Raw genomic sequence first — 56140 nt, 5'->3', positions numbered from 1 at the left:
TAGAGCAGCACGGCCATCGTGGTCACCGGTAGCGCCAGCGGTGCGATCAGCGCCGGGTTGATCACCAGGCAGTAGAGCATGATGCGCGGGAACATGGTGCCGCAGGCGATCAGGATGCCGGCCGCCAGCAGGGGCGAGAACTCCCGGTGCTGCCGCGACAGCCGGGCGAAATGCAGGGTCAGGGCGGTGGAGGAGCTGAGTCCGGCGAACAGGCTGGTGAACAGGATGCCCCGTTCCGGACCGCCGAGGCGGATGGCGAAGTAGCCGACGAAGGAGATGGCCGCGACCAGCACCACCATCCACCAGATCTCGTAGGGATTGAGGGCCGAGCCGGGCCCCATGGCGCGATCGGGCAGCAGCGGCAGCATCACCACCGAGATCAGCAGCAGCTTGAGGCCGGCATCCATCTCGCGGGCCTGCAGCCGGTTCAGCAGGCCGTGGATCTCGTGCTTGTTGTCGAGGATGACCGCGGTGACCACCGCGCAGGCGGTGGCCAGGGCCAGGTCCACGGCCATCGCGATGGCGCCGAAGCAGAAGGTCAGCAGCAACCCCATCAGGCCGGTGATGCTGTAGTCCTGACTCAGCGGCATGCGGGCGCGGTAGGCCGCCAGGGCGGAGCCGGCCACGGCGAGGAAGATCAGCGGGAAGGCCCATTCGGTGACGCTCGACGAGAGCAGGGCGGCGATGCCGCCGAGCAGCCCCACCAGGGCATGGGTACGCACCCCGGCGATGCGCTCGCCGGCCTCCCGGGTGCGGGCGACCCAGCCGCGCTCGATGCCGATCAGTGCCCCCAGCAGCAGGGCCACGGTCAGTCGGATGGCCGTCTCGTTGCCGTTGATGAACTGCTGGGTGACCTCGTCCATGCGTGGCGTTCCCTGAGCGGCCTGACCTGTCCTTCAGCATAGCGCGATGTACCGCGAGACCGGGGCGGCCGAGCGTTGGCGAGGGGACATTGACGGCCGCCGGGTTCGCCTCCGTCGAGAGGGGCGACGCGGGCGAGGTGCTCAGTCCGGCGGGCGCTGCGGCGGGGCCTCGCGCTGCTTGACCTGCCAGGCTTCCAGCGAGAAGGCCGGCGCCGTGGACGGCGGCAGGGGGGCGCGGCCCAGCACGTGGTCGGCGCCCTTCTCGCCGATCATGATGGTCGGCGCGTTGATGTTGCCGTTGGTGACGCTGGGCATGATCGAGGAATCGATCACCCTGAGCGCCTCGATGCCGTGGACCCGGCACTCGGGGTCGACCACCGCCAGGGCGTCGGTGCCCATGCGGCAGGAGCCGCAGGGATGATAGGCGGTCTCGGCGGTGGCGGCGACCCAGGCGTCGATCTCGGCGTCGCTCTGCACGCCGGGGCCGGGGGAGAGCTCCTCGCCGCGGTAGGGATCGAAGGCGGGCTGGGCGAAGATCTCCCGGGTCAGGCGCAGCGCGCGGCGATAGTCGGCCCTGTCTTCCTCGTCCTGCAGGTAGTGGAAGATCATCGACGGCGGCGCCTCGGGGTCGGCACAGGTCAGGCGCACGCGCCCGCGACTGCGGGGCTTGTTGGCGCCGAGGTGGACCTGGAAGCCGTGGCCCTCGGCGGCGCTCGAGCCGTCGTAGGCGATGGCGCCGGCCAGGAAGTGATACTGGATGTCGGGGTAGCGCAGCCCCTCGCGGCTGCGGATGTAGCCGTTGGACTCGAACTGGTTGCTGGCGCCCAGGCCCCGCTTGAAGAAGAACCAGCGGGCGCCGATCCACAGCCGCGCCAGGGGATTGAGCCAGCCGTTGAGGGTGATCTTCTGGGTGCAGCTCTGCTGCACCCAGACCTCCAGGTGATCGTGGAGGTTCTCGCCCACGCCGGGCAGGTCGTGGACCACCTCGATGCCGTGTTCGCGGAGGTGCTCGGCCGGGCCGATGCCGGACAGCATCAGCAGCTTGGGCGAGTTGAAGGCGCTGGCCGAGAGGATCACCTCGCGCCGCGCCCGGACCCGTACGCTCCTGCCCCGCTGGCGGTATTCGACGCCCACGGCGCGCTTGCCGTCCATCAGCACCCGGGTGGTCAGGGCGTGCATCTCGAGCCTCAGGTTGTCGCGGGCGAGCGCCGGCTTGAGGTAGGCGTTGGCGGTGGAGCAGCGCACCCCGTCGCGCACCGTCATGTCCATGCGGCAGAAGCCCTCCTGGCGATGGCCGTTGTAGTCCGGCGTCTCGCCGTAGCCGGCCTGGCGACCGGCCTCGATGAAGGCGCGATAGAGCGGGTTCGCCATGTTGTTGCCGTTGCACACTCCCAGCGGGCCGCCGCTGGCCCGGTAGTCGTCCTCGCCGTAGAGGCAGTCCTCGGCGCGCTTGAAGTAGGGCAGCACCTCGGCGTAGCTCCAGCCCGCGGCGCCGCGTTCGACCCACTCGTCGAAGTCGCCGGCGCAGCCGCGCACGTAGGCCATGCCGTTGATCGAGGAGGAACCGCCGATCACCTTGCCGCGGGCCTGGTGGATGCGCCGCCCGCCGAGGCCGGGTTCCGGCTCGGTGTGGAGCCCCCAGTCGAAGCGTGGCTTGTTGAGCGGAATCGAGAAGGCGATGGGCATCTGGATGTAGAGGGAATCGTCCTTGCCGCCGAACTCCAGCACCAGCACCTGATGCCGGCCGTCGGCGCTCAGCCGGTCGGCCAGCACCGAGCCGGCCGAGCCCGCACCGACGATCACGTAGTCGACGACCCGGTCGAAGGTGGCATCGTTCATGGCGTCGCTCCTCGTCTCGCGGTCAGTCGCCGCGCGCGGAGGGCGTGTCCGGCATGATCGCCTCGCCGCCGGGCAGCTCCCGCTGGGTGTGCAGGAAGAACAGGTGGCGCTCGTACTGGTCGAGGATATCGGCGATCACCTGTTCCTTGGTGTAGCCGTAGATGTCGTAGCCCTGGCCGCCCTCGCCGATATGCACCTGCAGCCGGTAGTAGTGGGTGCCGGCGCGGGTGGCGCGGATCGAGAAGGCCGGCATGGCGCTGCGATGCGGCCACACCTGGTAGGTGAAGTTCGGCTCGCCGCCGAGGTCGACGTTGAGCTCGAGGTGCTCCGAGGCGCCGTCGTCCTCGACGAGGGCCGCGCTGACGCCCTGCTCGCCGAGCACCTCGCGGATCTCCTCCATGGCCGGCCGGACCGCCTCGCCGAGGAAGCGCCGGGCCTGCTCATGGTTGGGGAAGTGCATGGCCCGGGAGAGCCGCTGGCGCCAGTGATGGCCGGCGCCCTCGCCGGGCAGGCGCCCCGACAGGTGGCCGGCCATGCTGCCGCGCAGGCTGTCCTCCTTGAGGCCCTCCACCTTCAGCGCCTTGAACAGGCCGAGGATCATCAGGAACAGCACGAAGGCGAAGGGCAGCCCCATGATCACCACCGTGCTCTGCAGGGCCCCCAGCCCGCCGGCCATCAGCAGCGCCAGGGTCAGGATGCCGATGATCGCCGCCCACAGGATGCGCATCCAGGAGGGGGCGTCGTGGTTGGGGTCGGTGAGCACCGAGGTCAGGTTGGAGAGCACCAGCGAGCCGGAATCCCCGGAGGTGACGAAGAACACGATGGCCAGCACGGTGGTCACCCCCGTGGTCAGCCAGATCCAGGGGTAGTTCTGCAGGAAGAGATAGATCGACGAGCCGGGATTGTTCATGGCCTGCTCGCCGAAGTCGGCGACGCTGGCGGTCTCGGTCAGCACCAGGTCGATGGCGCTGTTCCCCATGATCGACATCCACGCCATCATGAAGGTCAGCGGCAGGATCAGGGTGCCGGCGACGAACTGGCGGATGGTGCGGCCCCGGGAGATGCGCGCCAGGAATAGCCCGACGAAGGGGCCCCAGGCGATCCACCAGGCCCAAAAGAACACCGTCCAGGCATTGAGCCAGTCCGACGGCGGGTCGAAGGCGTAGGTATCGAAGGACAGCCGGGCGAAGTGGGCCAGGTAGTCGCCGACGTTCATCACCAGGGCGTTGAGCAGGAACAGCGTCTTGCCGGTGAACAGCACGAACAGCATCAGCAGCACCGCCAGCAGCATGTTGAACTCGGACAGCCGGCGAATGCCCTTGTCGACCCCGGTCACCGCCGAGATCGCCGAGAAGACCACGATCAGCACCGCCAGCGCCGCCTGGGTGACGGTGTTCTCCGGCAGGCCGAACATGTAGTGGAGACCGAAGTTGAGCTGGATGATGCCGATGCCCAGGCTGGTAGCGATGCCGAACACGGTGCCGAGCACCGCGGCGATGTCCACGGTGTGGCCGATGGGGCCGTGGATGCGCCGCCCGAACAGCGGATAGAGGGCGGAGCGGATGGTCAGCGGCAGGCCGTGGCGATAGCTGAAGAAGGCCAGCGACATGCCGACCAGGGTGTAAATGCCCCAGCCGGACAGCCCCCAGTGCAGGAAGGTCAGCTCCATGGCGTGGCGGGCCGCCTCCTGGGTGCCGCCTTCGCCGACCGGCGGGGCCAGGAACTGGGTGACCGGCTCGGCGATGCAGAAGAACAGCAGATCGATGCCGATGCCGGCGGAGAACAGCATGGCCGCCCAGGTGACGACGTTGAAGTCCGGCGTCGAGTGCGCCGGCCCCAGGCGCAGCTTGCCGTAGCGAGACAGGCCGATGCACACCACGAACACCAGATAGGCCACCACGGCTAGGAAGTAGAACCAGCCGAAGCTGTCCGAGATCCAGGCCAGCACGGTATTGATGACGTTGCCGGCCGCCTGGGTGAAGAACATGGTCCACAGCGCGAAGGCGACGATGCCGATGGCCGAGCCGTAGAACACCACGGGATTGATGCGATCGCGGCCTGTGGCGGGCTCGCTGTCGGGCGCATGGGCCATGTCGGACTCCTCGCGGGAGCGCCGGGCAGGCCGGAGCGAGCCTCATGGCCGGCCCGGCGCCGGCGGCTGCCGCTGGCTGTGACGAGAGCTCCGCGCCCGCGTCGGGTAGCGGAGGGGCTATCTGGGTATAGGTAGGGCGCGGCGCGGGCGTCAAGTTGCCGCGTGGCGGGATGGAGGCTTGCGACCCGGGCGACGCTGTCGGATACTGTTTATAAATACAGTATCCTCAGGAGGCGCCATGTCATCGCCGAGGCCGTCTCTCGCCCGCGCGCCGGCCATGGCCGGGCCGTGGCCCGACCGGGCGGGCCAGCCACTGCTGGGCTGCCGGGTGCGGGCCGGCTTTCCCAGTCCCGCCGACGACCACCTGGACGTGGAGCTCGACCTGCACGCCCATGTGGTGCGTCGTCCGACGTCCACCTACTTCGTACGCGCCGAGGGCGACTCGATGCTCGGCGACGGCATCCATGACGGCGATCTGCTGGTGGTGGACCGCAGCCTGGAGCCGCTGCCCGGGCGAGTGGTGATCATCGCCGTGGACGGCGAGCCCACCGTCAAGCGGCTGGCCCGCCGCGGCGGCGACCTGGTGCTGGAGGCCAGCAACCCGCGCTTCGCGCCGATTCCGCTGGCGGGGCGCGAGTGCCAGGTGTGGGGCGTGGTGACCCATGTGCTGCATGCCCTGCCGGGGGCGACGCCATGATCGGGCTGGTCGACAGCAACGATTTCTATGTCAGCTGCGAGCGGGTCTTCGACCCGCGCCTGGAGGGACGGCCGGTGGGCGTGCTGTCCAACAACGACGGCTGCGTGGTGGCGCGCTCGGCGGAACTCAAGGCGCTGGGCGTGGCCATGGGCACGCCGACGCACCTGATCCCCGCGCCGATCCGCCGCCGGGCGACGCTGCTGTCCAGCAACTATGCCCTCTACGGTGACATGAGCCGGCGCGTGAACCGGGTGCTCGGCGACTTCTCACCGGACGTGGAGGCCTACTCCATCGACGAGAGCTTCGTCGGCTTCGGCGGCGGGGCACCGGCGCGCCTCGAGGCCGAGGCGCGCCGGCTGCGGGCCACGGTGCTGCGCGATACCGGCCTGCCGACCTGCGTGGGCCTGGCGCCGACCCGGGTACTGGCCAAGACCGCCAATCGCGTCGCCAAGCGGACGCCCGAGCTGGGCGGAGTGTGTCGCCTGGCGGCCGAGGCGCCCGAGACCCGCCGCGTGCTCGAGGCGTTGCCGGTGCACGAGCTGTGGGGCATCGCCCGGCGCAGCGCCGAGCGGCTGGCGCTGCAGGACATCCACACCGCCTGGCAGCTGCGTCAGGCCGACCCCAAGCAGATCCGCCGGACCTTCTCGGTGGTGCTGGAGCGCCTCGTCTGGGAGCTGCGCGGGCGGCCGGCCATCGCCCTGGAGGACCTGGCCGAACCGCGCCAGCGCATCATGGTGTCGCGCTCCTTCGGCCGCTTGACCGGCGAGCTGGCCGACCTGCGGGCGGCGCTTCGCCAGCACGGCGCCCGGGCCGCCGAGAAGCTGCGCCGCCAGGGCAGCCTGGCCTGCGCGGTGCTGGTGTTCGTGCGCAGCGATCCGCACCGGCTCGGCGAGCGCCAGTATCGCAACAGCCAGGTGGTGGCGCTGCCCGGCCCCAGCGACGATACCCGCGAACTGCTCGATGCCGCCGGCCGTGCCCTGTCGGCGGTCTTCCTCGAGGGCGTGCGCTACCAGAAGTGCGGGGTGATGCTGCTGGACCTGGTGGACGCCGAGCGTCACCAGCTGTCGTTGCTGCGCGAGGGGGACGCGGCCGAACGCCGCCGCGGCCAGCGCCTGATGGCGACCCTGGACCGGCTCAACGGCCGCATGGGCCGTGATACCGTGCGCTTCGGCCTGCCCGGGGAAAAGGCCGCCTGGGCGCTGCGCTGCGAGCACCTCAGCTCGCGCTATACCACTCGCTGGAATGAGCTGATGCGCGTCAAGGCACGCTGAGGCGGTTCATGGGTGGCGGTCGTCGCGGCGGTTCCTGGCCTATGCTGAGAAACCTGGTTCGGGGCCGGGATCTGCCGGCCCCGGTGTCGATCGATGGCCACAGCAGGGGAGAGCGCCGTAAGGCAGGTGCCCCGGGAGGCAATCTCATGGCGCGTATCAAGGTCGAGTTTCCCAATGCCGCCGGCGAGCGGCTCGCGGCTTTGCTCGAGGTACCGGACGAGGGGGCACCGAAGGCCATGGCGATCCTTGCCCACTGCTTCACCTGTGGCAAGGACGTGGCGGCCGCCTCGCGTATCGCCCGCTCGCTCGCCGCTCGCGGCATCGGGGTGCTGCGCTTCGACTTCACCGGCCTGGGGGGGAGCGACGGCGACTTCGCCAATACCAATTTCTCGTCCAATGTGGATGACCTGATCGCCGCCGCCGACTTCCTCGCCGAGCGCTACACGCCCCCGGCCCTGCTGGTGGGGCACAGCCTGGGTGGCGCGGCGGTGCTGGCGGCGGCCCCGCAGCTGGCAGCGGTGAAGGCGGTGGCGACCATCGGTGCCCCGGCGACGGCGCGACACATCGAGCATCTGATGGCCGACCGGCGGGCCGAGATCGAGCGGCGCGGCGCCGCTCGGGTCGAGATCGGCGGACGGTCCTTCACCATCAAGGCGCAGTTTCTCGACGATATCGACCGCTACAACACCACGGCGCATATCGCCGAGCTGCGTCGCGCCCTGCTGGTGTTCCATTCCCCGCTGGATCGCATCGTCGGTATCCGCGAGGCGGCAGACATCTACCAGGCGGCCCGGCACCCCAAGAGCTTCCTCTCCCTGGACGGGGCCGACCACCTGTTGACCCGCCGCGAGGATGCCGACTATGTCGCCACTACCCTGGTGGCATGGGCCAGCCGTTATCTGGACCTTGGCGAGACCGAGCTCGCCCCGGGGCAGGGCGGCGTGTCGAGCCTAGAGGAAGGTCAGGTGCGGGTCACCGAGCATGACCAGCACTTCCTGCGCGGGCTCTACACTCGCTGGCATCGGCTGATCGCCGACGAGCCCCAGTCCGTGGGGGGACACAACCTGGGGCCCAATCCCTACGATTACCTGTTGATGGCACTCGGCGCCTGCACTTCCATGACGCTGAGGCTCTATGCCAATCGCAAGCAGTTGCCGATCACCGACATCGAGGTGACCTTGGCCCATGAACGCATCCACGCCGAGGACTGTGAGCAGTGCGAGGAGCGCGAGGGGCGTGTGGAGCGCGTCACTCGGACGATTCGCTACCGGGGAACGCTGTCCTCCGAACAGCACCGGCGATTGCTGGAGATGGCCGATCGTTGCCCGATCCATCGTACCCTGGAGGGACGGCCTGTGATCGTGACTCGGGGCGAGCCTGACGCGGGGGAGGAAAGAGAACGGTGACGGGGCCGGCTGCGTCGCTGGGGCGGTCCGTCCACCGACAAGACCGCCTGGGCGCAGCGAGCGCCTCCGTCCGCGCTACACCCCGCTGGGACGAGCCGATGCGCGTCGAGGCACGCTGAGGCGGCTCATGGATAGCGGCCGCTGCGGCGATTCTCCACCAGCACCTCGAGGATGGCGTTGGCCTCCTGCATGACCGGCGAGGGTACCTCGCCGCGGCGACGGCTGCACAGGATCGGAATGGTGATGTGCTTTTCCGCCAGGTAGACGAAACTGATGCCGTCGCGCTGGACGCGCTTCACCTGCTCCGGCACCAGGGTGATGCCCATCTCCGAGGCCACCAGGCCCAGCGCGGTCTGCATCTCGTTGGCCTCCTGAGAGACCGTGATCTTGAGCCCGCGGCGCCGGAACATGCCGAGCACGGTGTCCGCCATGCTCGGCCGCGGCGTGGCGGGAAACAGGATCAGCGGATACTCGGCCAGCTGCGCCATGCTCGGCGTGGTGCCCTCCAGCGGATGGCCCTTGGGCAGCGCCGCCATCAGCGGCTCCTCGAACAGCACCTCCTGCTCGACCTCCGGATCGTCGAGGCGCAGCCGGCCGAAGCCGATGTCGATACGCCCCGCCTTGAGCGCCTGGATCTGCTGCACCGTGGTCAGCTCGACCAGCGTCAGCTCGACGTCATCCTTTTGTCGCAAGCCGCGCACCAGCAGCGGCAGCTGGCCGTAGAACACCGAGGGCACGAAGCCGATGCTGAACAGCTGGCGGTGGCTGCGGGCGATGCGCCGGGTATCGGTCACCGTGGTGTCGACCTTCTCGAGGATCTGCAGGGTATGTTCATAGAAGAACTGCCCCGCCGCCGTCAGCGCCAGCCCGCGGGGCCCGCGGTCGAACAGTTTGACGCCCAGTTCTTTCTCCAAGTTGTTGATTTGTCGTGTCAATGGCGGTTGAGCGATGTGCAGCTTGGCGGCCGCCCGTGTCATGTTCAGCTCCTTTGCCGCGACGCAGAAGTAGCGAAGATGGCGTAGCTCCATGATACCTCCAAGGTATGGCTATGGACTCAAACCATATTGGTTGCCGGGCCTGGAGGCAATCAGACTGCGAACACTTCTTCAGTGCGTAGTCCAGGAGCCTTCATGTCCGCCGTGATCGAGTCCATCGAGACGCTGCTGGTCGATCTGCCGACCATCCGCCCCCACAAGCTTTCCATGGCCACCATGGCCTGCCAGACGATGGTCATCGTGCGCCTGCGCTCGAGCGACGGCATCGAGGGGCTGGGCGAGGGCACCACCATCGGCGGCCTGAGCTACGGGCCCGAGAGCCCGGAGAGCATCAAGCGCAACATCGACGCCTACCTGGCGCCGCTGCTGGTCGGCCAGCCCTCGAGCAACCTCAACGCCCTGATGGCGCGCCTGAACCGCCACGTGCGCGGCAACCCCATCGCCAAATCGGCGCTGGAGACCGCGCTGCTCGACGCCCAGGGCAAGCGCCTGGGGCTGTCGGTGGCCGAGCTGCTGGGCGGCGCCCGCCACGCGCACCTGCCGGTGCTGTGGACCCTGGCCTCCGGCGATACCCGCAAGGATATCGACGAGGCCTTCCAGCGCCTCGACGACGGCCGCCACTGCGACTTCAAGCTCAAGATCGGCGCCAACGCCCTGGAACAGGACGTGCGCCACGTGGCGGACATCAAGGCGGCGCTGGGCGAGCGGGCAAGCGTCAGGGTCGACATCAACCAGGCCTGGGACGAGGCCACCGCGGTGCGCGGCATCGCCGCCCTGCAGGAGGCCGGCATCGCCTTGATCGAGCAGGCCATCCCGGCCCGCGAACAGGCCGGCCTGATTCGCCTGGCCGAGCGCTTCCGGGTGCCGATGCTGGCCGACGAGGCGGTGGCCGACGCCCGGGACGGCCTGGACCTGGTGGCTGGCGGCTTCAGCGGCGCCTTCGCGCTGAAGATCGCCAAGGCCGGCGGGCCGCGGCCGGCGCTGGAACTGGCGCAGCTGGCCCAGACCGCCGGCATCGGCCTGTACGGCGGCACCCTGCTCGAGGGCACCATCGGCACCGCCGCCTCGCTGCATGCCTGGGCGACGCTGCCCGAGATGGCCTGGGGCACCGAGATGTTCGGCCCGCTGCTGCTCAAGGACGACATCGTCGCCGAGCCGCTGCGCTACCACGACTTCGGCGTCGACCTGCCGGCCGGTCCTGGCCTCGGCATCGCCCTCGACGAAGACAAGCTGACCCACTATTCGCGCAAGTAAGTCCGGGCGCTGAGACTGAAGAGAGAGGAGAGCATCATGCTGTTCCAGGTGGAAATGACCGTGAAACTGCCGCCGGAGATGCCGGCCGAGCAGGCCGCCGAGATCAAGGCGACCGAGAAGGCCTACTCCCAGGAGCTGCAGCGCGCCGGCAAGTGGCGCCACCTGTGGCGGGTGGCCGGCAGCTACTCGAACGTCAGCATCTTCGACGTCGAGGACAACGCCGAACTGCAGGAGCTGGTCGCCAACCTGCCGCTGTTCCCCTACATGGACATCAGCGTCAAGCCGCTGTGCCGCCATCCCTCGTCGATTCGCGACGACGACAGCTGAGCCCGGATGCGCGTGCCCGCGAGATAACGAGACACAAGAAGAACGAGACACAAGAAGAGGATGCCAGCATGACCGTGAAGATTTTCGACACTCCCGAGGTCCAGGACTTCCTGAAGGCCGTCAGCGGCTTCGAGCAGGACGGCGGCAACGAGCGCGCCAAGCAGATCATGCATCGCCTGCTCTCCGACCTGTACCGGCTGATCGACGACTTCGACGTCAGCCCCGAGGAATTCTGGAGCAGCGTCAGCGTGCTCAACGCGCTCGGCCAGGGCACCCAGTTCGGCCTGCTGGCCCCGGGGCTCGGCTTCGACCACTACCTGGACATGCGCATGGACGCCGCCGACGCCGAGGCCGGCCGCACCGGCGGCACGCCGCGCACCATCGAGGGCCCGCTGTACGTGGCCGGCGCCCCGGAACTGCAGGGCAGCGGGCGCATGGACGACGGCACCGATAGCGACGGCGAGGCGATGTGGCTGACCGGCCAGGTGCGCGACACCGACGGCCAGCCGATCGCCGGGGCCAAGGTCGAGGTGTGGCATGCCGACTCCAAGGGCGGCTACTCCTTCTTCGACCCGTCCCAGGCCGAGTACAACCTGCGCCGCTCGATCATCACCGACGCCGACGGCCGCTACGCGGTGCGCAGCATCATCCCCTCCGGCTACGGCGTACCGGAAGGCGCGCCCACCGACCAGGTGCTCAAGGCCCTGGGCCGCCATGGCCAGCGTCCGGCGCACATCCACTACTTCGTCTCGGCGCCGGGGCACCAGCACCTGACCACCCAGATCAACCTGGCCGGCGACCCCTACACCTTCGACGACTTCGCCTTCGCCACCCGCGAGGAGCTGGTGGTCGAGGGCCGGCGCATCGAGGACGCCGCCGCCATCGAGGCGCGTGGCTTCGAGGGCCCCTTCACCGAGGTGGTGTTCGACGTCGCGCTGTCGGCGACCGCGGATCACGACCTGCAGCATCGCCACAAGCGCCCGCGGGCCAAGGAAGATGAGCAGGACCAGGCCAGCCAGCAGGCGGGCACCGCCAAGGTCTGAGGCGACCCGCATCGTCTCCGCTTCCCTGACCCCATAACAACCGCGAGGAGTCCGATCATGACCAGCAAGCTCGATCGTCTCGAACAACGCGTCCGCGGTGCCGTCGAGGACGACGCCGAGGCCGGCACCTTCCGCGTGCATCGCAGTATCTTCACCGACCCCGAGTTCTTCGAGCTCGAGATGAAGCATGTCTTCGAGGGCAACTGGCTGTTCCTGGCCCACGAGAGCCAGATCGCCGAGCCCGGCGACTACATGACCGTCACCCTGGGTCGCCAGCCGGTGATCATCACCCGCGACAAGGCCGGCGAGCTGCACGCCCTGATCAACGCCTGCGCCCACCGCGGCGCCACCCTGTGCCGCAAGAAGCGCGGCAACAAGGGCACCTTCACCTGCCCGTTCCACGGCTGGACGTTCAAGAACGACGGCCGGCTGCTCAAGGCCAAGAACGAGAAGACCGGCGCCTACCCGGACGCCTTCAAGAGCGAGGGCTCCCACGACCTCAAGCGCCTGCCGGTGTTCGAGAACTACAAGGGCTTCCTGTTCGGCAGCCTGAGCGCCGACGTGATGCCGCTGGACGACTATCTCGGTGAGACCCGCAAGGTGATCGACAACATCGTCGACCAGGCGCCGGAAGGCCTGGAGATCCTGCGTGGCACCTCGTCGTACACCTTCAACGGCAACTGGAAGCTGGGCGCGGAGAACGGCGCCGACGGCTACCACGTCAGCACCGTGCACTGGAACTACGCCTCGACCATGGATCGCCGCAACTACGACGCCGGCGGCACCAAGGCGGTGGATGCCGACGGCTGGTCGAAGAGCCAGGGCGGTTTCTACTCCTATGAAAACGGCCACATGATGCTGTGGACTCGGCTGCTCAACCCCGAGGTGCGCCCGGTCTACACCCAGAAGGACTGGATCGAGCAGCAACTCGGCGAGGCCCGGGCCGACTCCATCGTCAACCAGACCCGCAACCTCTGCCTGTACCCCAACGTCTACCTGATGGACCAGTTCTCCACCCAGATCCGGGTGATCCGTCCGCTGTCCGTGGACAAGAGCGAGGTGACCATCTACTGCTTCGCGCCCAAGGGCGAATCCAGGGAGAACCGCGCGCTGCGCATCCGACAGTACGAGGACTTCTTCAACGTCTCGGGCATGGGCACGCCGGACGACCTGGAAGAGTTCCGCGCCTGCCAGAACGGCTACCAGGGCCTGGACGCCGAGTGGAACGACCTGTCCCGCGGCGCCAAGCAGTGGATCGAGGGCGCCGACGAGAACGCCCAGGCGATCGACATGAAACCGCTGCTCAGCGGGGCGTCGCCGGAGGACGAGGGGCTCTACGTGCTGCACCACCAGCACTGGGTCGAGGAGATGCTGCGCGCCATCGACAAGGAGCGCGGCCAGTTTATCGCCACCGAGCCCGCCGGCGAGTCGGCATAAGGGGGAGCACCATGAGCATCACATTCGAGGACATCCAGGCCTTCGTGCACCGCGAGGCGCGCCTGCTCGACGACCGCCAGTGGGACGAGTGGCTGACCTGCTACCGCCAGGACGTGGAGTTCTGGATGCCGGCCTGGGACGACGACGACCGGCTGACCGAGGATCCGCAGTCCGAGATCTCGCTGATCTATTACCCGAGCCGCGAGGGGCTGGAGGACCGGGTCTACCGCATCAAGACCGAGCGCAGCGGCGCGACCAGCATTCCCGAGCCGCGCACCACCCACCTGATCAGCAACCTGGAGGTGCTGAAACAGGAGGGCGACTCGGTGGAGCTGCGCTTCAACTGGCACACCCTGAGCCACCGCTACCAGCAGACCAACCAGTTCTTCGGCACCTCCTTCTACACCCTGGACGTGTCCGGAGAGGCGCCATTGATCACCCGCAAGAAGGTGATCCTGAACAACGACTACATCCACCAGGTCATCGACGTCTATCACATCTGACCGGGTCGCGCTGACCGGGTCACGCTGACCGGTGGGGAGGAGAACGACCATGAGCTATACCATTGCCCTCAACTTCGAAGACGGGGTGACCCGTTTCATCGGCTGCAAGGAAGGCGAGACCGTCCTCGACGCGGCCTACCGGCAGAAGGTCAACCTGCCGATGGACTGCTCCGACGGCGTCTGCGGCACCTGCAAGGGCCACTGCGAGCAGGGCGCGTTCGACATGGGCGACGAGTACCTGGAGGAGGCGCTGTCCGACGAGGAGGCCGCCGAGGGCCAGGTGCTGACCTGCCAGATGGTGCCGTCCACCGACTGCGTCATCCAGGTGCCGGTGGCCTCGACCCTGTGCAAGACCGCGGTCGGCAAGCTCGAGGGCACCGTGGCCATGGTCGAGCAACTCTCCGAGGACAGCATCGAGCTGGCCATCGACCTGGACGACGGCGCCGAGCTGGCCTTCCTGCCCGGCCAGTACATCCATATCGACGTGCCGGGCGCCGACGCGCATCGTTCCTACTCCTTCAGCTCCCGGCCGGGCGCCTCCAAGACCACCTTCCTGATCCGCAACGTGCCCGACGGGCTGATGAGCGGCTACCTCACCGAGCGGTGCAAGCCCGGCGAGCGCCTCGCCCTGACCGGGCCGATGGGCAGCTTCTACCTGCGCGAGATCACCCGACCGGTGCTGATGCTGGCCGGCGGTACCGGCCTGGCGCCCTTCCTGTCGATGCTCGAGCAGTTGGCCCAGAAGCAGGACGAGGGCCAGGGCGGCGGTCAGCCGATCCACCTGATCTACGGCGTCAACAAGGACGATCACCTGGTCAAGACCGAGGCCCTGGACGCCCTCCAGGCGCGGCTGCCGGGCTTCACCTACGCCACCGTGGTGGTGGACGAGGGCAGCGAGCATCCGCGCAAGGGCTATGTCACCCATCACATGGATGCCGAGGTGCTGCACGACGGTGATGTCGACGTCTATCTGTGCGGGCCGCCGCCGATGGTCGACGCCGTGCTCAAGCATTTCGACGAGCAGGGCATCGCGCCGCAGAGCTTCCACTACGAGAAGTTCACCCCCAACCAGGCGCCCGGGGAGGCCGCATGAGCGATCAAGGTGTCGGCGGGCCGCGTTTCCGGGGCCCTCGTTTCCAGGACCAGGTGATGGTGATCACCGGCGCCGCCCAGGGCATCGGCCGGCGCGTCGCCGAGCAGGCGGCCGCCGAGGGGGCGCGCCTGGCGCTGGTGGATCGCGCCGAGCTCGTCCGGGAGGTGGCGGCCGAGCTGCAAGGGCAGGGCGTCGAGGCCATCGCCCTGCTGGCCGACCTGGAGACCTTCGAGGGCGCCGAGCGCGCCATGGCGGACGCCCGTGCGCACTTCGGTCGGCTCGACATCCTGATCAACAACGTGGGCGGGGCGATCAACTTCAAGCCGTTCACCGAGTTCACCGCCACCGAGATCTCGGCCGAGATCACCCGCTCGCTGTTGCCGACCCTGTGGTGCTGCCGGGCGGTGCTGCCGGCCATGGTCGAGCAGGGCGGCGGGGTGATCGTCAACGTCTCCTCGGCGGCCACCCGCGGCATCCACCGCATTCCGTACTCGGCGGCCAAGGGCGGGGTCAACGCCATGACCGCGTCGCTGGCCTTCGAATATGCCGAGCACGGCATCCGCGTGGTGGCCACGGCCCCCGGCGGCACCGAGGCGCCGCCGCGACGTATCTCGCGGGGCACGCCCGAGCCGCGCAACGAGACCGAGCAGGCCTGGTTCCAGGCGCATATCGACCAGACCCGGCAGAGCTGCCTGCTCGGCCGCTACGGCACCCTGGACGAGATGGCCGCGCCGATCCTGTTCATGGCATCGAGCGAGGCCAGCTACATCACCGGAAGCGTACTGCCGGTGGCCGGGGGAGACCTCGGTTAGCACCAACTAACGCCAGCAACCCCGAACGCCGCCCATGCGGGACGGCGCCGGGACGCCCCTGAGGCCAATGACAACAACATCTGGAGTACAGCATGAAACACATCGAGAGGGGGGTCAGCCTGCGCCGCGCGCCGGCTGACTTCATCCGCGACCTCAACGTCGACAACGTCAGTGCGGGCGTGGTGGCCGGCATCTTCGGCATCAGCGCCAGCGTGATCCATGTGGGGGCCGGCACCGCCGCGGGGCTGGATCCCCAGTTCATCATGATCTGGGTCATCAGCTACCTGCTGATCAACGGCCTGTTCGGGCTGTTCATGCCGGCCTACTACCGGCTACCGCTGCCGATGGCCAACTCCATTCCCGGGGCGCTGCTGTTCGCCTCGATCATTCCCGTGGTCGGCGTGGAGGCGGCCCTCGGCGCGTCCCTGATCGCCGGGGCCATCTCGCTGGTGGCCGGGCTCGCCGGGGTCATGGGTATCGTCATGAAGCTGATCCCCATGCCGATCGTCATGGGCATGGTCGGCGGCATCCTGCTCAAGTTCGGCCTCAACATGGTCGCGCCGCTGGAAAACGCCATCCTGCCGGCGGCCATCATGATCCTGGCCTTCTTCCTGTCGGCCCGCTTCCTGCGCCGGGTGCCGCCGCTGATCGTGTCCATGCTGGCCGGCATCGTTTACATGGCCTACGCCGGCATCGACTTTTCCGGCGTCGAGTTTTCGGTGAACTTCCCCGGATGGATCGTCCCCGAATTCACCCTGGAGGCCTTCCTGGCCTATGGCCTGCCGCTGGCGCTGATCCTGATCGGCATGGAGACCCCCGCCGGCGTGGGGCTGGTCAAGGGCATGGGCTACAAGCAGGTGCCGGCCAACGCCATCACCGCCGTGGGCGGCTTCGGCACCATGATCTCGGCCTTCTTCAACCTGCACAGCACCTGCATCGCCGCGCCGATGACCGGTATCTGCTCGTCCCCCGAGGCCGGCAAGCTGGACAAGCGCTGGGTGGCGGCGGTGATCGCCGGGGCCATCTTCGTGGTGGCGGCGCCCTTCTATGGCTTCGTCATCAGCTTGATCGAGGCCATGCCGTCCTACTTCGTCGCCATCGTCGCCGGTCTGGCCCTGCTGAAGGTGATCACCTCGGCGATGCACATGGCCTTCTCCGGCAAGCATGAGATGGGCGGGCTGTTCTCCTTCCTGATCGCCGCCTCCGGGCTGCAGATCCTGGGCATCGGTTCTTCCTTCTGGGCCCTGGTGCTGGGGGTGCTCATCTCGCTGCTCTTCGAGACCAAGGATTTCGAGTTCATTCGCCGGGTCGCCCACGAGCCCAGCGCCTGACGACGGGCCTTCGCGCGCCAGGCGCCGCCCGGGTTATCCTCCGTTGGCTCGTCGCTGCCCGTCAGCGCGGGCCTTTTTTCTTTTCGCGGTGTCGCCGGCCCGGCGCCACCGCATCCCTTGCCAAGGAACTCGCCATGCGACGCTTCAAGGACTGGTCGATCCCCGCCGTCACCGCCGGCTTCGTGGCGGTGCTGGTCTCCTATGCCGGCCCGCTGGCCATCTTCTTCCAGGCCGCCCAGAGCGCCGAGATCTCGCCGGCGATGATGACCTCATGGGTCTGGGCGATCTCCATGGGGGCCGCCGTGTCCGGCATCGGCCTCAGCCTGTGGCTCAAGGTGCCGGTGGTCACCGCCTGGTCGGCGCCGGGCACGGCGCTGCTGGTGACGCTGTTTCCCGAGCTGTCGCTCGGCGAGGCGGTGGGCGCCTACCTCACCGCGGCGGCGGTGATCCTGGTGATCGGCGTGACCGGCTCCTTCGATCGCATCATCCAGCTGATCCCGCCGGGCATCGCCAGCGCCATGATGGCGGGCATCCTGTTCCAGTTCGGGGTCGGTGTCTTCGAGTCGCTGGCCACGGTGCCGGCGCTGATGATCGGCATGCTGCTGGCCTACCTGGTGTTCAAGCGCCTGACGCCGCGCTACTGCCTGGTGTGGCTGCTGGTCGTCGGCGTCGGCCTGGCGGTGGTCCTGGAAGACGCGAGCCTCGAGGGCGTGACCCTGCAGCTGGCCTCGCCGACCTTCATCGCGCCCGAGTGGACCTGGCAGGGCACGCTCGGCCTGGCCATCCCGCTGGTGCTGGTCAGCCTCACCGGGCAGTTCCTGCCGGGCATGGCGATCCTGCGCACCTCCGGCTACAACACGCCGGCCCGGCCGATCGTCACCGTGGCCAGCCTGACCTCGCTGGCCACCGCCTGCTTCGGCGGCATCACCACGGTGATCGCGGCGATCACCGCGGCGATCTGCACCGGCGAGGAGGCCCACCCGGACCGCGACAAGCGCTACGTGGCGGGGATCGCCAACGGCCTCTTCTACCTGATCGGCGGCACCTTCGCCGGCACCATCGTGCTGCTGTTCACCTCGCTGCCCGGCGAATTCGTCGCGGTGCTGGCGGGCCTGGCGCTGATCGGCGCCATCGCCAGCAACGTCAGCGCCTTCGCCGCTCGCAAGGAGCACCTCGAGGCCTCGGTGATCACCTTCCTGGCCACCGCCTCGGGGGTCAGCTTCCTGGGCCTCGGCTCGGCCTTCTGGGGGGTGGTGGTCGGCGCCATCGCCTACAACCTCCTGCATCGCCGCTTCGCCGGCAAGGACGAGGGGGAGCGAGCGTCCGACGGCGCTCGCTGAGCGCCCAGGGAACCGTGCCTGGCCGCCGGATCCTCATCCCTCCGCGAACATCTCGTGGATCAGCCGCCGTAGCCAGCGGTTGCCGGCGTCCTGGTGGAAGCGCCGGTGCCAGAACAGGTTGATCGGCACCTCGGGCAGCGCCACCGGGTGCGGCATGGCGTGCAGGTCGAAGCGGGGCGCGGTGGCCTCGGCCAGCTTGTCGGTGACGGTCACCACCAGGTCGGTGCCGCTGACGATGTAGGGCACGGCCACGAAATGCGGCAGCCGCAGCCGCACCGGCCGGGCGATGCCGGCCCTGGCCAGCAACTCCTCGACGCGGCCGTGCCCGGTGCCCTTGGCCTCCACCACCAGGTGGCGGGCCGCGGCGAAGTCTTCCAGGGAACATCCCTCCCGCGCCAGGGGATGGTCCGCTCGCATCAGGCAGACGTAGCGCTGCACGAACAGCCGCTGCTGGTAGAAGCCGGCCCCCAGCTGCGGGATCAACCCCACCGCCAGGTCGACGTGTCCTTCCTCCATGTCATGCCCCAGTTCGCCGAGATCGCTGCGCAGGGTGGCGAGCGTGACCTGGGGCGCCAGCTCGGCCAGCCGCGACATCAGCCGGGGCAGGAAATAGAGCTCGCCGATATCGCTCATGGCCACATGAAAGGTGCGCCGGCTGGTGGCCGGGTCGAAGTCGTGGCTGAGGTTGAGCGCCTCCTGCAGGCCGGTCAGGGCCCGGGCGATCGGCTCGTGGATGCGCGTGGCATAGGGCGTGGGCATCAGGCCCCGCGAGGTGCGCTCGAAGAGCGGGTCGCCCAGCAGTCCGCGCAGCCGCTTGAGGGCATGGCTGATCGCCGGTTGAGTCAGGCCGAGCTGTTCGGCGACCCGCCGGGTGTTGCGGTACCGGTAGAGCAGGTCGAACACCACCAGCAGATTGGTATCGATCTCCGAAAGCTTGCGCATGATGGACGCGTCTCCGTCGATGCCGGGAGGCGCCGCCTTGCCCGGCGTCGAGGAGCCTAGACAAAGGTCGTGATCGCCCCCGGGAGGCAGCGGTAAGGCATTGGTCTCTCTAGATATTAATGTCGTTTATTGTCGATATGAAAGTGGTTGCGTTGTGGTTGATATCGGTGGGGCCTAGCGTGAAGCCACGTCTTCCATCCCGACAGGAGCCACCGTCATGCAGGCCCATTCGACCCCTTCGACACCCCGTGACCCACGTCTTCGCATCGCCATCGTCGGCGGCGGCATCGGGGGCGTGGCCCTCGCCGTGGCCCTCTCGCGACAGCCGCACCTCGAGGTTCACCTGTTCGAGGCCGCCGAGCGGTTCTCGGAGATCGGCGCCGGGGTCTCCTTCGGACCCAATGCGCTACGAGCCATCTCGCTGCTCGGCCTGGAGGCGGCCTACCGGCGCATCGCCGATGCCTCGCCGCCCCCCTTCGAGGACGTCTGGTTCGAGTGGCGCCGCGGCCGAGACGCGGGCTACCTGGCCGCCTCGCTGGCGCCGGGCGTCGGTCAGTCCTCGGTTCATCGCGCCGACTTCCTGGAGGCCATCGTGGCCCACCTGCCCGATGGCATTGCGCACTTCGGCAAGCGCTGCCGCGAGGTGTGCCAGGACGCCCGGGGCGTCAGCGTGCGCTTCGAGGATGGCAGCGAGTTTCGCGGCGATATCCTGATCGGCTATGACGGCATCAAGTCGGCGGTGCGCGAGCACGTGCTGCCGGTGGCGGACTACGGCGAGCTCGGGCCGCGCTGGAGCGGCACCCAGGCCTATCGCGGCCTGGTGCCCGTCGAGCGCCTGCGCCAGGCGATGGTCGAGGCGGGCGGTGAGGAACGGCTGGCCGTGGTGCCGCAGATGTACCTGGGGCCCGATCGACACATCCTGACCTTCCCGGTGAAGCAGGGGGCGCTGATCAACGTGGTGGCCTTCGTCACCGACCGCTCCAGCCCCGAGCCGCGGCTGTCGGAGGGGGCGCCCTGGGTCGTCGAGGTCGACCGGCAGGCGATGCTCGACGACTTTCCCGGCTGGGGGGCCGCGTCCCGGGCGATCCTGGGCTGCATCGATCGTCCGACCCGCTGGGCCCTGCACGAGCTGCCCGAGCTGCCGCGCTACGCCCGCGGTCGGGTGCTGATCGTCGGCGATGCCGCCCACGCCATGCTGCCCCACCAGGGCGCCGGCCAGGCGCTGGAGGACGCCTATGTGCTGGCCGGCCTGCTGGGCGACCCGGCCTGTGCCCGCGATGACGCGGCGCGCGTGCTGGCGGTCTTCGAGGCGGTGCGGCATGGGCGTGCCTGTCGCGTGCAGGCCACGTCCCGGCAGGCGGGAGAGCTCTACGAGTATGCCGCCGCCGGCATCGGCGCCGACGAGACGCGCCTCGCCGCCGAGCTGGAGCGGCGCTTCGACTGGCTCTGGAATCACGATCCGCGCGATGACGTGGCGGCGGCGCGGCGTCGACTGGGCTGGTCCGTGGTGATGGCCGATGCGGCGGCGGTACCATCGGCCTGACCGGCGGGCGTCAAGAGGGCGAAGATGGGCGGTAGATGAGAGGCGTTGAGGAGCGGGCGTGGCGAGGGGGTAGAGCCAAGCCGTTAGACCAAGGTCGTTAGACTAAGGTATAATCCCTTTCGCATTCACCGCTGCAAGGGTCCGACCACCATGACAACGCACACCGCCCGTCCGTCCCTGGCCAAGCGCTTCGGCAAGGCCGCCTACCGCGTGCTGGAAGTGATGACCGAGAACGCCTACCGCAACTTCCAGGCCCGCATGGCCTACGCCTACATCTGAGGCATTTGGCCTGACCGACGCCCGAACCCGGCGGACCGCGGCCTCGCGGACGCCGGGTGTCGGCGCACCCTCTCGCGATACGCTGGCGTACTCCCCTCCGTGTCGCGGAGATTTCCCCCTGAGGCGGCCTCCCGCTCAAGCCTCTGCCGTGCCGGCCGATAACCCTCCGACTCGCCAGGGAAGCCGGCCGTGAGGGGACGCCCGCCTGATGATCGACCATGATGCCCAAGATGGCCGCCGACGCGGCGCGCGCCTGCTCGCCTGCCTGTCGAGCGCGCTGCTGCTATGGAGCCTGGCGGCGTTCGCCGGCGAGGTGCGCGACCTACGCCTGCGCAGCGAGGGCACCACGACCCGGGTGGTGCTGGACCTCTCCGAGGCCATGCCTCGCGAGGTCTTCACGCTTCGCGGGCCGGATCGCCTGGTCATCGACCTCGCCCGGGGGCGGCTGGCCGGCGAGCTGGCGGATGCGCCGCTGGCCGGCAGCCCGATCACCGGCATTCGCACCGGCGCCCGCGGTGAGGGCACCCGGGTGGTGCTCGACCTGAGCGGCCCGGTCGAGGTCGAGAGCCACGATCTGCCCCCGGCGGGCCTGCAGGGCCATCGCCTGGTGCTGGACCTGCAAGCGCCCCGGGGGCCCGCGGCCACGACACCGGCCGAGCCCGCGCCGTCGTCGCCTGCGCTGCCGGTCACCCATGGCCGCGACATCGTGATCGCCGTGGATGCCGGCCATGGCGGCAAGGATCCGGGCGCCGTGGGCCCGAGCGGCACCCACGAGAAGGACGTGGTGCTCGAGTTGGCGCGCCGACTGGCGGGACGCCTCGACGACACCCCGGGGTTCCGGGCGGTGCTGACCCGGGATCGCGATGTCTACGTGGGACTGCGCCGCCGCACCGCCATCGCCCGCGAGCAGCGGGTCGATTTCTTCGTCTCGATCCATGCCGACGCCGTGGACCGGCCGGGGCCCCACGGCAGCTCGGTCTATGCGCTGTCGACGAGCGGCGCCAGCTCGGAGTCCGCCCGCTGGCTGGCCAACAGCGAGAATCGCGCGGTGATCGCCGACGACGAGGCCTTCATCGCCCTGGCCGAGCAGGACATGGCCACCCGCAGTGCGCTACTCGACCTGTCGATGAACGCCACCCTCAACCAGTCGCTGGCCGCCGGCGGGCGCATCCTCGAGCGGCTGGGGCGCATCAACGCCCTGCACAAGCCGCGGGTCGAGCAGGCCGCCTTCGTGGTGCTCAAGTCGCCGGACATCCCGTCGCTGCTGGTCGAGACCGGCTTCATCTCCAATCCCGGGGAGGAGCGCCGGCTGCGCAGCGAATCCCATCAGCGGGCACTGGTGACGGCGATCGTCGAGGGGCTTCGTGCGCATTTCCGCGCCGAGCCACCGGAGGGCACCCTGCTGGCCGGCCCCTCCTGAAGCCCTTGGCAGCCCGGCTTGCCGGGCCTTATGATGCTCGGCACGCCGGTGTAGCTCAGCTGGTAGAGCAACGCACTCGTAATGCGTAGGTCGGTGGTTCGAGTCCACTCACCGGCACCACATAATAAGAAAACCGCCACCCGACCGGGTGGCGGTTTTTTGGTCGTGAGCCAGGAGCTTCAGTAGGCGTAGTCGCGGCCGGCGGCGCGGGCGCGCTCGCGGGAGCTGGGGTTCACCGAGGCGCGGAAGGGCATCTCGCAGACCACGGCATCGACCGGCTGGCCGGGAATGTCGAGGAACTCGTCGGGCAGCCAGGCCACCAGCACGGTGCCGACCACCGCCGCGGCCACCGGCACGTAGGCCATGGCGATGTTGGTGCCGAGCTCCGGCGAGTACCAGGGCGAGGTGATCCAGCCGCAGGGCGCGCTCTCGGCGTCGGACCCGACCAGCCAGAAGTCCGGGGCATAGTCCTCGATGGGGCGGCCGCCGATCTTGAGCCCCACCAGCTGGTGGGAGAAGGGCGGGGTGCCCTGCTGGACCAGCTCGCGGGTGCGCTCCAGGGCAGCGCGGCCGATGTAGTCCGCCTCCTTGGCCTTGGGCACCATGTGGCCGAGGTTGCACTGGAAGGGGTTGGTCTCGTGGTCCAGGTCCTGGCCATAGGAGAGGATGCCGGCGGCGATGCGCCGGTGATGGGCCGGGGCGATCACCTTGAGGCCGTATGCCTCGCCCTTGGCGAGGATGGCGTGCCAGACGGTCTCGGCATGCAGGGTGGAGTCGAAGGCGTAGACCTCATAGCCCTTCTCGCCGGAGAAACCGGTCTGGGAGATCAGCACCTCGACGCCCTCGATGGTGCCCGCCATCAGCCCGTAGTAGGGCACCTCGCGCACCGCCTCGCCGACCAGGTCGGCGATCAGGTCCTCGGACTTGGGCCCCTGCACCTGCAACGGGCTGACGTCGATCTCGTCGATGCTCACGTCGTAGCGCAGCCCGTGGTTGATGCCCTTGAACCAGTAGGCCAGGTCGGAATCGCTGATCGTGAACCAGAACTCGTCCTCGGCCACGCGCAGCATCACCGGGTCGTTGAGCACGTGGCCCTGCTCATCGCACAGCACCACGTAGCGCCCCATCATCGGCGGCACCCGGGTCACGTCACGGGTGCAGACGTAGTTGCAGAAGGCTTCGGCGTCGGGGCCCTTGACGCGGATCGGCCGCTCCACGGCGACGTTCCACAGCGTCACGTCGTTGACCAGGGCGCGATACTCCTCCATGGCCCCGCCGTCCTCGGGGCGCACGTAGGCGCGGGGGTGGTACATGCGGTTGTAGACGGTGGCCTTCCAGCAGCCCGCCTCCACCGAGAGGTGCCAGTAGGGTGACTTGCGCACGCGGTTGGAGATCAAGAGCTGGATGCCCGGGTCGCCGCTCTGGCGCAGGTTGACCGGCACCAGGCGATCGCCCTGATCGATGGAGTCCTGGAAGTTCACGTTGGCTGGATGGGACATGGCTCGGCACTCCTCGCCCGTTCGTTGCCAGAGGGACAGCGAGGGGCGAGCGGCGACCCTGTCGGGACCGTCGTCGAGGCACCCTCGATCCTGACCCGCGCCGCGATGGTCGCCCGCGGCGGGCCATCGCTGTCTTCAAGGTAGGCGGGGCACCGCGGGCGGACGTTCCGGCGGCGACGCCGGGATTCCCGGCGACGACATGGGATGGGCGACCACAGAGAAACGGGCGGCGGCGGCCGTGACGGCTATTCCGCCGTGGCCGCGTCGCGCAGCCGGGTCAGCCCCTCCTGGACGCTGGAAGCCACCAGGTGCCCGTCGCGGTCGTAGATGCTGCCGCGGGTGAAGGCCCGGGCGCCGCCGGCCCAGGGGCTGTCCATGTCGTAGAGCAGCCAGTCGTTGACGCGCACGTCGCGATGGAACCACAGGGCGTGGTCGAGGCTGGCGATCTGCAGCCCGGGATCGCCGAAGCGGATACGGTGGGGGACCAGGCCGGTGGTCAGCAGGTTGAAGTCGGAACTGTAGGCGAGCAGGTAGCGATGCAGGGCGGGATCCTCGGGCAGCTCCCCGGCCAGGCGGAACCACAGCCGCTTGCGGGCCGGCTGGCCGGGCTCGGCCTCATCCTGCACGTGGCGGAATTCGATGGGATGGCCGGGGAAGCGCAGGCTCAGGTCGGCCTCGTCGAGGGCCTCCGGCGGCGTCACCCCGGGCATGCGCGGCTGGTGGCCGGGGCCGTGATCCTCGCCGTGGAAGGAGGCGCTGCAGAAGAAGATCGGCCGTCCCTTCTGGATGGCGGTGACGCGGCGGGTGGTGAAGCTGCGGCCGTCGCGCACCGCATCGACCTGATAGACCACCGGGCGGCTGGCATCCCCGGGGCGCAGGAAATAGCCGTGCAGCGAGTGGACGCGGCGTGCGGCGTCCACGGTATGGGTGGCGGCCGAGAGCGCCTGGCCGAGCACCTGGCCACCGAACAGCTGGGGCAGGCCAAGGTCCTGGCTGCGGCCGCGGAACAGGTTCTCCTCCAGCGGTTCCAGGGCCAGCAGGTCCACCAGGGCGTTCAGGGCATCGCTCATTCCGGGTATCCTCCAGGGGGCCTGGCGTGGGACCACGCCAGGAAGTCATACGCATGTTTCATGATCATCAGTCTACGGGAGTCGGCGGCGATGCGCAGCGACGAGTTCTACATGCACCGTGCCCTTGACCAGGCGCGCCTGGCCGGGGAGGCCGGCGAGGTGCCGGTGGGCGCAGTGGTGGTGGACGCCGCCGGCGAGATCGTCGGGGCGGGCTACAACGCCCCGGTGGCCGGCCACGACCCCAGCGCCCACGCCGAGATTCGCGCCCTGCGCGACGCCGGGGCGCGCCTCGGCAACTACCGCCTCGACGGCTGCACCCTCTTCGTGACCCTGGAACCCTGCCTGATGTGCACCGGGGCGATCATCCATGCGCGCCTGGCCCGGGTGGTCTATGGCGCCGCCGAGCCGCGTACCGGCATGGTGGAGTCCCGCGCCAACCTCTTCGCCCAGCCCTGGTACAACCATCGGGTGGCGGTGGAGGGCGGCGTGCTGGCCACCCGGGTCGCGAAGCTGCTCAAGGCCTTCTTCGCCGAGCGTCGCCCGGGGCCCACCGACGGCGATTGACCCCGGCGCCGGGCGCGGTCAGCGGGGCGTGCCCCCGGAGGGCCAGGTGGCGGGCTCGGGGCGCGAGGGCGCCCGCTCGACCCGGTCGCGCCCGCGGGACTTGGCGCGGTACAGGGCGTCGTCGGCGTCCTGGAGCAGTTCGTCGGCGTCCAGCGGTCCCGCCGCCAGGGTGGCGGCCCCGACGCTGAGCGTCAGCGGGGCGCCATTCCGGTGGCGCAGCCCGGATTCGGCCAGGGCGGCCCGCAGTCGTGCGGCCACCGCCTCGGCGCCGTCGGCATCCCGGTCGGGCAGGCAGGCGACGAACTCCTCGCCGCCGAAGCGGGCGAAGACGCCGCCCTCGGCCTCGATCACGTCCCGGCCCAGTCGCCCCAGCTCGGCGAGATACCGATCCCCGGTCAGGTGGCCGAGGCGGTCGTTGATCAGCTTGAAGTGATCGACGTCGCACAGCAGCACGCTCAGCGGGCGGGTCCCGGCATGCTCCTTCAGTACCTGCATGAAGCGTCGGCGGTTGGGCAGGCGGGTGAGGTCGTCGTGATCGGCGAGCCACTCGATCTCCCGCTGCAGCCGGGTACGGCTGCGCACCTCGCGGCGTAGCTCGCGATTGGAGCGGCGTACCTGGCGATGCTGCAGCAGCATGCGATGGCGGGCGAACAGCGTCAGGTAGAGCAGGTAGGCCAGTGTCAGCCCCGCCGCGAGGGTGATGCCCGGCAACCGTGAGCGGCGGGCGAGCAGGGTGTCGCGTGATGGGCGGGTGACCAGCGTCAGCGGCAGGCCGCTCAGCTCCAGGGAGGTGGCATGGCGCCAGGGACCCTGGCGTTCGGCGGGCCCCTGGTGGGCGAGCAGGCGCTCGCCGTCGAGCAGCGACAGGGCGGTATCCCGGGAGGTCTCGCGGTGGAACAGGGCGTCGGCCATGTCCTGCAGGCCGACCACCACGCCCACGGCGCCGGTGATCCGGCCATCGTCTTCCCGAATCACCGGCAGGTAGTGGATGAGGCCGGGCTGGCCCTGCAGCAGGCCGACGATGCCGGTGCGGCCGATGCGCCCGTCCTGAAGTGCCTGGCCGAGGGCCGTCTGTCCCTCCGGCTGGGCATCGAACAGGCGAGTGCCGAGCAGGTCGGTGTTGAGCTGGGAGGCCGGATGCACGCGCAGGATGCGGCTGTCCGGATCGATGAAGGCGATGTTCAGGAAATAGCGGAAATCATGGTGATACAGCTCGGCCTGGCGTGCCCACTGGGTGACCGTGGGGGGGCTGTCACGCCAGCGCCAGGAGGCCGCGAAACGTTCCATGGCGGTCAGGTGCGCGCCGATCTCGGCCGACAGCCGGTCGGCCTGGCGCTGGCCCTGGGTCACGATCTCGGCGCGCAGCCGGTGTTCATCGACCTCCCGCTGGTGGTGCCAGAGCGTCACCGTCAGCACGGCCAGCAGCAGCGAGGGCCACAGGGCTCGCTGGACGCTGCCTCGGGTGGCGCGCCAGCCGCCGAGGATATCGAGCGACTGGGCGATCAGCAGGCAGGCCTGGGCGATGAACACCGGGCCGCCGGCGGCGAGCGGCAACAGCTCGTGGTCGTGGGCCCGCTCCAGCCCCTGGCCCAGCAGCGCCAGGGTGGCGACGCCCAGCAGCAGCGGCGCGCCGAGATTGGCGCGGGTGCGGGCCAGCAGCACCAGGCCGAGCAGCGTCAGGCACACCAGCACCAGCAGCGGCGGCCGCCAGTCGCCGACGTGGCTGCCCGGTACCAGCCGGTCGGCCCAATGGTTCCAGCTGGCATGGGCCACCCAGTGTTCGGGCAGCAGGTAGCTGACCAGGCTCAGGGCCAGCCAGCCCAGGGCCGGCCACAGCAGCAGCCGCGAGGCGCGCAGCCGACGGACGTGCCAGGCCAGCTGGCTGGCGCCCAGCAGGCCGACCAGGGCGGCACTCGCCAGCTGGCCTGGCGGGGGGGCATCGGTCGCCAGCAGCCCGAACAGCACCGCCAGCGGCGCGGCGGCGGCCAGGGGCAGGGCGGTGAGGCGATGCCTCATGTCCCGGCCTCAGCCGCTCGGCGGCACCCGATCGAAGAGGTCATCCCCTGTGGGCGGCTGGCGGGCGCTGAGCTGGTGGAACTGCTGTCGGCTGCGGTCCACATAGTCGAGGATCTCGTAGTAGCGGCGGATGTTTCGGACATAGATCACCGGCTCGCCGCCCCGGGCATAGCCGTAGCGGGTCTTGCTGTGCCATTCGCGCTCTTGCAGCAGCGGCAGGGCCTCGCGCACGTCGCGCCAGGCGTCGGGGTTGCCGCCGCGCATCTCGACGATGCGGCGGGCGTCATACAGATGGCCGAGGCCGACGTTGTAGGCGGCCAGGGCCATGAACAGGCGGTCCTCCCCGGTTATCGACGCCGGCAGCCGGGTCTTTAGCTCGCGCAGGTAGCGGGCGCCGCCGTCGATGCTCTGGGCCGGGTCCAGCCGGTCGTCGACCTGGAGGTCGGCGGCGGTGGCGTTGGTCAGCATCATCATGCCGCGCACCCCGGTGGGCGAGGTGGCCGTGGGCCGCCAGTGGGATTCCTGGTAGCCCACCGCCGCCAGCAGCTTCCAGTCGAAGCCGCTGGCGCGGGCCGCGGCCCGGAACAGGGCAGCGTACTTCGGCAGCCGCTCGTGGACGTGGCCGATGAAGGTGCGGGCGCCGACATATTCCAGGTAGTCGTCGCGGCCCAGGTAGCGGGTCTCGAGGCGGGCCAACAGGCCGCTGCCCTGCAATTCGTCGAGGAAGCGGTTGGCCTCGCGCAGCAGCCCCAGCCCTTGGCCGACCGGGAAGGCCCAGGCCAGCGACAGCGGCCGGCCCAGCCGGAAGCCGTCCTCGACCTCGGGGAAGAACAGCCGGTTGAGGCGGAACTGGTGCTCGTAGACCACGGCGGCATCCAGCCCGCCGTCGGCCACGCGGCCGAGCAGCGCCGAGACCTCGATGTCGTCGGACTCCTGCCAGCCGAGCCAGGGGTGCTCGGCCTGCAGCTCGCGCATCACGCGGTCGGTGCCGGTGTCGGCGAGGGTGCCGATCGTGAGGCCCTGGAGATCGTCGAGCTCGCTGGGCGGCGGCAGCCCGCGGCGATAGACCAGCAGCGGCTGCAGCGGCATGATCGGCCGGCTGTACATCAGGCCCTCCCGGCCGGGCTCCAGGGGCAGGGCGGCGGCGCCCAGGTCGCCCTCGAGGCGCACAGCCGCGAGCACTTCGGCGATGTTGTGGTCGGCGTTGAGGTTGAGACTGACGCCGAGATGGTCGGCGAAGCGACGCATCAGCTCGTATTCGAAGCCGGTCGGACCCTGGCGGCCCTCGTAGTAGGTCGTGGGCGTGTTGCGGGTATGGATGCTCAGGAAGTCGCGCGCCAGCACGTCTTCGAGCAGCGGCCCGGGCGTGCGATCCGGTCGGTCGGTGAACAGCCACAGCCCCAGCGTCGCGCCAAGGGTCGCGTAGCCCCGCCGCCGGCGACGGAGATGGTCGAGCAGGGATGCCAGCATAGTGATGTCGGGATGCGATGGGAGTTGTCACCTTACCCAGCCCCTCGACGGCTGTCATCCACGCCGATTTCTCGCGGCCGGCGCTTTCCAGTATCATGTGCGCTCGTTGCCGCCGGCCGCGGCCCCCGTCTTTACTGCATTCTGCTAGTTTCAGAGGCCCCAGGATATGCTCGAACTGCGTGGCGCGCCCGCCCTATCCGCCTTCCGTCATGCCAAGCTGCTCGAGGCGTTGCACGCCGTGGCTCCCCAGGTCGAGGCGCTCGGCGCCGACTACGTGCACTTCGTCGACCACGAAGGGGAGCTGGCCGGGGAGGACCTGCGCCTGCTCGAGCGGCTGCTGGACTACGGCCCGGCCCACGACACCGGGGCCGGCGATGACGGTCGCCTGTTCCTGGTGGTGCCGCGCATCGGCACCCAGTCGCCCTGGTCGTCCAAGGCCACCGACATCGCCCGCAACTGTGGCCTCGCCCAGGTGCAGCGCCTGGAGCGCGGCATCGCCTATCGGGTGCGCTTCGCCGGCGAGCTCTCCGAGGAGGCCTTCGAGGCGGTGCTCGCCGCACTCCACGACCGCATGACCGAGACGGTGCTGTTCGACGCCTCCGACGCCGCCCGACTGTTCGCCCACCACGAGCCGGCGCCGCTCGGCCAGGTGGATATCCTCTCCGGCGGCCGCCCGGCGCTCGAGGAGGCCAATGTCGCCCTCGGCCTGGCGCTGGCCGAGGACGAGATCGACTATCTCTGCGAGGCCTTCCAGGGGCTCGGCCGCAATCCCAGCGACGTCGAGCTGATGATGTTCGCCCAGGCGAACTCCGAGCATTGCCGCCACAAGATCTTCAACGCCGACTGGGTGATCGACGGCGAGGCCCAGCCGCGCTCGCTGTTCAAGATGATCAAGAACACCTTCGAGGCCTCGCCGGACGACATTCTCTCCGCCTACAGCGACAACGCCGCGGTGATCCGCGGAAGCCGGGCCGGGCGCTTCTTCGCCGCGCCGCTGACCGGCGACGCCGCCGAGCGCGCCGTCTATGGCACCCATCAGGAGCCGGTCAACATCCTGATGAAGGTCGAGACCCACAACCACCCGACGGCGATCGCCCCGCACCCGGGGGCGGCCACCGGCGCCGGCGGCGAGATCCGCGACGAGGGCGCCACCGGCATCGGCGGCAAGCCCAAGGCCGGCCTGACCGGCTTCACCGTCTCCAACCTGCGCATCCCGGAGTTCGTGCAGCCCTGGGAGGCCTTCGACTACGGCAAGCCCGAGCGCATCGTCAGCGCGCTGGAGATCATGCTCGAGGGGCCGATCGGCGGAGCGGCCTTCAACAACGAGTTCGGCCGTCCCAACCTGGCCGGTTACTTCCGCAGCTACGAGCAGGATGCCCTGGGGGCCGAGGGCGTCGAGCGCCGCGGCTTCCACAAGCCGATCATGCTCGCCGGCGGCTACGGCAACATCCGCGAGGACCATGTCCAGAAGGGCGAGATCCCGGTGGGCGGCAAGCTGATCGTGATGGGTGGCCCGGCGATGCTGATCGGCCTGGGCGGCGGCGCGGCCTCGTCCATGGCCTCCGGCACCTCCAGCGCCGACCTGGATTTCGCCTCGGTGCAGCGCGACAACCCCGAGATCGAGCGCCGCGTCCAGGAGGTCATCGACCGCTGCTGGGCGCTGGGTGACGACAACCCGATCCGCTTCATCCACGACGTGGGCGCCGGCGGGCTGTCCAACGCCCTGCCGGAACTGGTCAAGGACGGCGAGCGCGGCGGGCGCTTCGAGCTGCGCGAGGTGCCCAACGCCGAACCGGGCATGAGCCCGCTGGAGATCTGGTGCAACGAGGCCCAGGAACGCTACGTGCTGGCGGTGGCCCCGGAGGATCTCGACACCTTCGATGCCCTGTGCGCCCGCGAACGCTGCCCCTACTCGGTGGTCGGCGAGGCCACCGACGCGCATCACCTCGAGGTCCGCGACGGCCACTTCGACACCAAGCCGGTCGACCTGCCGATGAGCGTGCTGTTCGGCAAGCCGCCCAAGATGCAGCGCGAATTCACCCGCCAGACGCACGAGCTGCCGGGCATCATGCTCGACAACCTCGACCTGCGCGAGGCCATGGACCGGGTGCTGAGCCTGCCCGCCGTGGCCGCCAAGAACTTCCTGATCACCATCGGCGACCGCTCGATCACGGGCCAGGTGGCCCGCGACCAGATGGTCGGCCCCTGGCAGGTGCCGGTGGCCGATGTGGCGGTGACCACCGCCACCTTCGACACCCATGCTGGCGAGGCCATGGCCATGGGCGAGCGCCCGCCGGTGGCGTTGATCGACCCGGCGGCCAGCGCGCGCCTGGCGGTGGCCGAGACCATCACCAACCTGGCCGCGGCGCCGATCGCCAAGCTCGGCGACATCAAGCTCTCCGCCAACTGGATGAGCGCGGCCAGCCATCCCGGCGAGAACCAGGCGCTGTATGACGCCGTCCACGCCGTGGGCATGGAGCTGTGTCCGGCGCTGGGCATCGCCGTGCCGGTGGGCAAGGACTCCATGTCCATGCGCACCGCCTGGCAGCAAGAGAACGACAAGGGCGAGGCCGAGGAGAAGAGCGTCACCGCGCCGCTGTCGCTGGTGACCACCGGCTTCGCTCCGGTCACCGATGCCATGCAGACCCTGACGCCGCAGATCAACCTCGAGCAGGACGAGTCCGACCTGATCCTGATCGACCTGGGCGGCGGCAAGAACCGCCTGGGCGGCTCGGCGCTGGCCCAGGTGTACGGCCAGGTGGGCGACGAGTGCCCGGACCTGGACGATCCGGAGGACCTCAAGGCGTTCTTCTCGGTGATCCAGGGCCTCAACGCCGACGGCAAGCTGCTGGCCTACCACGACCGCAGCGACGGCGGCCTGCTGGTGACCCTGCTGGAGATGGCCTTCGCCGCCCACGCCGGTCTGGAGATCAAGCTCGACTGGCTGATCGACGAGACCCCCGAGGCCTTCAACGCGCTGTTCGCCGAGGAGCTCGGGGCGGTGATCCAGGTGGCCCGCGAGCACACCGAAGAAGTGCTGGCGCAGTTCGCCGGCGCCGGGATCGAGACCTGCGGGGTGATCGCCCGGCCGCGCTACGACGACCAGGTCCGCGTGACCCTGTTCGAGGAGCCGCTGCTCGAGACCACTCGCCTGCTGGCCCAGCGCACCTGGAGCGAGACCAGCTATCGGATGCAGGCGCTGCGCGACAACGCCGAGTGCGCCAAGAGCGAATTCGATGGCCTGCTCGATGGCCGCGACCCGGGCCTCTCCGCCCAGCCGAGCTTCGACGTGAACGAGGACATCGCCGCGCCGTTCGTCAACACCGCCAGGCCGGCGGTGGCGGTGCTGCGCGAGCAGGGCGTCAACGGCCACCTGGAGATGGCCTGGTCCTTCGACCACGCCGGCTTCGAGGCCGTCGACGTGCACATGAGCGACATCCTGGAAGGGCGCGTCGGCCTGGAAGACTTCAAGGGCCTGGTGGCCTGCGGCGGCTTCTCCTACGGCGACGTGCTGGGGGCCGGCGGCGGCTGGGCCAAGTCGGTGCTGTTCAACGACCGGGCCCGCGAGCAGTTCGCCGGCTTCTTCGGCCGCGACGACAGCTTCGCCCTGGGCGTGTGCAACGGCTGCCAGATGCTGTCCCAGCTCAAGGAGCTGATCCCCGGCGCCGAGGCCTGGCCGCGCTTCGTGCGCAACGAGTCCGAGCAGTTCGAGGCCCGGGTGGCCATGGTGCGCGTCGAGGAGAGCCCGTCGATCCTGCTGTCCGGCATGGAGGGCTCGCTGCTGCCGATCGCCGTGGCCCACGGCGAGGGCCGCGCCGAGTTCCGCGACAGCGGCCACCTGCGCGGCATCCAGGGCTCGAGCCAGGTGGCGCTGCGCTACGTGGACAACTACGGCCAGGTGACCACCCGCTACCCGGCGAACCCCAACGGCTCGCCCTCCGGCATCACCGGCCTGACCACCCCGGACGGTCGGGTCACCGCGATGATGCCGCACCCCGAGCGGGTGGTGCGCGCGGTCACCAACTCCTGGCGGCCCGCCGAGTGGACCCGGGACGGCGCCTGGATGCGGCTGTTCCGCAACGCCCGGACCTGGCTCGGCTGATCGCCGCGCACGACAGGCCGACCACGCAAGACGCCCGGGCATTCGGCCCGGGCGTCGTCGTATCGGAGAGGGGTCAGGAGGCGCCGTTGCCCGAAGGCTCCCGCGACTTGAGGTGCGCCTCCACGTCGTCGAGCAGGTGGCGAAACTGGGCCTGCAGATGGTCGTAGCGGCCGAAGTCGTGGCCGCAGTCGTCGCAGTAGACGTGATACTGGTCCTGGCGACCGGGAGGAAGCCGTTTCACGCGGCCACCGCATTTGGGGCACTCGGGGCTGGTCTTCACTTTCATGGGCGCCTCTCCTGTATCGGCGATGGGTGATCCGATCACCCTTGGCTCATCTCTAGGTATCATGGCTGGCGACGCTCAGGTCAAGTCGCCGCACCGCGAGGCATTATTTTGGAAATTTTTTCCAAATAATCTTGTCTCATCGGGCGCGACGGACTATAAGAGCGCCTCGGAGCGCCGGCATGTGGGCCTGCGCCCGGGATGGAGCGCGAAAGCATGCATGAGGGACTGAGTCTGCTGTACGTGGGCGCGGTGCTGGTGCTCAACGGCCTGTGGCTGTCGGGGCGCATCGAGGACCGGGAGATCCAGGTGATCAACTTCTTCGCCGGCGGGGTCAGCCTCGCCGTGGCCGCCTATGCGGCCTTCGGCCCCGGGGCCGACGCGGCCAGCGTGCGCACCGCCGCCATGACGCTGCTGTTCGCCTTCACCTACCTGTGGGTGGCGATCAACCGCCGCAACGGCAGCTCCGGCCATGGCCTCGGCTATTTCTGCCTGTTCGTGGCGCTCACCGCCCTGCCCACCGGCCTGATGCGCCTCGCCGTGGCCGAGGCGCTGTGGGACTGGTGGTCCGGAGCCAACTGGCTGGCCTGGGCGGCGCTGTGGTTCGGCTTCCACCTGATGCTGTGCCATCGCCCGCGGCTGCAACCCCTGATGGCCCGTGCCTCGCTGGCCCAGGGCCTGGTGACCGCCTGGGTGCCGGGCTACCTGCTGTTGCAGGGGCTGCTCGGCTGAGCGGGCGCACCTGACGCGGCCGGCCTCGGCCGGTAAGATGGCGCCTCCATTGCTGAGAGGCCCGTCATGACCGCATCCTCTCCGCCCAGCCTTCGCCCCTACCAGCAGCAGGCGGTGGCCCGGGTGGTCGAGCACTTTCGCGCCACCGACGATCCCGCCGTGGTGGTACTGCCCACCGGCAGCGGCAAGTCGCTGGTGATCGCCGAGCTGGCGCGCCTGGCCCGCGGCCGCGTGCTGGTGCTGGCCCACGTGCGCGAGCTGGTCGAGCAGAACCACGCCAAGTACCGAGCCTACGGCCTCGAGGCCGACATCTTCAGCGCCGGCCTGGGCCGCAAGGAATCCGGGCGCCAGGTGGTGTTCGGCTCGGTGCAATCGGTGGTGCGCAATCTGGACGGATTCGGCTCTCCTGATGACGGGCGGGGCGATTTCACGCTGCTGGTGATCGACGAGTGCCACCGGGTGTCGCTGGACGAGGATTCGAGCTACCGGCGGGTGATCGCCCGCCTGCGCGAGCGCAACCCGCGGCTCAAGGTGCTGGGCCTGACCGCCACGCCCTATCGACTGGGTCAGGGATTCCTCTATCACCGCCATTATCATGGCATGGTGCGCGGCGATGACGACTGCTTCTTCCGCGACTGCGTCTTCGAGCAGCCGCTGCGGCTGATGGTCAAGCAGGGCTACCTGGCCGAGCCGCGGCTGGTCGACGCCGCCGTCGAGCGCTACGACTTCTCGGCCCTCGCGCCCGGCAGCGGCGGGCTGTTCCAGGAGGCGGAGCTGAACCGGGTGGCCGCCGGCAACCGGGCGACGCCGGGCATCATCGAGGAGGTGGTCGGCCACGCCGCCGAGCGCGCCGGGGTGATGCTGTTCGCCGCCAGTGTGGCCCACGCCGAGGAGATCCGCGGCTACCTGCCCGCCGACGAGACGGCGCTGATCACCGGGGCCACGCCGGCCGCCGAGCGCGAGGCGATCATCAAAGCCTTCAAGGCCCGCGAGCTCAAGTACTTGGTCAACGTGTCGGTGCTGACCACCGGCTTCGATGCGCCCCACGTGGACCTGATCGCGATCCTGCGGCCCACCGAGTCGGTGGGCCTCTACCAGCAGATCGTCGGCCGCGGCCTGCGCCTGGCGCCGGGCAAGTCCGACTGCCTGATCCTCGACTACGCCGGCAACCCCTGGGACCTCTACGCCCCCGAGGTGGGCAGCCCCAGGCCCGCGGGCGACACCGAGCCGGTGCAGGTCGAGTGCCCGCAGTGCGGCCACGCCAACCTGTTCTGGGGGCGGCGCGACGGCGAGATCGTGATCGAGCACTTCGGCCGGCGCTGTCAGGGGCTTGTTGAGGAAGAGGGCGGGAATGGCGCGGCCTCGGGCGCCGGTAGGCCCCAGCAGTGCAGCTTCCGCTTTCGCTTCAAGGTCTGCGATCAGTGCGGCGCCGAGAACGATACCGCGGCGCGGCGCTGCCACGGCTGCGAGGCGCTGCTGGTCGACGCCGACGACAAGCTGCGCGAGGCGCTGAAATTACGCGACGCCCGGGTGCTGCGCGTCTCCGGCATGCAGCTCGAGGCCACCGTCAACGGCCGCGGCCTGCCGCGCCTCAAGGTCGTCTACCACGACGAGGACGGTGCCACCCTGGCCGAGTGGTTCGCCCTGGAGACGCCGGCCCAGCGCGGCGCCTTCGCCGCGGTCTTCCTGCGCGAGCACCTGCGCGCCCCCGGCACGCGCTGGTCGCCGACCACGCCGGAGGAGGTGATCCGCGAGCAGCGCCGGCTGCGTGCCCCGGACTTCGTGATCGGCCGCAAGGTGGGGCGCCACTGGCAGGTGCGGCGCAAGCTGTTCGACTATACCGGCCGCTATCGCCTCGCCGCCGAGGCGGGGTAAGTCGCGGCTTACCCTGGGGCGTGCCCCTTGGTAGACTGTGCGGTCGATCATTCGCCGCCCCACCAGCCCGGAGGCCAGCCCCTGCGTGAGCGAGATGCCCCCGTCCACCGACGCCCCCGACGACGCCCCGGGGGGCTCCGCCGACCCGACCGTCGCCGACGGGGCCGGGGAGAGCGACGCCGAGCGCGAGGCGATCGCCCAGAGCGCCGAGGTGCTGGGGCGGCTGTTCGACGAGCCGATCACCCAGCTGCCGGAGGATCTGTATATTCCGCCGGAGGCGCTCAAGGTCTTCCTCGAGGCCTTCGAGGGGCCGCTGGATCTGCTGCTCTATCTGATTCGTCGCCAGAACCTGGACATCCTGGCCATCGACGTGGCGGCCATCACCCACCAGTACATCGAGTACGTGGAGCTGATGAAGGCCATGGAGATCGAACTGGCCGGCGAATACCTGTTGATGGCGGCGATGCTGGCCGAGATCAAGTCGCGTACCCTGCTGCCCAAGCCGCCGAAAGAGGGCGGTGACGACGAGGAGGAGGATCCGCGCGCCGAGCTGATCCGCCGCCTGCAGGAGTACGAGCGGCTCAAGCATGCCGCCGAGGCCCTGGCCGAGCTACCGCGGCTGGGCCGCGACTGGTTTCCGGCCCGGGCCGGGCTGCCGCCGCTGGAGTCCCGGGTGGTGCATCCCGACGTCGAGCTCGATGAGCTGCTCGGGGCGCTGGCCGGCATCCTGCGTCGCGCCGAGCTCAACCAGGCCCACCAGGTCAGCCGCGAGGCGCTGTCGACCCGGGAGCGCATGCTGGCGATCATGGACAGGCTCCACCACGAGCACTATACCGCCTTCGAGGCGCTGTTCACCCTCGAGGAGGGGCGCGCCGGGGTAGTGGTCACCTTCATGGCCATCCTCGAGCTGGCCAAGGAGGCGATGATCGAGATCGTGCAGAACGCCCCGCTGTCGCCGATTCACGTGCGGGCCCGCGGCGGAGCCCGGGACGACGATGAAGAAGAAGCGGCCTACGCTGACGACGAGGCGGAAGGGGAGAGCCCCTTCGCGGATGACGACGACCAAGGGAGCGAGTCGCCATGACCGCCATGGAATTCCCCGATGCCCTGGACGAGATCCTCGAGGCCGCGCTGCTGGCGGCCGGCGAGCCGCTGTCGCTGGACCGCCTGGAGTCGTTGTTCGACGACCACGAGCGCCCGCCGCGGCGCTCGCTGCGCGAGGCGCTGGGGCGGCTCGAGGTGCGCCACGAGCGCGGCGCCATGGAACTGTTGGAAACGGCCTCGGGCTACCAGCTGCGCATTCGCCCGCGGCTCTCGAGCTGGGTGTCGCGGCTGTGGGACGAGCGGCCCCAGCGCTACTCCCGGGCGCTGCTGGAGACCCTGGCGCTGATCGCCTATCGTCAGCCGGTGACCCGCGGCGACATCGAGGAGGTGCGCGGCGTCACGGTCAGCGGCTCGATCATGCGTACCCTGGTCGAGCGCGGCTGGGTGCGGGTGGTGGGGCATCGCGACGTGCCCGGTCGCCCGGCGGTCTACGCCACGACCCGGGCCTTTCTCGACGACTTCGGGCTCAAGACCCTGGACGAACTGCCGCCGATGCATGAGCTGAAGGCCTTCGCCGAGCCCGAGGACTCCCTCGAGGACACCCCGCCGCCGCCCCAGCACGAGGTGCTGGGCCAGGCGGATGCGCCCCCCGAGGACGGCGGCGACGCGCCGCCCCAGGAAGACGCCGAGGCCAGCGAGGCCGCAGGCGCACCGGCCGCCACCGAAACCGAGACGGTGCCGGCGGCCGACGAGACGACGGCCGGGATGGCCGACGAGGACCACGCCGAGACGGCGTCCGAGCGGACGGGGTTGAGCTTCGCCGACCTGGAGGCTCGCCTGTCCGAACGTGCCCGGGGCCGCGTCGAGGATGACGCTGCCCCGGGGGCGGAACCCACTACCAGCGAGACAGACGACTGATGAGCACCACCACCGAGAAACTGCAGAAGGTCCTGGCCCGGGCGGGGCTGGGTTCGCGCCGCGAGATGGAAGCCGCCATCGCCGACGGCCGGGTCAAGGTCAACGGCCAGGTCGCGACCCTGGGCGATCGCATCGAGACCCGCGACAGGGTCGCCTTCGACGATCGCCCGGTGACCCTGCGCGCCGCCGAGGAGGTGCCGCGGCGGGTGATCATGTACAACAAGCCCGAGGGTGAGCTGTGCACCCGCAAGGATCCCGAGGGGCGCCGCACCGTCTTCGATCGCCTGCCGCGCCTCAAGGGCGAGCGCTGGATCGCCATCGGCCGCCTCGACATCAACACCAGCGGCCTGCTGCTGTTCACCACCGACGGCGAGCTGGCCAACCGGCTGATGCATCCCTCGACCCAGATCGAACGCGAGTACGCCGTGCGCGTGATGGGCGAGGTGCAGCAGGCCAACGTCACGGCCATGGTCGAGGGGGTGATGCTCGAGGATGGCCCGGCACGCTTCACCGACGTGCAGGAGTTCGGCGGCGAGGGCATCAACACCTGGTTCCACGTGGTGATCATGGAAGGGCGCAACCGCGAGGTGCGCCGGCTGTGGGAGTCCCAGGGGCTGACCGTCAGCCGCCTCAAGCGGGTGCGTTACGGCAACATCTTCCTCGACAAGCGGGCCAAGGCCAGCGAATGGGTGGAGCTCAGCCAGGAAGAGGTCGACGACCTGGCCGAAATGGCGGGACTGCCGTCGCGCAAGGTGCCGGAGCTGACCCCCGACGAGAAGAACCGCTGGAGCCGCGACAAGCACAAGCGTCGCCCGGTGCAGGCGATGCGCAAGCCCCGGTCGCGCCGCTGAGCGAGGCGATCCGCGGCGGTGTTCGGGCCTCGAGCGGCCGTCGCCGCCGCCGCCGGAAAGTCGCTGAAAAGACAAAAAAGTCCTTGCCAGGTCGGGGGCATATCCGTATTATCTGCACCCGTTCGGACGGGTCGTTAGCTCAGTTGGTAGAGCAGTTGGCTTTTAACCAATTGGTCGTAGGTTCGAATCCTACACGACCCACCATCCGAGCCTGGATTCATGGCGACCGAACCGCCATGCATCATGGGTCGTTAGCTCAGTTGGTAGAGCAGTTGGCTTTTAACCAATTGGTCGTAGGTTCGAATCCTACACGACCCACCAGATTCGACGCCCCTGCCTCCCCGAGGCAGGGGCGTTTTTCGTGTGCGGTTAGTCGCGATCCGATCGCCCGCGGGCCTTGCAAGGCGGTCATGACGGCGTCATGATCGAGAGCTGTCATTTTTCTTGCACGGTGCGGGCGCGGCGCGCGCGTTCCGGCTAGAATGGAGATGGGTCGGCCACGGCGGTAGACGCGACGGTTGACCCGCGGGTGTGTCGCGGCGTGCGGAGCGCACGTGCGTCGGCACCTGGTGCAATGCAGGGGGAGCCCCTGCCGGTCACAGTGGTAGACACGATGACGATCATGACTTCCCGTGCCGAGCTGCGTGAGCAGCTGGCGCGTTCCTATTGCCCCACGCGCCTTCCCGCCGAGGACGAGGCCCGCATCGAGGAGATCAAGCGTCTGCTCGAGGCCAACAACGCCGTGCTGGTGGCCCACTACTACACCGACGACGCCATCCAGCAGCTCGCCGAGGAGACCGGCGGCTGCGTGGCGGACTCCCTGGAAATGGCGCGCTTCGGCGCCCGCCATCCGGCCGACACCCTGGTGGTGGCCGGGGTGCGCTTCATGGGCGAGACGGCCAAGATCCTCTCCCCGGAGAAGCGCGTGCTGATGCCGACCCTGGAGGCGACCTGCTCGCTGGACGTGGGCTGCCCGGCGGACGAGTTCAGCGCCTTCTGCGACCAGCATCCCGACCGCACCGTGGTGGTCTACGCCAACACCTCGGCGGCGGTGAAGGCGCGTGCCGACTGGGTGGTGACCTCGTCGATCGCGGTAGACGTGATCGAGCACCTGAAGGCCCGCGGCGAGAAGATCCTGTGGGCGCCGGACAAGCACCTCGGCGGCTATATTCAGAAGCAGACCGGCGCCGACATGCTGCTGTGGGACGGCGCCTGCATCGTCCACGAGGAGTTCAAGGCCAAGGGCGTCGAGGACCTCAAGGGCCTGTACCCGGACGCCGCGGTGCTGGTGCATCCCGAATCGCCGGCCTCGGTGGTCGAGCTGGCCGACGTGGCGGGCTCGACCTCCCAGCTGATCAAGGCCGCCAAGGCGCTGCCCAACGAGGAACTGATCGTGGCCACCGATCGCGGCATCTTCTTCAAGATGCAGCAGGCGGTGCCCGACAAGACCCTGTTCGAGGCGCCCACCGCCGGCAACGGCGCCACCTGCAGGAGCTGCGCCCATTGCCCGTGGATGGCGATGAACGCCCTGGACAACCTGGCCGGCGCGCTGCGCGAGGGCGAGGGCGAGATCCACGTCGGCGACGAACTGCGCCGGGCGGCGCTCAAGCCGCTGACGCGGATGCTCGAGTTCAATTCCTGACCCGGCTTCGTCGGGAGCTATCAGCCTGGAGCCGTAAGAAACATCGCCCCTACGGCCGTGCCGTAGGGGCGAGTTGATTCACGCTGCTGTCGAGCTTCGAGCTTCGAGCTTCGAGCTTCGAGCCAAAGCCCGTGATATTTGTCACGGGTGTTAGCTTACCCGATCATGGCAGCCCGCAGCCCGCAGCCCGCAGCCCGCAGCCCGCAGCCCGCAGCCCGCAGCCCGCAGCCCGCAGCCCGCAGCCCGCAGCCCGCAGCCCGCTGCCCGCTGCCCTTCAGCGAAAGTCCTCCATCGTTTCCCGGTAGCCGACGAAGGCCTCGCGCCGCTGCTCGGCCTTGGCCAGGGCATTGGCGTCGCCGCTCTCCTCGGCGACGTCCTCGGCGACCTCCAGCTGTTCGATGCCGCGGTCGATGTGGCCGGTCAGCTGCAAGTGCTCCGCCCGGGCCAGGTGGCCCCAGGCCCGGCGGCCGCTGCGCCCGGCGGCCTCGGCCAGCAGCGTGAACACCTGGGGATCCTCCGGGCGCCGGGCGGCCAGCGCCCGGAGCTCTCGGTAGGCCTCGGCGGGGTCGCGCTGCAGCAGGGCCTCGCCCAGCAGCAGCCGGGCCGGCGTGTAGTCGGGCATCAGCCTGAGCTGGCGCCGGCTGCGGGCGATGGCTTCGTCCGCCCGGCCGGCCTCCAGGGCCACCTGGGCGGCGGAGGCCGGCAGCAGGGCCAGGTCCGGCAGGCGTCCGGCCAGGGCGTCCAGGGCGGAGAGCGCGGCATCGGTGCGGCCCTCGCGGGCATCGATCAGCGCCGTCAGGTAGCGGCGCGCCGCTTCCGAGGCGCCGCCCCGGGACAGCCGGGTCTGCGCCTGGCGAGGGGCCTGGTCGTGAATGGCCAGCAGGGCGCGGGCGCGAATCATCTGGAACTCGGTGTCGTCGTCGCGCGGCGAAACGACCGAAAGCTGGGCGACCCTGGCCTGGGCGTCACTGATGCGCGATTCGGTGACCGGGTGAGTGAGCAGGAATTCCGGTGGATTGCCGCCCTGCAGGGCGACCATGTGCTGCATGGTGCGGAACATCTCGACCATGGCCTGGGGATCGTAGCCGGCATCGGCCAGGGTCTGCAGGCCGAGTCGGTCGGCCTCGCGCTCGAAGCGCCGCGAATAGGCCAGCTGGTCCTGGACGAGGGCCGCCTGGGAGCCCATGGCCGCGGCGATGCCGGCGTCGCCGCCGCCCCCGGCGGCGATCAGCATGCCGGCGAGCATGGCGGCCATGGCCGGCAGCCGGGTCTGTTCGGCGCGGGCCTGGCCACGGGCGAAGTGGCGCTGGGCGAGGTGGCCGAGTTCGTGGGCGATCACCGAGGCCAGCGGGGCCTCGCCCTCGGCGAAGGCGAACAGGCCGGCGTTGACCCCGATCACCCCGCCGGGCACGGCGAAGGCGTTGAGCCGTTCGCTGGCCACCAGGGTGATCACCGGGTCGATGCCGCCGACGTTGCTGTAGGGCAGCAGTCGGGCCACCAGCGAGGCCAGGTAGTCCTCGGCGAGGGGATCCCGCCATTGCGGGGCATGGGCGCGGAACTGGCGCAGCCAGGCCCGCCCCAGGCGGACTTCCTCGCCGCTCACGGCCTGGGTGTCGCCGCGGAGCAGGCTCGGCAGCTCGAGGGTCGAGTGGCGATCGAAGGGCAGCGGCGTGGCCTGGCTCTGGAACTCGAGCGACGAGGTCTGGCCGAGGGCCGGGGCGCTCAGGGCCAGGCCCAGGGCGAAGGCGGGCAGACGGGGCAGGAGTCGACGCAGCATGGCCATCCTCGTCAGGCGCGTGGGCGGAAACCCTTCCGACATTGATTCGGGGGGGAAAGTGCCTTTAAATCGCAGGCATTCCTGCCGCGCGTGGCGATGGCCACGGCGGCATGCTTCAGGCATTCTCCCGGGAGACATCATGGCTGTGCAACCCGACGACGTCCTCGACGCCCGAGGACTTCCCTGTCCGTTGCCCCTGCTCAAGGCCAAGCAGGCGCTGTCGCGCCTGGCCCCCGGCCAGCTGCTGGAGGTGGTGGCCACCGATGCCGGCTCCTGGCAGGACTTCGAGACCTTCATCGCCCAGAGCGTCCATGAGATGCCGGATCGCGAGGAACGCGGCGAGGCCTTCCATTACTGGATTCGCAAGGGCGAGGAGGCGTCGCCATGACGCTGCGATCGGTACTGCGCAGCTGGGTCGACCACTATCTCTCCGACGAGGAGGCGGTGATCCTGCTGGTGGTCCTGGTACTGGGCTTCGCGGTGGTGATCTGGTTGGGCCAGATGCTCGCGCCCTTTCTCACCGCCCTGGTCATCGCCTTCCTGCTGCAGGGCGGGGTGAACGCCCTGACCCGCCGCCGGGTGCCGCACTTCCTGGCGGTGATGCTGGTCTATCTGGCCTTCATCGGCGTGCTGCTGGCCATGGCGCTGATCCTGCTGCCCCTGATCTGGACCCAGCTGGTCAATCTGGTCCAGGAAACGCCGCGGATGTTCGCCAGCGGCCAGCAGCTGCTCGACAGTCTCCAGACACGCTATCCGCAGCTGGTGACGCCGGACCAGATCCAGAACTGGGTGGGCATGGCCGGCCGCGAGGTGACTCAGCTCGGCCAGCGGGCGCTGTCGCTGTCGCTGTCCTCGCTGGGCAATATCGTGGGGCTGATCGTCTACCTGGTGCTGGTGCCGATCCTGGTGTTCTTCATGCTCAAGGATCGGGATCGGCTGGTGGGCTTCGCGGTGTCGCTGCTGCCGCGTCGTCGCGGGTTGATGACCCGGGTGTGGCAGGAGATGGACGCCCAGATCGCCAACTACGTGCGCGGCAAGGTCACTGAGATCGTGATCGTCGGCAGCGTGGCCTTCTTCACCTTCGCCTTCTTCGGGCTGCCCTATTCGGCCCTGCTCGGGGTGCTGGTGGGGCTCTCGGTGCTGGTGCCCTATATCGGCGCCGCCGTGGCGACCCTGCCGGTGGCGGCGGTGGCCGGCTTCCACTTCGGCCTCGGCGACCAGTTCCTCTACGTGCTGATCGCCTACGGGGTGATCCAGGCGCTGGACGGCAACGTGCTGGTGCCGGTGCTGTTCTCCGAGGCGGTGAACCTTCATCCGGTGTCGATCATCCTGGCGGTGCTGTTCTTCGGCGGCATCTGGGGCTTCTGGGGGATCTTCTTCGCCATCCCGCTGGCCACCCTGCTCAAGGCGCTGGTCTATGCCTGGCCCCGGGGCATCCAGCAGCATCGCCAGGAAGAGGCCGCCGCCCAGCCCGAGGCGCTCGAGGAATCCTGACGCCGCTGGACCGGGCGTTCCCGGCGGGCGCCGACGGCCCGCCGGGGCGATCTCAGCGGCCGGCGTGCAGCGCCTGGGCGGCCTCCAGCACCTCGTCCACGTGCCCCTTGACCTTCACCTTGCGCCATTCGCGGGCCAGCTTGCCGTCGGCGTCGATCAGAAAGGTGCTGCGTTCGATCCCCAGGTGCTCCTTGCCATAGAGCTTCTTGAGCTTGATCACGTCGAACAGTCGGCACACCGCCTCGTCCTTGTCGGACAGCAGCGTGAAGTTGAAGTCCTGCTTGGCCTTGAAGTTCTCCTGGGCGCGGATGCCGTCCCGGGACACGCCGACGATCACGGTGTTGGCGGCGTCGAAGGCGTCCTTGCGGTCGCGGAAATCGCCGCCCTCGGTGGTGCAGCCGGGCGTGCTGGCCTTGGGGTAGAAGTAGACCACCACCTGGCGGCCGCGCAGTTCCGCGAGGCTCAGGGTGGTGTCGCCGGTGGCGGTGGCGGTGAAGTCGGGCACCGGCTGGCCGAGGCTGACGCTCATGGCATGTCTCCAATCGGGGAATGAGAGGCCCGATTACACGCAACCCGCGGGCGACTGTAAAGTCGCCGCTGTACAGGCTCTCGAGCCCTGAGTACCATTTGTCCCCTGGTATCGAGCCCGCGGGTGCGGACGGGTTTTCCATGGCGACCGAGGCCCTGTGGTCGCCCGGCAGGCAGTGAGAGGACAAGACGAGGATGATCACGGGTAGCATCGTCGCGCTGGCGACACCGATGAAGGTCAATGGCGACATCGACTGGGAGGCCCTGCGGGCCCTGGTCAACTTCCATCTCGACAACGGCACCGATGCCATCGTCGCGGCGGGCACCACCGGCGAGCCGACCACCATGTCGTTCGCCGAACACTTCGACGTGATCCGCGCCGTGGTGGAAGAGGTCGGCGGCCGCATCCCGGTCATCGCCGGCACCGGCGCCAATGCCACCTCCGAGGCGGTGGAGCTGGCGCGCTACGCCAGCGAGGTGGGGGCCGACTATTGCCTGTCGGTCTGCCCCTACTACAACAAGCCGACCCAGGAAGGCCTCTACCAGCACTTCAAGGCCGTGGCCGAGGGCAGCAACCTGCCGGTGATTCTCTACAACGTGCCGGGGCGTACCTGCTCGGACCTCTACAACGAGACCGTGCTGCGCCTGGCGGAAGTGGACAACATCGTCGGCCTCAAGGACGCCACCGGCAACCTGGAGCGTGCCGAGGACCTGATCGCCCGGCTCGAGGGCAGCGACTTCATGCTCTACTCCGGCGACGACGGCACCGCCTGTGACTTCATGCTGATGGGCGGCCACGGCGACATCTCGGTGACCGCCAACGTCGCGCCCCGCGCCATGCACGAGCTGTGCGCCGCTGCGGTGGCCGGCGATGCCGAGAAGGCCCACCAGATCAACACCCGCCTGATGCCGCTGCACACCAACCTCGGCATCGAGGCCAACCCGATCCCCGTCAAGTGGGCCCTGAACCGCATGGGGCTGGCGGAGGCGGGTATCCGCCTGCCGCTGACCTGGCTCTCCGAGAAGTACCACTCCACCGTCAGCGAGGCCCTGCAGCTGGCCGGTGTGATCGACGATTGAGCGGTGCGCGACGCCGCAACCTGGACAACTTGAGCAAGGTGGACGCATGAGCTCTGCGCTGAAATGGATGCCGCTGGTGGCGGCGCTGGCCCTGGCCGGCTGTGCCCGCGACGGCTATTTCGACGATCGCGGCGTCGATTACGCCGAGGCCGAGGCGAGCGCGCCTCTGGTGCTGCCCGACAGTCGTGATACCCGTCGCTACCGCGACGCCATGCCGGTGCCCCAGGCGCAAGGCGCCTTCGCCTCCCAGGGCGAGGAGTTCCGGGTGCCGCCGCCGCGGGCCCTCGGCGCCGGCAGCGGCGTGGAGGCCGGCGGGGTCGCCCTGCGCGAGGTCGGCGACCGGCGCTGGCTGGTGGTCGGCGCCGCGCCCGGCGCCGTGTGGTCGGAGCTCGAAGGCTTCGTGGCCGAGCGCAACCTGACGGTGGTCCGTCGCGATGCCGATGCCGGCCTGCTGGTGACCGATCAGGCCCGGTTCAGCGTGCGGCCCGGCCTGCAGCAGGGTGCCAGCGAGCTGCGCTGCGAGCAGGGCGGGGCGCCGCTGGCGGGCTGTCTGCAGGCCCTGGAGCGGCGCTTCGAGGCCCGCAGCGCCACCGCCAGTGCCACCTCCCTGGCGGTCCAGCGCCCCGAGCAGCGCGCCCGCCCCCTGCTGACCCAGCAGGCCGGCGAGTGGCGGCTGGAGCTGCCCTTCGATCTGGAGCGCACCTGGGCCGAGCTGAGCTACCAGCTGCAGGAGGACTTCGTGGTCGAGGGCCGGCGCGAACTGGTCGAGCGTGATGCCTCGAGCCATGCCTTCCTGGTCGATTACCTGACCCTGAGCGCACGCAGCGAGGGGGCCTGGGAGGCGCTGGTCAGCTTCGGCAGCGAAGAGCCCCAGCGCATCCGCCTGTCGCTCGAGGCCGCCGGGGCCGAGCAGACCGTGCTGCGCGCCCGCTCCGCCGACGAGCGCGAGCTGTCCGACGAGGATCGGCGCGAGCTGCTCGAGCGGGTGGCGGGCCTGCTGAGCTGATGGCGTCGGCCGCGACGCCGGAGATGCCCGCGGGGCGGCTGCGGTTCGCCTCGCTGGGAAGCGGCAGCAAGGGCAACGCCACCCTGGTCAGCGATGGCGAGACGCGGCTGCTGGTCGACTGCGGCTTCGGCCTCAAGGAGACCGAGCGCCGCCTGGCCCGCTTCGGTCTGCATCCCCGCCAGCTCGACGCCGTGCTGGTCACCCACGAGCATGGCGACCACATTCGTGGCGTCGGCCCGCTGGCCCGTCGCCACAAGGTGCCGGTCTACCTCACGCCCGGCACCTGGCTGTCGGGCAAGCTCGGCGAGATGCCCCATCGTCACTGGATCACCCCCCAGTCACGCTTCGCCATCCAGGGGATAGAGATCGACCCGGTCACCGTGCCCCATGATGCCCGGGAGCCGGTGCAGTTTCGCCTCGCCGCCGGGGAGCGCCGACTCGGCCTGCTCACCGACCTGGGCCATCCCAGCGAGCACGTCGTCGAGGCCTTCCAGGACTGCGACGCCCTGGTGCTCGAGTGCAACCACGATGTCCACCTGCTCGAGACCGGCCCCTATCCGCCGAGCCTCAAGCGGCGCGTCGGCGGCCGCTGGGGGCATCTGGCCAACGCCCAGGCCGCCTGGCTGCTGCAGCGCCTGGGGCTGGACCGATTGCAGCGCATCGTCTGCTCGCACCTTTCCGAACACAACAATCGCCCCGAGCTGGCCCTGGCGGCCCTGGCGCCCCTGCTCGACGGCGACGATGCACGCCTGACGGTGGCGGCCCAGGATCAGGGGCTGGACTGGCAGGCGATCACCTGAGATTCCAGAATTCCATCTGACAGTTGCCTGTGGAGGCTCCCATGGAAAAGCGTCAAGAACTCTACGCCGGCAAGGCCAAGTCGGTCTTCGCCACCGACGACCCGGATCGCCTGATCCTGCACTTCCGCGACGACACCAGCGCCTTCGACGGCGAGCGCATGGAGTCGCTCGAGCGCAAGGGCAAGGTCAACAACCGCTTCAACGCCTTCATCATGGGCAAGCTCGAGGAAGCGGGCATTCCGACCCACTTCGAGGGCCTGCGCTCCGACACCGAGTGCGTGGTCAAGAACATGGACATGCTCCCGGTGGAGTGCGTGGTGCGCAACATCGCCGCCGGCGGCCTGGTCAAGCGCCTCGGCGTGGAAGAGGGCAGCGAGCTCGCGCCGCCGACCTTCGAGCTGTTCCTCAAGAACGATGCCCTCCACGACCCGATGATCAACGAGTCGCTGGCCGAGACCTTCGGCTGGGCCACCCCGGAGCAGCTGGCCGAGATGAAGGCGCTGACCTTCAGGGTCAACGAGGTGCTCAAGGCGCTGTTCGCCGACGGCGGCTTGCTGCTGGTGGACTACAAGCTCGAGTTCGGGCTGTTCAAGGGCGAGATCGTGCTGGGCGACGAGTTCTCCCCGGACGGCTGCCGGCTGTGGGATGCGAAGACCCGCGAGAAGCTCGACAAGGACCGCTTCCGCCAGGGCCTGGGCGGCGTGATCGAGGCCTACGAGGAGGTGGGCAAGCGGATCGGCGTCGACTTCGACTAAATTCGCGAGTTCGCGAAGCGATCATGGGAAGGCGGCCCTCGGGCCGCCTTCCTGCGTTCTGACGGTGTCTGCAGGCCGGTTCCAGCCTCTTATTCTTTGGTCGCAATTCAGACTCTCGGGTAAATCAGCCGATGCTCGGGCCAAACTCCAGCACGTCGGGCAAGGCCGAGTGATGCATAGCTCCTTAGACTCCTCTCCAGATGGCAACCGAATCCGACAAGGCCATCGTGGAGAGGTGAATGAACACTTTCGAGCCGACCATACGGGAGGGACAGTCGGGCCAGATTGGTCGACGACAGCAGCGTGTCGAGGACGATGCTCTGCTGCATGGACAGGGCCGCTATGCCGACGACCTGGCGGTTGCGCCAGGCACCTTGCATGCCGCGGTATTGCGCTCGCCCCATGCCCATGCACGCCTGCTCCAGGTGGATGCGTCAGCCGCGCTGGCCATGAGTGGCGTGCACGAGGTGCTCACCGGAGAGGATATCAAGCGCTGGGCGCGGCCTTTTCCGGTTGGTGTGCGCCAGCCTATGGAGCACTGGTGCCTGGCGGTCGACAAGGTGCGCTATGTCGGCGAGCCGGTTGCCGTCGTGATGGCCGAGAGCCGTTATCTTGCCGAGGATGCCCTGGAGGCCATACGCGTCGAGTACGAGATATTGCCTGTCGCGGTGGATACCGAAATGGCCGTCGCCGAAGACGCTCCACTGCTCCACGAGTCAGTGGGAAGCAACGTGGTCAGCGAGCGCCACTTCCGCTACGGCGATCCCGAGCGGGCCTTCGCCGAGGCCGAGCATCGGGTCTCGCTAAAGGTACGCGTGCCGCGCAGCTCCTGTACGCCGATGGAGTGTTACGTGGTCCTCGCCGAGTATGACCCGGCCAGTGCCAGCTATGACGTGCTCTCCAACTTCCAGGGCCCCTATGCACTGCACTCGGTGATGGCACGTGCACTCAATGTGCCCGGCAACCGTCTTCGCCTGCGTACCCCACCGGACTCCGGTGGCAGCTTCGGCATCAAGCAGGGGGTCTTTCCCTATGTGGTGATGATGGGCCTGGCCGCGCGCAAGGCCGGCGCTCCGGTCAAGTGGGTGGAGGATCGTCTCGAGCATCTCCAGGGGGCGTCCTCGGCCACCAATCGCGTCACCGAGATCGAGGCGGCGGTGACCGGCGATGGCCGGGTCACCGCGATGCGTTGGGACCAGGTCGATGACTGTGGCGCTTACCTGCGGGCACCGGAGCCGGCGACTTTCTATCGCATGCACGGCAACCTGACCGGTGCCTACGCCATCGAACATCTCCAGGTGCGGAACCGGGTGGCGCTGACCAACAAGACGCCCACCGGCCTCAACCGTGGCTTCGGTGGCCCCCAGATTTACTTCGCCCTCGAGCGGCTGATGCAGCGCATCGCCGTGGAGCTCGAGCTGGACCCTCTCGAGGTGATCCGCCGCAACCTGGTGCCGTCCGGGAGCTTCCCCTACCGTGCCGCGGCCGGGGCATTGCTCGACTCAGGCGACTATCCCGCCTCGGTAGAGCAAGGCGTTCGTGACGGCGGACTGGACGAGCTGTTGGCGCGCCGCGATGCAGCACGACGTGGAGGTCGACTCTACGGCATCGGCTACACGGTGGCGGTGGAGCCGTCGATCTCCAACATGGGCTACATCACCACCGCCATGACGCTCGAGGAACGGCGCAAGGCCGGCCCCAAGAACGGGGCGGTAAGCACCGCCACGATCAGCGTCGGTCCGCTAGGCGACGTCAGCGCCCATGTCTCCTCGACACCCCAGGGGCAGGGGCACCGCACTGTGGTCGCCCAGGTGATCGCCGAGGTGCTCGGGGTGCCGCTGGAGTCGATCCGCGTCAACGTCGAGCTCGATACCGGCAAGGATGCCTGGTCGATCGCCTCGGGCAACTACTCCAGCCGCTTCTCCGGCGCCGTGGCCGGCGCCGTCTACAAGGCGGCGATGAAGGTGCGCGATCGCCTGGCCGGCATCGCCGCCGCCCAGTGGCAGGTGGAGGCCGCACGCATCCGCTTCGCCGAAGGACAGGTGAGGGTGGACGGTAGCGAGCTCACGATGCCCTTCGGCCGCCTGGCCGGCGCCACGCACTGGGCGCCGGGCACCCTGCCCGAGGGCGAGCCGGGCGGGTTGCGCGAGACGGCCTCCTGGTCACCGCCCCAGCTCGAAGCGCCGGACGATGACGATCGTATCAACAGCTCGCTCTGCTACGGCTTCATCTTCGACTACTGCGGCGTGGAGGTCGACCGCATCACCGGCAGGGTGACCCTCGATCGTTACGTCACCCTGCATGACGCCGGCCGCCTGCTCAATCCGGATCTGGTCGATGGCCAGGTGCGCGGAGCCTTCGCCCAGGGGCTTGGGGCGGCGCTGATGGAGGAGTTCGCCTACGGCGACGATGGCAGCTTCCAGTCCGGCACCTTCGCCGACTACCTGGTCCCGACCAGCGTCGAGGTGCCTGAACCACTGATCCTGCACAGGGAGACGCCGTCGCCGTTTACCCCGCTGGGCGCCAAGGGGGTCGGTGAGGGCAACAACATGAGCACCCCGGTGTGCATCGCCAATGCCGTGGCCGACGCGCTAGGCATCGCGGACATCGAGCTGCCGCTGACGCCGTCCAAGGTACGCACCCTGATCGGCATCGAGGAGCCTCCGCGGCCCCAAGGAGTGGGCGAGGATCAGACGGCTCCCGCAGCCGGTGGCGGCTCGCGGCTCACCGCCAGCGACTCGGTGACGCTGCCGGGCAGCCCTCAGGCGGTCTTCGACACCCTGCTCGACCCCGAGACCCTGCAGGCCATCATTCCTGGCTGCCATGCCCTGGAACTTACCGGGGAGAATGCCTATCGCGCCGATGTCACCGTCGGCGTGGGAATGATCCGCGCGCGCTTCGATGCGCGGGTGGCACTCTCCGACCTCGACCCTCCCCACGGCCTGCGACTCTCCGGGTCTGGCACCAGCGCCATGGGCTCGGCGGACGGCAGTGCACACATTCGCCTGACCGAGATCGAGGGCGGTCATACCCGCCTCGACTATGACTACGACGCCTCCGTGGGCGGCAAGGTCGCCTCGGTGGGCGGGCGCATGCTGCAAAGCGCCTCGAGGATGATCATCGGCCAGATTTTCACTCGTCTGTCACAGCGGATGGGCGGCACCGCGCCACGCTCGTCGCTGTGGCAGCGCCTCAAGATCCTTTTCGGCCGCTTGGGAGGTCGTTCATGAAGCCCGCAGCTTTCGATTATCTGCGCACCTCGAGCCGTCGCGAGGCTTGCGAACGGTTGCATGAGGCGGGTGATGACGCCCGGCTGATCGCCGGAGGACAGTCGCTGATGGCGGTGCTCAACATGCGCCTGGCCCAGCCCGGGCAACTGATCGATATCGCCGGTATCGAGGACCTGCACTACATCGAGCGGCGTGACGATCATCTGGCGGTGGGCGCCGGGGTGACTCAGGCCGAACTACTCGAGTACCCCGGCCTCGCCGAAGCGGTCCCGTTGCTGGCGCAGGCAATGCCCTGGATCGGCCATTGGCAGACCCGTAACCGCGGCACGGTATGCGGTTCGATCGCCCACGCCGATCCCAGCGCCGAGTTGCCGTTGTGCCTGGTCACCCTGGGAGGGCAGGTGGTGCTCGAGAACCGCCGCGGCAAGTCGCGCCAGGTCATGGCGGGGGACTTCTTCCAGGGCGTATTGACCACCGATCGCCGTCAGGACGAGCTGATCACCGAGGTGCGTTTCCCCCTGGCGAGGCCGGGCGCGGAGTACCGCTTCCAGGAAGTAGCCATGCGCCATGGCGACTTCGCCATCGTCGCGCTGGCGGCAGTGATCGACAACGACCGAGTCACTCTCGGCGTGGGCGGCGTCGCCGACCGCCCAGTGAGCCGCGAATTCGCCCGCCAGGATGACCCGAGCGAGGTCCTCAACACCCTCGCCTGGTCCTTGGGTGCCGAGGACGACGCCCATGCCACGGCGGCCTATCGCCGCCAGTTGATCCGTGAGCTCGGCCGGCAGTTGATCGCCGGTGGGCCAAGTGACGAGGAGATCGCCCATGCACGCCAAGGCTGACCAGCGCATACGCGTGACCCTGACCCTCAATGGCCGCGAGCGCAGTGGCTACGCCGAGCCCCGTACCCAGCTGTGTGACTTCCTGCGCCACGAACTGGGCGCCACCGGCACGCACGTGGGGTGCGAGCACGGCGTGTGCGGGGCCTGCACGATGCGCGTCGACGGTCGCGCCAGCCGCAGCTGCCTGATGCTCGCGGTACAGGCCGAGGGTCGGCGGCTCGACACCGTCGAGTCGCTGGCAGGAGAGGAGGGCCTTTCCGATCTGCAACAGGCGTTCCGGCGTCATCACGCCCTGCAGTGCGGCTTCTGCACCGCAGGCATTCTGATGTCCTGCGAGGAGTTCCTGGACCGTGTGGCCGACCCCAGCGAGGCCCAGGTGCGCGACATGCTGTCGGGTCATCTGTGCCGTTGCACCGGCTATACCGGCATGGTCCAGGCGGTACTCGAAGTGGCTCGGACGCGCCGCGAGGCGGCCGTGCCCGACAGTCAACTGGAGAACAACGATGTTTGATCTTGGTCGCAGTTTTCTTGCCTCGGTGGAGCGTCGCCCTCGGGCGATCGCTATTTCCGATGGCGAGTTTCGCAAGACCTATGCCGAGTGGTTCGCCGATATCCAGAGTGTCGCCAGGAGCCTCGAGGCGATGGGCCTGGCCAAGGGGGATCGTCTGCTGGTGGTGATGCAGAATCGCTGGCAGATGGCGACCCTGCACTGGGCCTGCCAATTCGCCGGGATCGTGGTCACTCCCCTCAACTGGCGATCCACGGCCCGGGACCTGAGTTACTGTATCGAGGATGCCGAGGTCAAGGCGCTCGCCTATGACGCTTCGGTGGCCGAAGCGGTGAACGGCTGTCCCGAGGCGCAGCGGCTGCCGCGCATCACTGCCGGAGAGGTCGAGGACATCGGCGCTCATGACTTCGACGCCCTGCTCGGTGTGGAAGGTGAGCTGGTGCTACGTGCCGGCGCCGAGGATGTCTCGCTGATGCTCTACACCTCGGGCACCAGCGGCAAGCCCAAGGGCGTGCCACGCCTGCATCGCGCCGAGCGCACCGCAGCGCTGGCCCATGTGGCCCAGAACCTCTATCGCCATGACGAGTGCACCCTCGGCGTGATGCCGCTCTATCACACGATGGGCGTGCGCTCGCTGCTGTCGATGGCGCTGGTTGATGGCCACTTCGTCTGTGTGCCGAAGTTCGACCCTGCGGCGACGCTGGATTCCATCCAGCGTGAAGGCGTGACCAACCTCTACCTGGTGCCGACCCTGTATCACATGCTCATCGAGCACCCCGAGTTCTCGCCATCACGGGTAGCCAGCGTCGACAAGCTGGGCTTCGCCGGCGCGCCGATGAGTGCAGGGCTGATGGCACGTGTCCAGAAAGCCTTTAAGCCCAGCCTGTTCGTCAACCACTACGGCAGCTCCGAGATCTATACCTTCACCATCGACCAGCGGGCCAGTGACAAGCCGGGGTCATCGGGTCGGCCTGCGCTCAACCAACGCATCCGGGTGGTCCGGGTGGGCACCGAGTCGCCGGACGAGATCCTGGGCGTGGGAGAAGAGGGCGAGATCATCGCCGACATGGCCGGCGACGAGGCCTTCCAGGGCTATTGGCACCGCCCCGATGCCGACCGAAAGGCGCTCAAGGAGGGCTGGTACTTCACCAGCGACACCGGTTACTTCGACGCCGATGGCGACCTCTTCGTCACCGGCCGGGTCGATGATCTGATCATCACCGGCGGCGAGAACGTCAGCCCGGTGGAGATCGAGAATGTGCTCTCGGTGCACCCGCAGGTGGAAGAGGTCGTGGTGGTGGGGCTGGCCGACGAGCAGTGGGGTGAGGTGGTCACCGCCTTCGTCAAAGCCCGGCAGGCCATCGACGAGGGCGAACTCGACCGGCACTGCGTCGATTCCGGCCTGGCGCGCTTCAAGCGCCCGCGGCGCTACGTCTTCGTCGACGAGATTCCCAAGTCCCCGGTGGGCAAGATCCTGCGCCGCGTGCTGCGCGAACAGGATACCCCCAGCGCACAACCCCACTAATCAGCAAACCGACAAGGAACCAAGACATGACTATCACCGACGTGAACACCATCCTGGCCAGCGACTTCGACGGTTTCAGGGTCCAGGTCGACGCCGAGGCCGAGCGCGCCGACATCATCCTCGGCCATCCACCGCTCAACGTGATCTCGATGCCCCAGCGCGACGAGTTGCGCCGCGTGTTCGAGGCGCTGGATGCACATGACGGCGTGCGCGTCATCGTGCTGCGCGCCGAGGGCGAGCACTTCTCCAGCGGTGGCGACATCAAGGGGTTCCTCGAGGCCTCGCCGGAACATGTCTCGAAGCTCGCCGACAACGTGGCCGCCCCGGCGCGCTGCTCGAAGCCGGTGATCGCCGCCAACCGTGGCTACACCTTCGGCGTCGGCTTCGAGCTGTCGCTGGCCTGCGATTTCCGCATCGCCTCCGAGACGACCCTCTATGCCCTGCCGGAGCAGAAACTGGGGCAGATTCCCGGTTCCGGAGGCTCTGCCCGCCTGCAGAAAACGATCGGCATCACCCGGACCAAGCACATGGTGATGCGCGCCAAGCGGGTGTCCGGTGAGCAGGCGCTGGACTGGGGTTTCGTGACCGAGTGCGTGCCCGATGCCGAGCTGGAAAGTGCCACCGACGCCCTGGTGGAGGAACTGCGCAGCTTCTCGCCGCTCGCCCAGCGCACCGCCAAGCGACTGATCAACGACAACGAGGATGCAATGCTTTCGGTGGCGATCGAGATGGAAGGCCATTGTTACAGCCGGCTGCGCAACTCCCTCGACTTCCGCGAAGGTGTCGAGGCCTTCCATGGCAAGCGCCGGGCCGTCTTCACCGGTGAATGATCGGTGTTCCACCACACAACAACAAAGCCAGGAGAACCCCATGCAAGCACACGACCACAACGGGGCCAGCCCCACGCCGAGTGCAGACGTGAACGCCAAGCGTCCGCTGCTCAAGGACCTGACTCGGGTCTTCACGGCCAAGTCGATCAGTGCCGGCATCGTCGCGGCGCTGTTCGGTTGCTCGGGGCCGGCACTGATCGTGATCAGTGCCGCCGAAGCCGGCAACCTGAGCAATGGCCAGACCGTGGCCTGGCTGTTCGCCATCTACTTTCTCGGTGGCCTGATCAGCCTGATCATGGCCTCGCGCTACCGTCAGCCGATCACCGGCGCCTATTCGATTCCCGGGGCGGCGATCATGATCACCGCCCTGGCGACCATTCCTTTCGGCGAGGCGGTCGGCGCCTTCATCATGAGCGGGGCTCTGGTCCTACTGCTGGGGGTCAGCGGCGTAGTCGGGCGCATCATGCGCTGGCTGCCGATGCCCATCGTCATGGCGATGATCGCGGGCGCCTTGATTCGCTTCGGTATCGGCGCGGTCGATTCGGTGGGCGCGGCCCCCTGGATCGCCGGCGCGGCGGTGGTAGTGTTCTTTCTCAGCTCACGCTTCGTCAAGTCGGTCCCGCCGGTGCTGGTAGCGGCTGTGGTAGGGCTCGGCGTGGCCTTCGCGATGGGCGCCGTCCAGCCCGCCGACGTGGATATCGCCTTCGTCGCGCCGCAGTTCACCGCACCGAGCTTTACTCTGGGGGCCTTCCTGGCCATCTCCGTGCCGCTGGCGGCACTGGTGATCGGGGCCGAGAATGCCCAGGCCACCGGGGTGCTTCTGGCCGAGGAGTACCGTCCTCCGGTCAATGCCATGACCATCATCAGCGGCATCGGCGGTATGCTCGCGGGGCTCCTCGGGGGGCATAACGCCAACATCGCCGGCCCGATGACCGCCATCTGCTCCTCGGAGCAGGCCGGCGACGACAAGAGCACACGCTATGGTGCCACCCTGGTGAACGGCGTGCTGTTCTGTGCTTTCGGCCTGTTCGCCGGTGCGGCGGTGCCCTTCATCCTGGCGTTGCCCAGCGCCCTGATCGGCAGCGTGGCCGGCCTGGCGATGATCGGGGTGCTGCTGGCGGCCTTCCAGCATGCCTTCTCCCGGCATCGCGGCCACCAGATCGGTGCCTTCGTGGCACTGGTGGTGGCGATGAGTAACATCACTCTGCTGGG

47 protein-coding genes and 3 tRNA genes (2 of these 50 only partly in view) are annotated in these 56140 nt (G+C 69.1%); 38 read left to right on the top strand and 12 right to left on the bottom strand.

Going from position 1 to position 56140, the window contains the following annotated elements:
* The 3 genes from ACXAFN_RS08185 to betT all read right to left on the bottom strand — a co-directional run.
* Positions 1-863 carry the 5' portion of an MgtC/SapB family protein gene (locus ACXAFN_RS08185; protein ID WP_474987812.1) on the bottom strand. 418 nt of this gene lie to the left of the window's left edge, so only the first 863 of its 1281 coding nucleotides appear in the window; it begins with the start codon at positions 861-863; its stop codon lies beyond the left edge, outside the window.
* Positions 864-1004: 141 nt separating this feature from the next.
* Positions 1005-2702, bottom strand: a complete 1698-nt coding sequence (betA, locus tag ACXAFN_RS08180) for a choline dehydrogenase (protein WP_474987810.1) — start codon at positions 2700-2702, stop codon at positions 1005-1007.
* A gap of 22 nt (positions 2703-2724) precedes the next feature.
* Positions 2725-4794: a choline BCCT transporter BetT gene (gene betT, locus ACXAFN_RS08175; protein WP_474987809.1), complete on the bottom strand. Its 2070-nt coding sequence runs from the start codon at positions 4792-4794 to the stop codon at positions 2725-2727.
* Between the two features lie 238 nt (positions 4795-5032).
* On the opposite strand from betT, the gene ACXAFN_RS08170 reads away from it, so the two are divergent.
* The 3 genes from ACXAFN_RS08170 (at position 5033) to ACXAFN_RS08160 (ending at position 8168) form a co-directional block, all read left to right on the top strand.
* The gene (locus ACXAFN_RS08170) at positions 5033-5491 is read left to right on the top strand and encodes a LexA family protein (protein ID WP_474987807.1); all 459 of its coding nucleotides are present in this window, start codon (positions 5033-5035) and stop codon (positions 5489-5491) included.
* Positions 5488-6762, top strand: coding sequence for a Y-family DNA polymerase (locus tag ACXAFN_RS08165; protein WP_474987805.1), 1275 nt, complete (start codon positions 5488-5490; stop codon positions 6760-6762). Before ACXAFN_RS08170 ends, ACXAFN_RS08165 begins: the two co-directional genes overlap by 4 nt.
* A 146-nt stretch (positions 6763-6908) precedes the next feature.
* Positions 6909-8168 (top strand): bifunctional alpha/beta hydrolase/OsmC family protein, encoded by a 1260-nt coding sequence (locus tag ACXAFN_RS08160; protein ID WP_474987804.1) that lies wholly within the window; start codon positions 6909-6911, stop codon positions 8166-8168.
* Positions 8169-8293: 125 nt separating this feature from the next.
* Here ACXAFN_RS08160 and ACXAFN_RS08155 read toward each other — a convergent pair whose 3' ends face one another.
* Positions 8294-9196: a LysR family transcriptional regulator gene (locus tag ACXAFN_RS08155; RefSeq protein WP_474987802.1), complete on the bottom strand. Its 903-nt coding sequence runs from the start codon at positions 9194-9196 to the stop codon at positions 8294-8296.
* A gap of 102 nt (positions 9197-9298) precedes the next feature.
* Here ACXAFN_RS08155 and ACXAFN_RS08150 point away from each other — a divergent pair, with 102 nt between their 5' ends.
* The 9 genes from ACXAFN_RS08150 to ACXAFN_RS08110 all read left to right on the top strand — a co-directional run bounded on the left by ACXAFN_RS08150 (position 9299) and on the right by ACXAFN_RS08110 (position 18303).
* On the top strand, positions 9299-10417 hold the full coding sequence (locus ACXAFN_RS08150; protein WP_474987800.1) for a muconate cycloisomerase family protein: 1119 nt from the start codon (positions 9299-9301) through the stop codon (positions 10415-10417).
* Between the two features lie 36 nt (positions 10418-10453).
* Positions 10454-10744 (top strand): muconolactone Delta-isomerase, encoded by a 291-nt coding sequence (gene catC, locus ACXAFN_RS08145; RefSeq protein ID WP_474987798.1) that lies wholly within the window; start codon positions 10454-10456, stop codon positions 10742-10744.
* A 68-nt stretch (positions 10745-10812) separates the two neighbouring features.
* A complete protein-coding gene (catA, locus tag ACXAFN_RS08140) occupies positions 10813-11787 on the top strand; it encodes a catechol 1,2-dioxygenase (RefSeq protein WP_474987796.1) in 975 nt (324 codons plus the stop codon).
* A 57-nt stretch (positions 11788-11844) separates the two neighbouring features.
* The gene (locus tag ACXAFN_RS08135) at positions 11845-13224 is read left to right on the top strand and encodes a Rieske 2Fe-2S domain-containing protein (protein ID WP_474987794.1); all 1380 of its coding nucleotides are present in this window, start codon (positions 11845-11847) and stop codon (positions 13222-13224) included.
* A gap of 11 nt (positions 13225-13235) precedes the next feature.
* Positions 13236-13727 carry a benzoate 1,2-dioxygenase small subunit gene (gene benB, locus ACXAFN_RS08130; protein WP_474987793.1) on the top strand — a complete coding sequence of 164 codons (492 nt, stop codon included), beginning with the start codon at positions 13236-13238 and terminating at the stop codon, positions 13725-13727.
* Between the two features lie 49 nt (positions 13728-13776).
* Positions 13777-14820, top strand: coding sequence for a benzoate 1,2-dioxygenase electron transfer component BenC (gene benC, locus ACXAFN_RS08125; protein WP_474987791.1), 1044 nt, complete (start codon positions 13777-13779; stop codon positions 14818-14820).
* Positions 14817-15632, top strand: a complete 816-nt coding sequence (benD, locus tag ACXAFN_RS08120) for a benzoate diol dehydrogenase BenD (protein ID WP_474987790.1) — start codon at positions 14817-14819, stop codon at positions 15630-15632. The genes benC and benD overlap by 4 nt, the downstream gene beginning before the upstream one ends.
* Positions 15633-15724: 92 nt before the next feature.
* Positions 15725-16963: a benzoate/H(+) symporter BenE family transporter gene (locus ACXAFN_RS08115; RefSeq protein WP_474987788.1), complete on the top strand. Its 1239-nt coding sequence runs from the start codon at positions 15725-15727 to the stop codon at positions 16961-16963.
* Positions 16870-18303 carry a benzoate/H(+) symporter BenE family transporter gene (locus ACXAFN_RS08110; RefSeq protein ID WP_474989092.1) on the top strand — a complete coding sequence of 478 codons (1434 nt, stop codon included), beginning with the start codon at positions 16870-16872 and terminating at the stop codon, positions 18301-18303. Before ACXAFN_RS08115 ends, ACXAFN_RS08110 begins: the two co-directional genes overlap by 94 nt.
* A 33-nt stretch (positions 18304-18336) precedes the next feature.
* Here ACXAFN_RS08110 and ACXAFN_RS08105 read toward each other — a convergent pair whose 3' ends face one another.
* The gene (locus ACXAFN_RS08105; RefSeq protein ID WP_474987787.1) at positions 18337-19245 is read right to left on the bottom strand and encodes a LysR family transcriptional regulator; all 909 of its coding nucleotides are present in this window, start codon (positions 19243-19245) and stop codon (positions 18337-18339) included.
* 217 nt (positions 19246-19462) lie between these two features.
* Between ACXAFN_RS08105 and salA the strand changes: the two genes are divergently transcribed.
* The 4 genes from salA (at position 19463) to ACXAFN_RS08085 (ending at position 22607) form a co-directional block, all read left to right on the top strand.
* On the top strand, positions 19463-20788 hold the full coding sequence (salA, locus tag ACXAFN_RS08100) for a salicylate 1-monooxygenase (protein ID WP_474987785.1): 1326 nt from the start codon (positions 19463-19465) through the stop codon (positions 20786-20788).
* A 150-nt stretch (positions 20789-20938) separates the two neighbouring features.
* Entirely contained in the window at positions 20939-21067 is a 129-nt protein-coding gene (locus ACXAFN_RS08095) for a hypothetical protein (protein ID WP_474987783.1), read from the top strand.
* Between the two features lie 208 nt (positions 21068-21275).
* Positions 21276-22487, top strand: coding sequence for an N-acetylmuramoyl-L-alanine amidase (locus ACXAFN_RS08090; RefSeq protein ID WP_474987782.1), 1212 nt, complete (start codon positions 21276-21278; stop codon positions 22485-22487).
* A gap of 44 nt (positions 22488-22531) precedes the next feature.
* Positions 22532-22607 (top strand) — tRNA-Thr (locus ACXAFN_RS08085).
* 59 nt (positions 22608-22666) lie between these two features.
* Here ACXAFN_RS08085 and ACXAFN_RS08080 read toward each other — a convergent pair.
* Both ACXAFN_RS08080 and ACXAFN_RS08075 read right to left on the bottom strand, forming a co-directional pair.
* Positions 22667-23986 (bottom strand): glycine cleavage T C-terminal barrel domain-containing protein, encoded by a 1320-nt coding sequence (locus tag ACXAFN_RS08080; protein WP_474987781.1) that lies wholly within the window; start codon positions 23984-23986, stop codon positions 22667-22669.
* Between the two features lie 245 nt (positions 23987-24231).
* Complete coding sequence (locus tag ACXAFN_RS08075) at positions 24232-25056, bottom strand: acyl-CoA thioesterase (RefSeq protein WP_474987779.1); 825 nt, start codon at positions 25054-25056, stop codon at positions 24232-24234.
* Positions 25057-25146: 90 nt separating this feature from the next.
* Here ACXAFN_RS08075 and tadA point away from each other — a divergent pair, with 90 nt between their 5' ends.
* The gene (gene tadA, locus ACXAFN_RS08070) at positions 25147-25620 is read left to right on the top strand and encodes a tRNA adenosine(34) deaminase TadA (protein ID WP_474989090.1); all 474 of its coding nucleotides are present in this window, start codon (positions 25147-25149) and stop codon (positions 25618-25620) included.
* Positions 25621-25638: 18 nt separating this feature from the next.
* Here the strand turns inward: tadA and ACXAFN_RS08065 are convergent, their stop codons facing one another.
* Together ACXAFN_RS08065 and mltF are read right to left on the bottom strand one after the other, a co-directional pair.
* Positions 25639-27636, bottom strand: coding sequence for a GGDEF domain-containing protein (locus tag ACXAFN_RS08065; RefSeq protein WP_474987777.1), 1998 nt, complete (start codon positions 27634-27636; stop codon positions 25639-25641).
* Between the two features lie 9 nt (positions 27637-27645).
* Positions 27646-29106, bottom strand: coding sequence for a membrane-bound lytic murein transglycosylase MltF (mltF, locus tag ACXAFN_RS08060; protein ID WP_474987775.1), 1461 nt, complete (start codon positions 29104-29106; stop codon positions 27646-27648).
* Between the two features lie 166 nt (positions 29107-29272).
* Between mltF and purL the strand changes: the two genes are divergently transcribed.
* A complete protein-coding gene (gene purL, locus ACXAFN_RS08055) occupies positions 29273-33208 on the top strand; it encodes a phosphoribosylformylglycinamidine synthase (RefSeq protein ID WP_474987773.1) in 3936 nt (1311 codons plus the stop codon).
* A 73-nt stretch (positions 33209-33281) separates the two neighbouring features.
* On the opposite strand, the gene ACXAFN_RS08050 is transcribed toward purL, so the two are convergent.
* Positions 33282-33494: a transposase family protein gene (locus ACXAFN_RS08050; protein WP_474987771.1), complete on the bottom strand. Its 213-nt coding sequence runs from the start codon at positions 33492-33494 to the stop codon at positions 33282-33284.
* Between the two features lie 213 nt (positions 33495-33707).
* Between ACXAFN_RS08050 and ACXAFN_RS08045 the strand changes: the two genes are divergently transcribed.
* The 8 genes from ACXAFN_RS08045 (at position 33708) to nadA (ending at position 40553) form a co-directional block, all read left to right on the top strand.
* Entirely contained in the window at positions 33708-34223 is a 516-nt protein-coding gene (locus ACXAFN_RS08045; protein WP_474987769.1) for an AmiS/UreI family transporter, read from the top strand.
* Positions 34224-34289: 66 nt separating this feature from the next.
* Positions 34290-36098 (top strand): DNA repair helicase RadD, encoded by a 1809-nt coding sequence (gene radD, locus ACXAFN_RS08040; protein WP_474987768.1) that lies wholly within the window; start codon positions 34290-34292, stop codon positions 36096-36098.
* Between the two features lie 94 nt (positions 36099-36192).
* Positions 36193-37182 (top strand): segregation and condensation protein A, encoded by a 990-nt coding sequence (locus ACXAFN_RS08035; RefSeq protein ID WP_474989088.1) that lies wholly within the window; start codon positions 36193-36195, stop codon positions 37180-37182.
* On the top strand, positions 37179-38060 hold the full coding sequence (gene scpB / locus ACXAFN_RS08030) for an SMC-Scp complex subunit ScpB (protein WP_474987766.1): 882 nt from the start codon (positions 37179-37181) through the stop codon (positions 38058-38060). The genes ACXAFN_RS08035 and scpB overlap by 4 nt, the downstream gene beginning before the upstream one ends.
* A complete protein-coding gene (gene rluB / locus ACXAFN_RS08025; protein WP_474987764.1) occupies positions 38060-38911 on the top strand; it encodes a 23S rRNA pseudouridine(2605) synthase RluB in 852 nt (283 codons plus the stop codon). Before scpB ends, rluB begins: the two co-directional genes overlap by 1 nt.
* A 128-nt stretch (positions 38912-39039) precedes the next feature.
* Positions 39040-39115 (top strand) — tRNA-Lys (locus ACXAFN_RS08020).
* 41 nt (positions 39116-39156) lie between these two features.
* Positions 39157-39232 (top strand) — tRNA-Lys (locus ACXAFN_RS08015).
* 292 nt (positions 39233-39524) lie between these two features.
* On the top strand, positions 39525-40553 hold the full coding sequence (gene nadA / locus ACXAFN_RS08010) for a quinolinate synthase NadA (protein ID WP_474987763.1): 1029 nt from the start codon (positions 39525-39527) through the stop codon (positions 40551-40553).
* 274 nt (positions 40554-40827) lie between these two features.
* Here the strand turns inward: nadA and ACXAFN_RS08005 are convergent, their stop codons facing one another.
* A complete protein-coding gene (locus ACXAFN_RS08005) occupies positions 40828-42336 on the bottom strand; it encodes a M48 family metalloprotease (protein WP_474987761.1) in 1509 nt (502 codons plus the stop codon).
* A gap of 133 nt (positions 42337-42469) precedes the next feature.
* On the opposite strand from ACXAFN_RS08005, the gene ACXAFN_RS08000 reads away from it, so the two are divergent.
* Together ACXAFN_RS08000 and ACXAFN_RS07995 are read left to right on the top strand one after the other, a co-directional pair.
* Positions 42470-42718 (top strand): sulfurtransferase TusA family protein, encoded by a 249-nt coding sequence (locus tag ACXAFN_RS08000; RefSeq protein ID WP_474987759.1) that lies wholly within the window; start codon positions 42470-42472, stop codon positions 42716-42718.
* Positions 42715-43824, top strand: a complete 1110-nt coding sequence (locus ACXAFN_RS07995) for an AI-2E family transporter (protein WP_474987757.1) — start codon at positions 42715-42717, stop codon at positions 43822-43824. Before ACXAFN_RS08000 ends, ACXAFN_RS07995 begins: the two co-directional genes overlap by 4 nt.
* Before the next feature lie 52 nt (positions 43825-43876).
* Here ACXAFN_RS07995 and ACXAFN_RS07990 read toward each other — a convergent pair whose 3' ends face one another.
* A complete protein-coding gene (locus tag ACXAFN_RS07990; protein WP_474987755.1) occupies positions 43877-44353 on the bottom strand; it encodes a peroxiredoxin in 477 nt (158 codons plus the stop codon).
* 194 nt (positions 44354-44547) lie between these two features.
* On the opposite strand from ACXAFN_RS07990, the gene dapA reads away from it, so the two are divergent.
* The 10 genes from dapA to ACXAFN_RS07940 all read left to right on the top strand — a co-directional run.
* Positions 44548-45432 carry a 4-hydroxy-tetrahydrodipicolinate synthase gene (gene dapA, locus ACXAFN_RS07985; RefSeq protein WP_474987753.1) on the top strand — a complete coding sequence of 295 codons (885 nt, stop codon included), beginning with the start codon at positions 44548-44550 and terminating at the stop codon, positions 45430-45432.
* A 46-nt stretch (positions 45433-45478) separates the two neighbouring features.
* A complete protein-coding gene (locus tag ACXAFN_RS07980) occupies positions 45479-46438 on the top strand; it encodes a lipoprotein-34 (protein ID WP_474987751.1) in 960 nt (319 codons plus the stop codon).
* Positions 46438-47238, top strand: coding sequence for an MBL fold metallo-hydrolase (locus ACXAFN_RS07975; protein WP_474987749.1), 801 nt, complete (start codon positions 46438-46440; stop codon positions 47236-47238). The genes ACXAFN_RS07980 and ACXAFN_RS07975 overlap by 1 nt, the downstream gene beginning before the upstream one ends.
* 41 nt (positions 47239-47279) lie before the next feature.
* Entirely contained in the window at positions 47280-47993 is a 714-nt protein-coding gene (gene purC / locus ACXAFN_RS07970) for a phosphoribosylaminoimidazolesuccinocarboxamide synthase (protein ID WP_474987748.1), read from the top strand.
* Between the two features lie 239 nt (positions 47994-48232).
* Positions 48233-51223 (top strand): xanthine dehydrogenase family protein molybdopterin-binding subunit, encoded by a 2991-nt coding sequence (locus tag ACXAFN_RS07965; protein ID WP_474987747.1) that lies wholly within the window; start codon positions 48233-48235, stop codon positions 51221-51223.
* The gene (locus tag ACXAFN_RS07960; RefSeq protein ID WP_474987745.1) at positions 51220-52065 is read left to right on the top strand and encodes an FAD binding domain-containing protein; all 846 of its coding nucleotides are present in this window, start codon (positions 51220-51222) and stop codon (positions 52063-52065) included. Before ACXAFN_RS07965 ends, ACXAFN_RS07960 begins: the two co-directional genes overlap by 4 nt.
* Positions 52049-52576 carry a (2Fe-2S)-binding protein gene (locus ACXAFN_RS07955; RefSeq protein ID WP_474987743.1) on the top strand — a complete coding sequence of 176 codons (528 nt, stop codon included), beginning with the start codon at positions 52049-52051 and terminating at the stop codon, positions 52574-52576. Before ACXAFN_RS07960 ends, ACXAFN_RS07955 begins: the two co-directional genes overlap by 17 nt.
* Positions 52569-54098 (top strand): AMP-binding protein, encoded by a 1530-nt coding sequence (locus ACXAFN_RS07950; RefSeq protein ID WP_474987742.1) that lies wholly within the window; start codon positions 52569-52571, stop codon positions 54096-54098. The genes ACXAFN_RS07955 and ACXAFN_RS07950 overlap by 8 nt, the downstream gene beginning before the upstream one ends.
* A 26-nt stretch (positions 54099-54124) precedes the next feature.
* On the top strand, positions 54125-54928 hold the full coding sequence (locus ACXAFN_RS07945; protein ID WP_474987740.1) for an enoyl-CoA hydratase/isomerase family protein: 804 nt from the start codon (positions 54125-54127) through the stop codon (positions 54926-54928).
* A gap of 40 nt (positions 54929-54968) precedes the next feature.
* On the top strand, positions 54969-56140 hold the 5' portion of the coding sequence (locus tag ACXAFN_RS07940) for a benzoate/H(+) symporter BenE family transporter (RefSeq protein ID WP_474987738.1). Its footprint extends 106 nt past the window's final position; only the first 1172 of its 1278 coding nucleotides appear in the window; the start codon lies at positions 54969-54971; its stop codon lies beyond the right edge, outside the window.

It is taken from the genome of Halomonas sp. ABH4_019, assembly GCF_056159885.1.
The sequence above is the reverse complement of the archived record's forward strand: the minus strand, read 5'-3'. Positions and strand labels throughout refer to the sequence as shown.

What these genes read in the sequence shown, in the direction of transcription:
- ACXAFN_RS08105 (WP_474987787.1), bottom strand. Translation starts at nt 19,245, where the DNA reads ATGCGCAAGCTTTCGGAGATCGATACCAATCTGCTGGTGGTGTTCGAC.
- ACXAFN_RS07965 (WP_474987747.1), top strand. Translation starts at nt 48,233, where the DNA reads ATGAACACTTTCGAGCCGACCATACGGGAGGGACAGTCGGGCCAGATT.
- ACXAFN_RS08080 (WP_474987781.1), bottom strand. Translation starts at nt 23,986, where the DNA reads ATGTCCCATCCAGCCAACGTGAACTTCCAGGACTCCATCGATCAGGGC.
- ACXAFN_RS08075 (WP_474987779.1), bottom strand. Translation starts at nt 25,056, where the DNA reads ATGAGCGATGCCCTGAACGCCCTGGTGGACCTGCTGGCCCTGGAACCG.
- scpB (WP_474987766.1), top strand. Translation starts at nt 37,179, where the DNA reads ATGACCGCCATGGAATTCCCCGATGCCCTGGACGAGATCCTCGAGGCC.
- benB (WP_474987793.1), top strand. Translation starts at nt 13,236, where the DNA reads ATGAGCATCACATTCGAGGACATCCAGGCCTTCGTGCACCGCGAGGCG.
- ACXAFN_RS08160 (WP_474987804.1), top strand. Translation starts at nt 6,909, where the DNA reads ATGGCGCGTATCAAGGTCGAGTTTCCCAATGCCGCCGGCGAGCGGCTC.
- purC (WP_474987748.1), top strand. Translation starts at nt 47,280, where the DNA reads ATGGAAAAGCGTCAAGAACTCTACGCCGGCAAGGCCAAGTCGGTCTTC.
- ACXAFN_RS08090 (WP_474987782.1), top strand. Translation starts at nt 21,276, where the DNA reads ATGATCGACCATGATGCCCAAGATGGCCGCCGACGCGGCGCGCGCCTG.
- ACXAFN_RS07990 (WP_474987755.1), bottom strand. Translation starts at nt 44,353, where the DNA reads ATGAGCGTCAGCCTCGGCCAGCCGGTGCCCGACTTCACCGCCACCGCC.
- ACXAFN_RS08005 (WP_474987761.1), bottom strand. Translation starts at nt 42,336, where the DNA reads ATGGCCATGCTGCGTCGACTCCTGCCCCGTCTGCCCGCCTTCGCCCTG.
- ACXAFN_RS07945 (WP_474987740.1), top strand. Translation starts at nt 54,125, where the DNA reads ATGACTATCACCGACGTGAACACCATCCTGGCCAGCGACTTCGACGGT.
- ACXAFN_RS07975 (WP_474987749.1), top strand. Translation starts at nt 46,438, where the DNA reads ATGGCGTCGGCCGCGACGCCGGAGATGCCCGCGGGGCGGCTGCGGTTC.
- radD (WP_474987768.1), top strand. Translation starts at nt 34,290, where the DNA reads ATGACCGCATCCTCTCCGCCCAGCCTTCGCCCCTACCAGCAGCAGGCG.
- ACXAFN_RS08050 (WP_474987771.1), bottom strand. Translation starts at nt 33,494, where the DNA reads ATGAAAGTGAAGACCAGCCCCGAGTGCCCCAAATGCGGTGGCCGCGTG.
- ACXAFN_RS08000 (WP_474987759.1), top strand. Translation starts at nt 42,470, where the DNA reads ATGGCTGTGCAACCCGACGACGTCCTCGACGCCCGAGGACTTCCCTGT.
- ACXAFN_RS08150 (WP_474987800.1), top strand. Translation starts at nt 9,299, where the DNA reads ATGTCCGCCGTGATCGAGTCCATCGAGACGCTGCTGGTCGATCTGCCG.
- dapA (WP_474987753.1), top strand. Translation starts at nt 44,548, where the DNA reads ATGATCACGGGTAGCATCGTCGCGCTGGCGACACCGATGAAGGTCAAT.
- mltF (WP_474987775.1), bottom strand. Translation starts at nt 29,106, where the DNA reads ATGCTGGCATCCCTGCTCGACCATCTCCGTCGCCGGCGGCGGGGCTAC.
- salA (WP_474987785.1), top strand. Translation starts at nt 19,463, where the DNA reads ATGCAGGCCCATTCGACCCCTTCGACACCCCGTGACCCACGTCTTCGC.
- catA (WP_474987796.1), top strand. Translation starts at nt 10,813, where the DNA reads ATGACCGTGAAGATTTTCGACACTCCCGAGGTCCAGGACTTCCTGAAG.
- ACXAFN_RS08065 (WP_474987777.1), bottom strand. Translation starts at nt 27,636, where the DNA reads ATGAGGCATCGCCTCACCGCCCTGCCCCTGGCCGCCGCCGCGCCGCTG.
- betT (WP_474987809.1), bottom strand. Translation starts at nt 4,794, where the DNA reads ATGGCCCATGCGCCCGACAGCGAGCCCGCCACAGGCCGCGATCGCATC.
- ACXAFN_RS07995 (WP_474987757.1), top strand. Translation starts at nt 42,715, where the DNA reads ATGACGCTGCGATCGGTACTGCGCAGCTGGGTCGACCACTATCTCTCC.
- ACXAFN_RS08155 (WP_474987802.1), bottom strand. Translation starts at nt 9,196, where the DNA reads ATGGAGCTACGCCATCTTCGCTACTTCTGCGTCGCGGCAAAGGAGCTG.
- ACXAFN_RS07980 (WP_474987751.1), top strand. Translation starts at nt 45,479, where the DNA reads ATGAGCTCTGCGCTGAAATGGATGCCGCTGGTGGCGGCGCTGGCCCTG.
- ACXAFN_RS08165 (WP_474987805.1), top strand. Translation starts at nt 5,488, where the DNA reads ATGATCGGGCTGGTCGACAGCAACGATTTCTATGTCAGCTGCGAGCGG.
- ACXAFN_RS07960 (WP_474987745.1), top strand. Translation starts at nt 51,220, where the DNA reads ATGAAGCCCGCAGCTTTCGATTATCTGCGCACCTCGAGCCGTCGCGAG.
- ACXAFN_RS08170 (WP_474987807.1), top strand. Translation starts at nt 5,033, where the DNA reads ATGTCATCGCCGAGGCCGTCTCTCGCCCGCGCGCCGGCCATGGCCGGG.
- betA (WP_474987810.1), bottom strand. Translation starts at nt 2,702, where the DNA reads ATGAACGATGCCACCTTCGACCGGGTCGTCGACTACGTGATCGTCGGT.
- nadA (WP_474987763.1), top strand. Translation starts at nt 39,525, where the DNA reads ATGACGATCATGACTTCCCGTGCCGAGCTGCGTGAGCAGCTGGCGCGT.
- ACXAFN_RS07950 (WP_474987742.1), top strand. Translation starts at nt 52,569, where the DNA reads ATGTTTGATCTTGGTCGCAGTTTTCTTGCCTCGGTGGAGCGTCGCCCT.
- rluB (WP_474987764.1), top strand. Translation starts at nt 38,060, where the DNA reads ATGAGCACCACCACCGAGAAACTGCAGAAGGTCCTGGCCCGGGCGGGG.
- purL (WP_474987773.1), top strand. Translation starts at nt 29,273, where the DNA reads ATGCTCGAACTGCGTGGCGCGCCCGCCCTATCCGCCTTCCGTCATGCC.
- ACXAFN_RS08035 (WP_474989088.1), top strand. Translation starts at nt 36,193, where the DNA reads ATGCCCCCGTCCACCGACGCCCCCGACGACGCCCCGGGGGGCTCCGCC.
- ACXAFN_RS08115 (WP_474987788.1), top strand. Translation starts at nt 15,725, where the DNA reads ATGAAACACATCGAGAGGGGGGTCAGCCTGCGCCGCGCGCCGGCTGAC.
- tadA (WP_474989090.1), top strand. Translation starts at nt 25,147, where the DNA reads ATGCGCAGCGACGAGTTCTACATGCACCGTGCCCTTGACCAGGCGCGC.
- ACXAFN_RS08135 (WP_474987794.1), top strand. Translation starts at nt 11,845, where the DNA reads ATGACCAGCAAGCTCGATCGTCTCGAACAACGCGTCCGCGGTGCCGTC.
- benC (WP_474987791.1), top strand. Translation starts at nt 13,777, where the DNA reads ATGAGCTATACCATTGCCCTCAACTTCGAAGACGGGGTGACCCGTTTC.
- ACXAFN_RS08095 (WP_474987783.1), top strand. Translation starts at nt 20,939, where the DNA reads ATGACAACGCACACCGCCCGTCCGTCCCTGGCCAAGCGCTTCGGCAAG.
- ACXAFN_RS07955 (WP_474987743.1), top strand. Translation starts at nt 52,049, where the DNA reads ATGCACGCCAAGGCTGACCAGCGCATACGCGTGACCCTGACCCTCAAT.
- benD (WP_474987790.1), top strand. Translation starts at nt 14,817, where the DNA reads ATGAGCGATCAAGGTGTCGGCGGGCCGCGTTTCCGGGGCCCTCGTTTC.
- catC (WP_474987798.1), top strand. Translation starts at nt 10,454, where the DNA reads ATGCTGTTCCAGGTGGAAATGACCGTGAAACTGCCGCCGGAGATGCCG.
- ACXAFN_RS08045 (WP_474987769.1), top strand. Translation starts at nt 33,708, where the DNA reads ATGCATGAGGGACTGAGTCTGCTGTACGTGGGCGCGGTGCTGGTGCTC.